47 protein-coding genes and 1 rRNA gene are annotated in these 54,878 nt (G+C 39.9%); 17 read left to right on the top strand and 31 right to left on the bottom strand.

The window, feature by feature from the left end; translation table 11 throughout:
• Positions 1-439 precede the first annotated feature (439 nt).
• A complete protein-coding gene (locus ACFO3P_RS15585) occupies positions 440-880 on the top strand; it encodes a YtoQ family protein (RefSeq protein ID WP_042535514.1) in 441 nt (146 codons plus the stop codon).
• A gap of 48 nt (positions 881-928) precedes the next feature.
• On the opposite strand, the gene ACFO3P_RS15580 is transcribed toward ACFO3P_RS15585, so the two are convergent.
• Both ACFO3P_RS15580 and ACFO3P_RS15575 read right to left on the bottom strand, forming a co-directional pair.
• Complete coding sequence (locus tag ACFO3P_RS15580) at positions 929-1,441, bottom strand: DUF84 family protein (RefSeq protein WP_042535516.1); 513 nt, start codon at positions 1,439-1,441, stop codon at positions 929-931.
• A 4-nt stretch (positions 1,442-1,445) separates the two neighbouring features.
• Positions 1,446-2,510, bottom strand: a complete 1,065-nt coding sequence (locus tag ACFO3P_RS15575; RefSeq protein ID WP_042535518.1) for a M42 family metallopeptidase — start codon at positions 2,508-2,510, stop codon at positions 1,446-1,448.
• A 179-nt stretch (positions 2,511-2,689) separates the two neighbouring features.
• Here ACFO3P_RS15575 and ACFO3P_RS15570 point away from each other — a divergent pair, with 179 nt between their 5' ends.
• Positions 2,690-3,004 (top strand): PepSY domain-containing protein, encoded by a 315-nt coding sequence (locus ACFO3P_RS15570; RefSeq protein WP_042535520.1) that lies wholly within the window; start codon positions 2,690-2,692, stop codon positions 3,002-3,004.
• A 49-nt stretch (positions 3,005-3,053) separates the two neighbouring features.
• Here ACFO3P_RS15570 and ACFO3P_RS15565 read toward each other — a convergent pair whose 3' ends face one another.
• Entirely contained in the window at positions 3,054-3,911 is an 858-nt protein-coding gene (locus ACFO3P_RS15565) for a YtnP family quorum-quenching lactonase (protein ID WP_289585421.1), read from the bottom strand.
• 184 nt (positions 3,912-4,095) lie between these two features.
• On the opposite strand from ACFO3P_RS15565, the gene ACFO3P_RS15560 reads away from it, so the two are divergent.
• Together ACFO3P_RS15560 and ACFO3P_RS15555 are read left to right on the top strand one after the other, a co-directional pair.
• Positions 4,096-4,278: a hypothetical protein gene (locus tag ACFO3P_RS15560; RefSeq protein ID WP_289585422.1), complete on the top strand. Its 183-nt coding sequence runs from the start codon at positions 4,096-4,098 to the stop codon at positions 4,276-4,278.
• Positions 4,275-5,744, top strand: coding sequence for a sodium:solute symporter family protein (locus ACFO3P_RS15555; RefSeq protein ID WP_289585423.1), 1,470 nt, complete (start codon positions 4,275-4,277; stop codon positions 5,742-5,744). Before ACFO3P_RS15560 ends, ACFO3P_RS15555 begins: the two co-directional genes overlap by 4 nt.
• A 35-nt stretch (positions 5,745-5,779) precedes the next feature.
• On the opposite strand, the gene ACFO3P_RS15550 is transcribed toward ACFO3P_RS15555, so the two are convergent.
• From ACFO3P_RS15550 to ACFO3P_RS15520, 7 genes are all read right to left on the bottom strand, one after another.
• Entirely contained in the window at positions 5,780-5,968 is a 189-nt protein-coding gene (locus ACFO3P_RS15550; RefSeq protein WP_042535527.1) for a hypothetical protein, read from the bottom strand.
• A 130-nt stretch (positions 5,969-6,098) separates the two neighbouring features.
• Positions 6,099-7,151 (bottom strand): FUSC family protein, encoded by a 1,053-nt coding sequence (locus ACFO3P_RS15545; protein WP_042535529.1) that lies wholly within the window; start codon positions 7,149-7,151, stop codon positions 6,099-6,101.
• A 210-nt stretch (positions 7,152-7,361) separates the two neighbouring features.
• Complete coding sequence (locus tag ACFO3P_RS15540) at positions 7,362-8,747, bottom strand: NAD-dependent succinate-semialdehyde dehydrogenase (protein ID WP_212929539.1); 1,386 nt, start codon at positions 8,745-8,747, stop codon at positions 7,362-7,364.
• 154 nt (positions 8,748-8,901) lie between these two features.
• Positions 8,902-10,068 (bottom strand): hydroxymethylglutaryl-CoA synthase, encoded by a 1,167-nt coding sequence (locus tag ACFO3P_RS15535; protein ID WP_289585424.1) that lies wholly within the window; start codon positions 10,066-10,068, stop codon positions 8,902-8,904.
• Positions 10,069-10,271: 203 nt separating this feature from the next.
• A complete protein-coding gene (locus ACFO3P_RS15530; protein WP_212929538.1) occupies positions 10,272-13,358 on the bottom strand; it encodes an AAA family ATPase in 3,087 nt (1,028 codons plus the stop codon).
• Positions 13,359-13,376: 18 nt separating this feature from the next.
• The gene (locus tag ACFO3P_RS15525) at positions 13,377-14,543 is read right to left on the bottom strand and encodes an exonuclease SbcCD subunit D (protein WP_193064353.1); all 1,167 of its coding nucleotides are present in this window, start codon (positions 14,541-14,543) and stop codon (positions 13,377-13,379) included.
• Between the two features lie 95 nt (positions 14,544-14,638).
• Positions 14,639-15,853, bottom strand: a complete 1,215-nt coding sequence (locus ACFO3P_RS15520) for an EAL domain-containing protein (protein WP_042535537.1) — start codon at positions 15,851-15,853, stop codon at positions 14,639-14,641.
• A gap of 502 nt (positions 15,854-16,355) precedes the next feature.
• Here ACFO3P_RS15520 and qoxA point away from each other — a divergent pair.
• The 4 genes from qoxA (at position 16,356) to qoxD (ending at position 20,155) form a co-directional block, all read left to right on the top strand.
• Positions 16,356-17,243: a cytochrome aa3 quinol oxidase subunit II gene (qoxA, locus tag ACFO3P_RS15515; RefSeq protein ID WP_042535539.1), complete on the top strand. Its 888-nt coding sequence runs from the start codon at positions 16,356-16,358 to the stop codon at positions 17,241-17,243.
• Positions 17,244-17,314: 71 nt separating this feature from the next.
• Entirely contained in the window at positions 17,315-19,264 is a 1,950-nt protein-coding gene (gene qoxB, locus ACFO3P_RS15510; protein ID WP_042535541.1) for a cytochrome aa3 quinol oxidase subunit I, read from the top strand.
• A complete protein-coding gene (gene qoxC / locus ACFO3P_RS15505) occupies positions 19,264-19,866 on the top strand; it encodes a cytochrome aa3 quinol oxidase subunit III (protein WP_042535544.1) in 603 nt (200 codons plus the stop codon). The genes qoxB and qoxC overlap by 1 nt, the downstream gene beginning before the upstream one ends.
• Before the next feature lies 1 nt (position 19,867).
• The gene (gene qoxD / locus ACFO3P_RS15500) at positions 19,868-20,155 is read left to right on the top strand and encodes a cytochrome aa3 quinol oxidase subunit IV (RefSeq protein WP_042535546.1); all 288 of its coding nucleotides are present in this window, start codon (positions 19,868-19,870) and stop codon (positions 20,153-20,155) included.
• Between the two features lie 59 nt (positions 20,156-20,214).
• On the opposite strand, the gene ACFO3P_RS15495 is transcribed toward qoxD, so the two are convergent.
• Positions 20,215-20,445: a hypothetical protein gene (locus ACFO3P_RS15495; protein ID WP_042535548.1), complete on the bottom strand. Its 231-nt coding sequence runs from the start codon at positions 20,443-20,445 to the stop codon at positions 20,215-20,217.
• Between the two features lie 214 nt (positions 20,446-20,659).
• On the opposite strand from ACFO3P_RS15495, the gene ACFO3P_RS15490 reads away from it, so the two are divergent.
• The gene (locus ACFO3P_RS15490; RefSeq protein ID WP_212929536.1) at positions 20,660-21,433 is read left to right on the top strand and encodes a processed acidic surface protein; all 774 of its coding nucleotides are present in this window, start codon (positions 20,660-20,662) and stop codon (positions 21,431-21,433) included.
• A 103-nt stretch (positions 21,434-21,536) separates the two neighbouring features.
• Here ACFO3P_RS15490 and ACFO3P_RS15485 read toward each other — a convergent pair whose 3' ends face one another.
• Positions 21,537-21,767: a hypothetical protein gene (locus ACFO3P_RS15485; RefSeq protein WP_042535550.1), complete on the bottom strand. Its 231-nt coding sequence runs from the start codon at positions 21,765-21,767 to the stop codon at positions 21,537-21,539.
• A 237-nt stretch (positions 21,768-22,004) separates the two neighbouring features.
• Between ACFO3P_RS15485 and ACFO3P_RS15480 the strand changes: the two genes are divergently transcribed.
• Positions 22,005-22,820, top strand: a complete 816-nt coding sequence (locus tag ACFO3P_RS15480) for a ZIP family metal transporter (RefSeq protein WP_042535551.1) — start codon at positions 22,005-22,007, stop codon at positions 22,818-22,820.
• Between the two features lie 298 nt (positions 22,821-23,118).
• On the opposite strand, the gene prpB is transcribed toward ACFO3P_RS15480, so the two are convergent.
• From prpB to mmgD, 3 genes are read right to left on the bottom strand one after another with little or no spacing between them, the layout of a single operon-like run.
• Positions 23,119-24,030, bottom strand: coding sequence for a methylisocitrate lyase (gene prpB / locus ACFO3P_RS15475; protein ID WP_042535554.1), 912 nt, complete (start codon positions 24,028-24,030; stop codon positions 23,119-23,121).
• Positions 24,031-24,045: 15 nt separating this feature from the next.
• Entirely contained in the window at positions 24,046-25,479 is a 1,434-nt protein-coding gene (locus ACFO3P_RS15470; protein ID WP_042535556.1) for a bifunctional 2-methylcitrate dehydratase/aconitate hydratase, read from the bottom strand.
• 15 nt (positions 25,480-25,494) lie between these two features.
• Complete coding sequence (gene mmgD, locus ACFO3P_RS15465) at positions 25,495-26,601, bottom strand: citrate synthase (protein ID WP_379542511.1); 1,107 nt, start codon at positions 26,599-26,601, stop codon at positions 25,495-25,497.
• 246 nt (positions 26,602-26,847) lie between these two features.
• Here mmgD and ACFO3P_RS15460 point away from each other — a divergent pair, with 246 nt between their 5' ends.
• Positions 26,848-27,717, top strand: coding sequence for a LysR family transcriptional regulator (locus tag ACFO3P_RS15460; protein WP_212929535.1), 870 nt, complete (start codon positions 26,848-26,850; stop codon positions 27,715-27,717).
• 4 nt (positions 27,718-27,721) lie between these two features.
• Here the strand turns inward: ACFO3P_RS15460 and ACFO3P_RS15455 are convergent, their stop codons facing one another.
• Entirely contained in the window at positions 27,722-28,639 is a 918-nt protein-coding gene (locus tag ACFO3P_RS15455; RefSeq protein ID WP_212929534.1) for an AEC family transporter, read from the bottom strand.
• Positions 28,640-28,802: 163 nt separating this feature from the next.
• Here ACFO3P_RS15455 and ACFO3P_RS15450 point away from each other — a divergent pair, with 163 nt between their 5' ends.
• A complete protein-coding gene (locus ACFO3P_RS15450; RefSeq protein WP_042536366.1) occupies positions 28,803-29,234 on the top strand; it encodes a thiol-disulfide oxidoreductase DCC family protein in 432 nt (143 codons plus the stop codon).
• 153 nt (positions 29,235-29,387) lie between these two features.
• Here ACFO3P_RS15450 and ACFO3P_RS15445 read toward each other — a convergent pair whose 3' ends face one another.
• The 3 genes from ACFO3P_RS15445 to ACFO3P_RS15435 all read right to left on the bottom strand — a co-directional run bounded on the left by ACFO3P_RS15445 (position 29,388) and on the right by ACFO3P_RS15435 (position 34,410).
• Entirely contained in the window at positions 29,388-29,675 is a 288-nt protein-coding gene (locus ACFO3P_RS15445) for a DUF378 domain-containing protein (RefSeq protein WP_042535564.1), read from the bottom strand.
• A 150-nt stretch (positions 29,676-29,825) separates the two neighbouring features.
• Entirely contained in the window at positions 29,826-31,022 is a 1,197-nt protein-coding gene (locus tag ACFO3P_RS15440) for an ornithine--oxo-acid transaminase (protein ID WP_212929533.1), read from the bottom strand.
• 277 nt (positions 31,023-31,299) lie between these two features.
• Positions 31,300-34,410, bottom strand: a complete 3,111-nt coding sequence (locus ACFO3P_RS15435; protein ID WP_289585425.1) for an SNF2 helicase associated domain-containing protein — start codon at positions 34,408-34,410, stop codon at positions 31,300-31,302.
• A 269-nt stretch (positions 34,411-34,679) separates the two neighbouring features.
• Between ACFO3P_RS15435 and ACFO3P_RS15430 the strand changes: the two genes are divergently transcribed.
• Positions 34,680-36,251: a peptide chain release factor 3 gene (locus tag ACFO3P_RS15430; protein ID WP_212929542.1), complete on the top strand. Its 1,572-nt coding sequence runs from the start codon at positions 34,680-34,682 to the stop codon at positions 36,249-36,251.
• Positions 36,252-36,445: 194 nt separating this feature from the next.
• Here the strand turns inward: ACFO3P_RS15430 and helD are convergent, their stop codons facing one another.
• From helD to trmB, 5 genes are all read right to left on the bottom strand, one after another.
• On the bottom strand, positions 36,446-38,755 hold the full coding sequence (helD, locus tag ACFO3P_RS15425; RefSeq protein ID WP_289585426.1) for an RNA polymerase recycling motor HelD: 2,310 nt from the start codon (positions 38,753-38,755) through the stop codon (positions 36,446-36,448).
• A 266-nt stretch (positions 38,756-39,021) separates the two neighbouring features.
• Positions 39,022-40,251, bottom strand: coding sequence for a Zn-dependent hydrolase (locus tag ACFO3P_RS15420; RefSeq protein WP_193064369.1), 1,230 nt, complete (start codon positions 40,249-40,251; stop codon positions 39,022-39,024).
• 20 nt (positions 40,252-40,271) lie between these two features.
• Positions 40,272-41,459 (bottom strand): hypothetical protein, encoded by a 1,188-nt coding sequence (locus ACFO3P_RS15415; RefSeq protein WP_042535576.1) that lies wholly within the window; start codon positions 41,457-41,459, stop codon positions 40,272-40,274.
• Positions 41,460-42,030: 571 nt separating this feature from the next.
• Entirely contained in the window at positions 42,031-43,296 is a 1,266-nt protein-coding gene (gene uraA / locus ACFO3P_RS15410; RefSeq protein WP_212929546.1) for a uracil permease, read from the bottom strand.
• 382 nt (positions 43,297-43,678) lie between these two features.
• Positions 43,679-44,320 carry a tRNA (guanosine(46)-N7)-methyltransferase TrmB gene (trmB, locus tag ACFO3P_RS15405; RefSeq protein ID WP_042535580.1) on the bottom strand — a complete coding sequence of 214 codons (642 nt, stop codon included), beginning with the start codon at positions 44,318-44,320 and terminating at the stop codon, positions 43,679-43,681.
• Positions 44,321-44,409: 89 nt separating this feature from the next.
• Between trmB and ACFO3P_RS15400 the strand changes: the two genes are divergently transcribed.
• Positions 44,410-44,691 (top strand): YtzH-like family protein, encoded by a 282-nt coding sequence (locus ACFO3P_RS15400; protein WP_289585427.1) that lies wholly within the window; start codon positions 44,410-44,412, stop codon positions 44,689-44,691.
• Between the two features lie 16 nt (positions 44,692-44,707).
• Here the strand turns inward: ACFO3P_RS15400 and ACFO3P_RS15395 are convergent, their stop codons facing one another.
• The 6 genes from ACFO3P_RS15395 to ACFO3P_RS15370 all read right to left on the bottom strand — a co-directional run bounded on the left by ACFO3P_RS15395 (position 44,708) and on the right by ACFO3P_RS15370 (position 50,749).
• Positions 44,708-45,526 carry a phosphotransferase family protein gene (locus ACFO3P_RS15395; RefSeq protein ID WP_289585428.1) on the bottom strand — a complete coding sequence of 273 codons (819 nt, stop codon included), beginning with the start codon at positions 45,524-45,526 and terminating at the stop codon, positions 44,708-44,710.
• A gap of 319 nt (positions 45,527-45,845) precedes the next feature.
• Complete coding sequence (locus tag ACFO3P_RS15390; RefSeq protein ID WP_042535586.1) at positions 45,846-46,751, bottom strand: diacylglycerol/lipid kinase family protein; 906 nt, start codon at positions 46,749-46,751, stop codon at positions 45,846-45,848.
• 7 nt (positions 46,752-46,758) lie between these two features.
• Positions 46,759-47,700: a nuclease-related domain-containing protein gene (locus ACFO3P_RS15385; protein WP_256704931.1), complete on the bottom strand. Its 942-nt coding sequence runs from the start codon at positions 47,698-47,700 to the stop codon at positions 46,759-46,761.
• A gap of 104 nt (positions 47,701-47,804) precedes the next feature.
• A complete protein-coding gene (thpR, locus tag ACFO3P_RS15380; RefSeq protein WP_289585429.1) occupies positions 47,805-48,380 on the bottom strand; it encodes an RNA 2',3'-cyclic phosphodiesterase in 576 nt (191 codons plus the stop codon).
• Positions 48,381-48,392: 12 nt separating this feature from the next.
• On the bottom strand, positions 48,393-49,118 hold the full coding sequence (locus ACFO3P_RS15375; protein ID WP_042535590.1) for a pseudouridine synthase: 726 nt from the start codon (positions 49,116-49,118) through the stop codon (positions 48,393-48,395).
• Positions 49,119-49,129: 11 nt separating this feature from the next.
• Entirely contained in the window at positions 49,130-50,749 is a 1,620-nt protein-coding gene (locus ACFO3P_RS15370; protein WP_289585430.1) for a putative polysaccharide biosynthesis protein, read from the bottom strand.
• A gap of 256 nt (positions 50,750-51,005) precedes the next feature.
• Here ACFO3P_RS15370 and ACFO3P_RS15365 point away from each other — a divergent pair, with 256 nt between their 5' ends.
• From ACFO3P_RS15365 to ACFO3P_RS15355, 3 genes are all read left to right on the top strand, one after another.
• The gene (locus ACFO3P_RS15365; RefSeq protein WP_212929545.1) at positions 51,006-52,277 is read left to right on the top strand and encodes a BaiN/RdsA family NAD(P)/FAD-dependent oxidoreductase; all 1,272 of its coding nucleotides are present in this window, start codon (positions 51,006-51,008) and stop codon (positions 52,275-52,277) included.
• A 116-nt stretch (positions 52,278-52,393) separates the two neighbouring features.
• A complete protein-coding gene (locus tag ACFO3P_RS15360) occupies positions 52,394-52,588 on the top strand; it encodes a hypothetical protein (protein ID WP_042535593.1) in 195 nt (64 codons plus the stop codon).
• A gap of 224 nt (positions 52,589-52,812) precedes the next feature.
• The gene (locus ACFO3P_RS15355; RefSeq protein WP_289585431.1) at positions 52,813-53,982 is read left to right on the top strand and encodes a dicarboxylate/amino acid:cation symporter; all 1,170 of its coding nucleotides are present in this window, start codon (positions 52,813-52,815) and stop codon (positions 53,980-53,982) included.
• A 792-nt stretch (positions 53,983-54,774) separates the two neighbouring features.
• On the opposite strand, the gene rrf is transcribed toward ACFO3P_RS15355, so the two are convergent.
• A 5S ribosomal RNA gene (rrf, locus tag ACFO3P_RS15350) occupies positions 54,775-54,878 on the bottom strand; the annotation flags it as partial.

The raw sequence follows: 54,878 nt of genomic DNA, 5'->3' as shown, positions 1-54,878 counted from the left end.
TCCAAGACTCGCTACGAGTGAATGGCTAGTTCTTTCTCGGCGGGAATCCCACCCGCTATATATCACGACCTATGCTCGGTCGCTCCAGGAGTCTCCGTGTTTTTCCTTCGCTAGTTAGTCTTATTACTATCTACTAGAATCAAATATAATTTTTATAAACTCATTAACCTGAAAACATTGGTAATCACATTCCCATAGGTAACACACAGAGACTACTGGTCAGCTAAGAACGTCACGTCCTGTGGTCTGTGGTCAACAACCGGCACTACAACGTCCTGTCCGTCGTGGGAAGCGCAGTGTATTTCTGAGGTTGCGAACGCACCCCATAAAATCCATTAGGGCGGTAGCTATAAATCATTTCTATACAATAATCAAATAACTTAACAAGTTTAGGAAAAACATTTACTATTAAAGATACCATTGATTGGGAGGGATTGGAATGAATTTAACAGTTTATCTTGCTGGACAAATTCATGATAATTGGAGAGAAGATGTTAAAAAGCTTGCGGAAGAAAAAAAGCTGCCGCTGACATTTGTATCTCCGCAGACAAATCATGACCGTTCAGATGATATCGGAGAAGCAATCTTAGGAAAACAGCCCGGTAATTTTTATCGTGACGATGCTGCTTCCAGTGTTAACAATTTTCGGACACAGGTATTAATGCAGAAATCAGATATTGTGATTGCTTTATTCGGCGAAGAATATAAACAATGGAATACAGCGATGGATGCAAGTACAGCCATAGCTTTAGGAAAGCCGACGATTATTATTCGTCCGGAAAAATTAATTCATCCTTTAAAAGAACTTTCCAACAAAGCAAATATTACAGTGGAAACCGTGGAACAAGCATTAGATGTTATTGGTTATATCTACGAATAATGATTTTCTCAAACAAAAAACAGGCTCTATCGCCTGTTTTTTGTTTGATTATTTTTGCCCCGCAAAATCATACTGCCCTTTCAGAAGCTGTACAACATGTGTAAACATACTTTCTCTTGATATCAGGTTATTCGTAAAGATACCAATAGCTCCTTCCTGGCTGCGGACATTTTCTTTCTTGGTATAGGCATCCATCACCGTACTTAATTCCCCGGCTTTTTTAAGTGCTTCCTCAATTTCTTTTGGGAGGGCAATCCTTGCACCACTGGCAGTATATAATGTGCCATCCGCTGCAGCCAGCGCTCCCCAGTTACAGAGAAATAATGTATCGTCCACATACATGACGCCTCCTTCTAAGCCAATTCCAATAGCATCAGCACTTCCTGCAGCACATGCCTTCGCACGATTCACCGCACCAATCCGCGTCTCCTCATCTGAAAAAGGCTGGGCAGACACTTTAGACGGGACTTCCCTCGAGCTTAGCTCCAGTTCTGGAAAAACATTTCGGACAGCCTGGATTTTAGTTGGGTTTTTCGAGCCGACAATAACTGTTTTCTGCATTTCATTAACCCTGATGCAATGCGGAAACAACTGTTTCGTCTGTTGTTTTAACAAGTTTTGTAATTAATTCTTTTGCTGCGGCATAATCATCTACATGAATAATCGATGCTGATGTATGAACATACCTGGAGCATATCCCTACAACCGCAGAAGGAACGCCATCGCCTGTTATATGAACACGCCCTGCATCTGTACCGCCTGGAGAAACAAAGTATTGATACGGGATATCATTTGATTCCGCTGTGTCCAGAACAAATTCGCGCATGCCTTTATGCGTAATCATTGTGCGGTCAAAAATACGCAATAAAGCTCCTTTTCCCAGCTGGCCAAATGCCTTTTTATCCCCTGAAGCATCATTAGCCGGTGAAGCATCTAATGCGTAAAAAATATCCGGTTTGATCATATTGGCCGCTACCTGTGCTCCGCGTAATCCAACCTCTTCCTGTACTGTTGCACCAGAATAAAGCTGATTTGGCAGGGTTTCCCCTTGCAGTTCTTTTAAAAGCTCGATAGCCAGCCCGCAGCCGTAGCGATTATCCCAAGCTTTTGCCAAGATCTTTTTCTCGTTGGCCATCGGTTCAAACGGTGTAACCGGAACAATGGTATCTCCCGGACGAACGCCGATATTTGCGACATCCTCTTTATCATCCGCCCCAATATCAATCAGCATATTTTTTATTTCCATCGGTTTGCTGCGCTGTGCTTCAGTTAATAAATGCGGCGGAACAGAAGCAATCACTCCCGTAACCGGTCCATTTTTTGTCATTACCTGAACACGCTGAGCCAGCATAACCTGGCTCCACCAGCCGCCTAAAGTCTGAAAACGGAGCATGCCATTATCTGTAATCTGTGTTACCATAAAGCCGACCTCATCCATATGTCCAGCCACCAAGACAGTAGGACCTTTACCGTGCTTTACTCCAAATACGCCCCCCAGATTATCCTGAATGATTTCATCCGAATATTTCTCCAATTCCTTTTTCATAAATTGGCGAACGGCATGCTCATTCCCTGAAGCTCCCTGTAATTCCGTTAAATTCTTAAATAATGCCAGTGTTTCTTTATTCATGTAAAGCCTCCTATATACAGTTAGTATATCCGTAAAAATAGATCTTCAATATTGCAAGTATACCCGAAAAAGCCCAATCCTTTCCAGTACCGGTGTTCAATTATTTGTATTTCTCTCACCGTATGCGATATACTACAAACAAAGCAGACATTGAATCTTACTAAACAGAGGTGAATAAATTGAGCAAAAGAAAGGTATTACTTGCAGCTGCATTTGGTATTGCAATCGGTTATATCGCACGTCAACAGGTTAACAATCAAATGAAAGTTACTCCTGAAAAAGCATTGAATCATGCCAAAGAAATGTTTAAACGCCAAGGTCCTATCAGTGGCTCCTGGATTTATATGAAACCGGAAGAATTAGAAAGAAACGGACTGCTTTATGATGTATACCGCGGTGGTGTAACTAGAAATATCGATGGTACGAATAAACAATATGATTTCTATGTAGACATAGAAACTGGTGCTGTTATAGATACAGAAGCAGCAGTATAATATACTTTGTTAATAAGCAGCCTTCCTTTTTGGAGAAGGCTGCTTTTTCTTAATCATAAGAATATCGCAACCTCTCCACGTGATCTATTTTCTCTCCAGCCTCATTAAACCTGACTGCCCGGTAATAAGCATCATGATAAAACGTAAACCAGACCTTTTCCTTATAACCCGCTTCCATCCAATATTCTTTTTGTAATACAGATTGAACTGGATAATCATCATATGCAAGCGCCCATAATTTATTTTGATGTGCATGTGTCGGCATAATATCTGCCATATGTATGAAGCCTTGCTCTCCTTCCCGGAAACGAATGATAGCATGCCCCTCACTATGGCCCCCGGTATGAACCATTTTTAAACCCGGCAATACCTCAATTTTTTCACGAAACGGATAAACCTGATCAACTACCGGCCTCCAATTCTTCTCCCAGTATGTATTTATTGAACGGATATTCGGCTGCTGCATCTCATTCCATTCTATTTGAGAAACAAAAATTTTTGCATTTTTAAAGACAGATTCGTATTTTTCCTCACCAACTAGTTTTGTTAAACCGTTCGCATGATCATAATGAAGATGTGTCATTAATACGATATCAATATCGTTCACTGTAAGCTCTAATTCAGATAAGGATGCTTCTATATTTGTTTCTTCCAATACTCCGAAATTTCTTTTTTGTTTATCAGATAATTTATTTAAGCCAATTCCTGTATCAATAAGTAAATTAGACCCGTCTAATTCAATTAAAATCGGGTCTGTTCGAAGTTCAATTTGATTTTTATCGTTATGCGGATATTTTTTCGCCCATAAAGCCTTGGGAACGACACCAAACATTGAGCCTCCGTCCAAATGTGTAACGCCCCCATTTAGCCAGGTAAGTTTCGCACTGCCGATCTGTAAGGTTTCCATCTTTTCCCTCCTTTTTCTTAAGTTTAGCTGATAAAAAGCTTTGTTGCAACCGTTTCCAAAAATAGGTTATTATTTGCGTCTTAAATAATGTGGCAAATTTATGAACAATCTGCTATGATTGTTAGCGAATTCACATTCTTTCTATTGTGAATTATATCACATTAAAATATATGGAGGCAGGCTTATGAAGGAAAAAAACGCAGCAATTATTATCGGCATTATCGTTCTTGCCGCTTTTACCATCCCTTTTGTACTTTTAAGTCATGTTGAAAAATGGTATGGGAGCTTTCTGTTCTGGCTGATGTTATCTTTCATCGTCATCGGACTTAATGCCATACTAACAAAAGATTGGAGCAATGAAGAATGAATGTATCACTGATTTGGTGGGGATTAGGAATTTATATTGTTATCTCTCTTTTTATCGCTTTTTTATCGCGAACTGGCAAACAGACAAATATGGGCGCTTATTTTCTTGGCGATCGTAAGCTGGGCGGTTTTGTTTCCGCATTAAGCTACAGCGCTACAACATACAGCGCATTTATGCTGGTCGGCTTAGCAGGGCTTACCTATCGTGGCGGAGTTGGCGCGCTTGGTTTTGAACTGATCTATTTAATGGGTGTGTCGTTAATTGCATTTTTTGGTCCCCGTTTTTGGATTGTCGGAAAAAAATATGGTTATATTACACCATCTCAAATGATTGGCGACCGTTATCAAAGCAGGGCTTCTGCCATTGCGATTGCCGTCAGCAACTGTCTTTTTTTAATACCCTACAGTGCTGTACAGTTAGCTGGAGTAGGATATCTGCTGCAGGGCGTATCAAACCAGCAAATCTCTTTCAGCACCGGCGTTATTATCGCTGTTGTTTTAGCACTCTTTTTTGCATACATAGCCGGAATCCGCTCTGTGGCCTGGACAGACTCGCTGCAGTCCTTATTTATGATTATCGGTTCAACCTTAGTTGTACTCTTTTTAGTCCGCGAACTTGGCGGATTTTCGGGCTTCTTTGAGCAGCTGGAAGGTCATCATCCAGAAATGCTGACAGTGCCTGGCAATGGATATTTCAGCTTCTTAACATTTATCGGGTTAACCATTCCCTGGTTTTTCTTTAGTATTTCAAATCCGCAGGTCAGTCAGCGTCTGTTTATGCCAGCTTCTTTGAAAAGCATGCGGCGTATGTTATTAGGCTTTATGATTTTTGGCTGTATCTATACACTGGTATCTATATTTTGGGGGTATTCCGCTTTCTTATTAGAGCCTGGTCTAGACAACGCTGATTTAGCTACACCCGTTGTACTGACCTCATCAGCTGTACCTTCTGTTTTAGCTGTTATTGTCATGGTAGGTATTATTGCTGCCGCTGTTTCGACGATAGACTCGATTCTGCTTACATTATCCTCAATGTTCGCGAAGGATGTTTACGGAAATATTCGCAAAGGGACAACAGATCAGGTCCAGCTTCGCATCGGGAAATTTATTATACCTGTTATTGCTCTGCTGGCTTACCTATTTGCAGAATTACAATTAGATTTAATCGCCGTTCTGTCCGTTGCTTCTTCTGCCGGCTTAATTGTTGTTGTCCCGACAATTATCGGCGCTTTCTTTTGGAAAAGAGGCACCGCCGCTGCTGTATTGGCAAGCACCATTATTCCCGGCGCACTTGTTCTGATATTAGAACTGCTGCAGACAAAGCCGTTAGGAATGGCTTCTGGTTTATGGGGACTGAGCCTGTCCTCCCTGCTATTTGTCGGTGTCAGTATATTCACGAAAGCCCCTGAAGAAAAAGCAAACGAATTTATTGGCTATATTAAGGAAAATCTTCATCGTAAAAAATAATAAAACAGCGTGTAGACACGAACCTACACGCTGTTTTATGTTAATGAAGCAAGCATTTGACGCTGCTGCTCCTTCACAATCTCCATTTGTTCTTCTATTTGTTTTTGTGTTTCTTCCTGCATATACTTTTGTTTACTTTCCAGGAGCGTTTGATACGCATTTTCATATTTTTCATACATATAATATAAATTTTCTAATTCATGATGAGATAAAAAACGGACCAATTCCATCCTCCCCTTTTCTCTGTATACTATTACTACTATATGCAAAAAAGGGAGGTTTTATACCTGTTTTATGTGGCTCTTGACAAAATAGCAAAGGAGACTGTGCTGCCACAATCTCCTTTGCTTCTACTTATTCCTCTTCTTCATGTAATCCTTTTTTACGCACATACTTTTCTAACTTATCCAACTCATAGAAAAGCTCGACAATACTATTCGCAACAGGAAAAACATAATGCCATTTTTCATAGTCTGTTCCTTGCAGTGCATCAATTAAATTATTGATCGTTACGCTCATCGCATTTTTCGTCTCTTTTTGCAGGTCCCTGTCCAGGACGATGCGATCTTCATACATAAGAAAGACATTTTCACTATAGTTATTGATCTCACTGACCAGCTTTTTAATTAAGAAAGACTTGCCGGCAGCCATTTGTTCAATTTCTTTTAAATTTTTTTCCAGCTCTACGATCAGCGTATGCTTCTTTCGCAATACCTGTATCATTTGCTTATAAATGACAATGCTGCGGAAAAAAGATCTGCGCTTCCGGATAAACAGTCTATTTTTCTCATCCGTAATGATATCAAAATAATCTCTTATTTTATTAATTTGTTTCTCCACATTTCTTTCTTCGTCCCGGATTTGCGGGACACTCATCGTATTACTCGGGATAACTCGCAGAAGAAAATGAGAACTTTCACTGGCTTCCTTAATCATCTGAAACAAAATCTTTTGATGATTCGGAGGATTAACAAATACATTCACGATAAATGCGGAAACCACCCCGATTGCAACAAGTGATACTCGAGATAAAATATATACAAAATTAATATGATCGCCCTGGCTGGCCACCATCATACTGACGATGGTTAATACGGTTAAATTTACTGTTTTGGTCAATCCCAGTTTTATATTAATTGCAATCGATAAAATAACTACTGCTCCAACCGAAATCGGATGGCTGCCAAGCAAAAATACTCCCAATATGGCGAGTGTTGCACCGACAGAGTTTGCAATAACTACTTCTTTAATATAATTAAATGATCGCATGATAGACGGCTGCATTGCTATTACAGATGCAATTGCTGCAATAACGGCATATTCCATATCGAATATACGTGTAATCAATAACGTTAAGGTTACTGCCAACCCTGTTTTTAACATCCTGGGACCAATATTAAATTCCATTCATCTGCACCTCTCTAGAAGTAGTATACAGGTTTCCTTCAAACATGTCATCAGAAAAAAGCAAGCAGATTATCTGCTCCGCCTTTCTCTGCATAAATATTTCCGGCGGGGCGAATAACCGCTATCCCAGCCCCAGGATATTCTGGTAAAAACATGTGACAACTACTTCTTTTCTTTATAAAACCTTAGATAAGCAGCTGTCTGCGTGCCTTACAGCTGAATCGATAAATATTTTACTTCAACATACTCATCAATTCCGTGATGACCGCCTTCCCGTCCAAGGCCGCTTTCTTTAAACCCTCCGAATGGGGCCTGTGCCGTTGATGGAGCACCATCATTAATACCGACGATTCCATACTCTAACTGTTCACTGACCTCAATTGCAGTCGTAAGGTTTTCTGTAAATAAATAGGCTGCCAATCCATAAGGTGAATTATTCGCACGTTTAACGACTTCTTCCTTCGTCTGAAATGTCGTAATCGGCGCTAACGGTCCAAATGTTTCTTCCTGCATACATACCATTTCATCGTTTACATTGGTTAAAATGGTCGGACCGAAAAATAAATCTTCCTTTTCTGTTTTGTTACCTAACAGCTTTTCTGCCCCTTTATCTAGTGCATCCTCTATATGATGTTTTACTTTTTCAACTGCAGATTTGTCAATCAAAGGACCAATATCCACACCTTCTTCTAAGCCGTCTCCAACCTTAAGCTGTGCAACCTTTTCTTTAAATGCCTTGGCAAATTCTTGTTCAATCGATTCGTGAACATAAATCCGGTTGGCACATACACAGGTTTGCCCGGCATTGCGATATTTAGAAGCAACCGCCCCGTTTACCGCTTTTTCAATATCCGCATCGCCCATAACAATCAATGGTGCATGACCGCCAAGCTCCAGAGAGAGTTTCTTCACTGTTTCCGCTGATTTTTGCATGAGTGATTTTCCTACCTCTGTAGAACCCGTAAACGATATTTTTCGAACACGCTCATCCGCCATCCACGCATCACTGATTTCACCTGAGCTTCCAGTAACGATTTGCAGTACACCTTCTGGAATACCTGCTTCTACCGCAAGCTCTCTCAGGCGGATAGCGGTTAGAGGGGTGGCACTGGCTGGTTTTACTACCGCTGTACAGCCGGACGCTAATGCCGGAGCAACTTTCCGTGTAATCATTGCTGCCGGGAAGTTCCATGGTGTAATCGCTGCGATAACCCCTACCGGCTGCCGGCTAACTACGATGCGTTTATCACTTGCCGTTGCCGGGATTGTTTCACCGTAAAGTCTTTTTCCTTCTTCTGCATACCAGGAAATAAAGCTATTCGCATACCGGATTTCACCTGTTGCTTCCTTCAACGGTTTTCCCTGCTCTATTGTCATGATTCTGGCCAGCTCTGCTTCATGCTCTTCCACAAGTGCATACCATTTATTCAACAAAGCACTTCTTTCATAGACAGATTGCTTCGACCAGTCCTGAAAAGCTTGATATGCCTTATCAACGGCTTCCACTGCTTCTTTCTTGCCTCCTTTTAAGACTGTATCGACTACTTCGCCTGTTGCTGGATTTGTTACTTCAATAACTTCATTATTTTTCGTCATTAAAACACCCTCCAACTTTCATGATATGTTTAACTCTACCCCGATTATACATTTTAAAGTCATTCATTTCACATAATTCATGCTGAAAATGTCTTAAAGTTGTCACGAAAAAAACTCCTGAACAGGTTTTATTTTGTCCAGGAGTTTTTTCTTATTATTTAACTGCATAGCTGCGGATATGATCTTTCACACCGGCTAAACAGATTTTTGCCGGATCTTCATTCACATTTAACTTTTTTTCACTTCCGTCTGTTGGAAGTGCTTCTTCAAATACTTTTTCATATGCTGCCACAGAAATGCATTCTCTGTTGTCAAACATTGCTTGATGCGACGCTGTCTGCAAGTGCTTTTTAAAGCCGTTCTGAAGCTTGCCGGACAAGAATTCGCCAACCGCTCCGGATCCATAGCTGTACAAGCCGATGGTATCTCCTTCTTTTAAGTCATCCTGATTTTCTAATAATGAAATCAGACTGAGATAAAGAGAGCCTGTATAGATATTTCCTACATTACGATTGTATTTTGTACCGATTTGATAATTGTTTTTCAACCGTTCCTGTACTGCTTCAGGCGCGTCTTCAATCACTGTACGCAGTGCTTTCCAGCCCATTTTGGTATATGGTAAATGAAAAGCGATAGCTGCAAAATCCTCCAGGCTTCTTCCTGTTTGTTCTTGATAATCTTTCCATACTTTTTGGAAGAAAGCTATATACTGTTCGTTGGAGTATTTTCCATCTACAAAAGCCGTAGAAGAATATACCGGTCTCCAGAAGTCCATAATATCCTCTGTGTAATACGTGCTTTCACTTTCCAGCTCCAGCAATCTTGGCTCAGCACTTACCAAAATAGCAACTGCACCGGCGCCTTGTGTTGATTCGCCAGGTGTATTCAAACCGTAGCGGGCAATATCAGATGCCAAAATAAGTACTTTCTTATCCGGATGCAGTGCAATATGCCCCTTTGCCATTTGTATTCCTGCTGTTGCGCCATAGCAGGCCTGCTTCATTTCTACAGAACGAGCTTTGGGATTCAGACCTAATAATTGATGTACATACACAGCTGCTGACTTGGAATGGTCCACGCCAGATTCTGTTCCAAAAATGACTAAATCAATTGCATCTTTATCTTCCCTGTCCAAGATTTGTTCTGCTGCATTAGCAGCCAAAGAAACAGGGTCCTGTGTGATTGGCGGGACAGCCATTTCGTCTTGTCCCAGACCAATTGTAAATTTCCCCGGGTCGATTCCCCGCGCTTCTGCTAAATCATTCATATCTACATACAGATGTGGTGCATAAAACCCCAGCTTATCAATTCCAATCTTCACGATGATTCCTACCTTTCTCCCTGCTGTTCATTCAGGCTCTTTAAAAGCCCTATACTAAAATATTTTTAGAGGTACTATAAAAATTATTGTCGAAAAATATAATAATTAAATGATAATACAGGGGTTGTTTAAATAGCAAATAATATAGTTATTTTTAGCTAATCCATTATAGAAGTCACACAGATAGATACCTTGACAGCTTCTTATTTCACGACGATTTCCGTTTTACTGCAGCCCTCTTTTGTTTTATGAACCTCAATTGCTGCCGGAAAGACATCCTTCAGCTCCTGAACATGCGAAATGATGCCAATCATTCTTCCGGATTGCTGCAGCTGAATCAGTGCGTCAATTGCCTTCCGCAGAGACTCTTCATCCAGCGACCCAAATCCTTCATCGATAAACATCGTTTGGATCACAATATTCCCCTGAAAGCTTTGGATAACATCGCTCATTCCCAGAGCAAGGCATAAAGAGGCATGGAATTTCTCTCCTCCAGATAATGTTTTTACATCCCTGGTCTGCCCTGTGTACTGATCATAGACGTCTAATCCTAAGCCGCTCTGTTTTCCACGTGCTTCCTGGCGATCACTTCTTGTCAGATAAAATTGACCATTCGATAGGTCATTTAAGCGTAAATTAGCAGCCTCGATAATTTGATCTAAATATTCCATCTGCAGATACCGTTCAAAAGATACCTTTTTAGGATTTTGTCCACGCAGCGTATCATATAAATCTGTAACGAGCATTCTTTTCTGTTCTATATCCGCCGATTGGTGATGGAACTCCTGCAGCTGATCCACGTAGAATGTCATATCCTTTTTCTCCTGCTGCAGCCGCTGTAATTTTTCAAGACTGGCTGTTGTTTTCTGCTTCCATTTTTCTAACACAGCTTCAATTTCGTATACATCCTGCTTCGACTGACCTTCCAGCTTCTGCTGAAGCTCGGAAATTTGCTTTTCTAATTGATAGCCCTTTTTTTCATATTCAGAGAGCCTCTGTTTAACGGATTGATACGTTGCTTCCTCCCATTTTGCTTCTTGATACCCTTTTTCAGTAAAATCTGCCTGCTCCAATTTCTCTTGAAAGGTCTTCTTCAGATTATCTGCTTTCTGCTTCATTTTCGCCTGGTTTTCTCTAAGGTGGTGCACATCAGCCGTCCACTTTGTGAATGCTTCATGGACTTTCTGATAATTCTCCTGCACCTCTACCCAGCGTTGTTCAAGCTGCTGTTTTTTTGTTTTTAAATGGGTTATTTCAGCTTCTAATTGGGAAAGAACGCGCAGGTTTTCCGGTATTTGAATCAATTGCTGCTGATAGACAGCCTCTTTACTGTGATAATCCGATTGCAGCCGGCTGGCCTGATTGGTCTTTTCATTCCATTCCACTTCTCTTTGCTTTTGTTCCTGACGCTCCCGTGCTAATTCTTTTTTACAATCTGATAAACGGATTTTAGATTGCTTGAGGCGATCCTCTTCCGCTTTTTTCTTTTTTCCTCTTTCAACGATGTCCTGATAGCTCTGTTCAGGGTCAGTAAATACGAATTCATGCTGTGCGAGTTCCTCTTCCAATCCTTTTCTTTCTGATTGATACGCTTTCAGGTTGGCTGTTTGCTCCCGCCAGTCTGTTTCCTTCTTCTCCATCAGCTTTTTCGCTTGTTCCAGCTCTTCCTTACTGACTTCCGCTTCCTTCGTTGCTGCTGGTGACGGATGTTCTAAGCTTCCGCAGACGGGACAGGCTTCTCCATCATGCAGGTGAACAGCCAATACATGCGCCTGATTAGCAAACCAAGCCTGCTCAAGCCGATTGTAAGCCTCTTTTTCCTGCAGATAAACATCCTCTGTACGTTTAACCTCTGTCTCACTTTTTTGCACCTGTGCCGTTTTTTCTTTATATTTTTTCATCAGCATTGCTTGTTCACGCAGTATTCTTAACGCTTCTTTTACGGTGTCCAGCTTGTCTGCCTCTTTATCTAGTACCTGTTCTTCCTGCTCTAAACGATCTATTTGTTTACTTTTTGTTTCACGTAGCGCTTTTAATTTTTCCAGCTGTTCATTCCCTTGCTTTAATTGTGCCGCAAGCTTTTGAATCTCCTGCTTTTTCCCTTCTAATTCTTTAACAACAGGAAGAAATTGTTCTAAGCGGTTTACTTCAATCGAAAGCTTCTCGCGCTTTCCTGCATTTTCCTGTTCTTTTTTAAAATCAGCTTCTGCCTGCTGCTTTTGCTTTTCCATGGTGTCCTTCTGCGCTTCCAGCTGCTGCAAGTGTTTGTTTCCTTCTTCGAGTTCTTTCCAAGCTTCATCCTTTTGCTGCTCATAAGGAATAATCAGCTTCGCCTGTTCAGCAGCAGACAAACCTTTCTTTAAAGCTTCCATTTCCTGTGCTTGTTCTTTCCATATGGCAAGATTCTTTTGATAGGTTTCTAATTCCAAAAAACGCTCATTGATCTGTTTGACTTGGAACAAATGGTTTTGCGTGAGCTCCTGCTGCTTTGTTGCTTCTTTATAATGAGCATCTTCTTCTGTATACACTGCTTCATTTTTCTTAAGCTCTGTTTCTAAAGCTTCTATAATTTGATTCGTATTGACATGCTCTCTATCTGCCAACTCACGGATTTCGGCGTCATCTGGAAGGTCTAAGGAAAATATTTGCGTCCGCAGCTGCTCCATACGGTTGAGAATACGCTGATTTTCTTTTTCTAATTTTGCTTTCTTCTCCCGGAGCAGTTCATTCATATATTTATAATGCGCGGTTCGGAACAAACGTCTCAGGATTTCTTCTTTATTTTCTGTATCAGAAGTTAACAGTTTTCGAAACTCCCCTTGTGGAAGCATTACAATCTGCTTAAATTGATCTGGAGTCAAACCAATAATATCTTCTATTTTTTGGTCAATTTCGCTTACCATTTGTCTGTCTACGCACGGCGATTCTCCATCTGGCCGCACTTCGTAAAATTCGCATTTATCTCCTGTTTTACTCTTATTTCCTTTTTTCACATGACCCAGCTGCCGGAAAATACGATACGTTTTATCTTGTATTTGAAAAATAAGCTCCGCAGAAGTATGTACGTTTTCATCTGCAAAATCACTGCGAAGCATACGCTGGTCTTCCCGGTCAGATCCGCTTGCTTTTCCATATAATGCAAAGGCTATCCCATCAAATAACGTCGTCTTTCCTGCCCCGGTTTTTCCGGAAATGACAAATAATGTGTTCCCTTGCAGTTTAGAAAAATCGATTACTTCTTTTTCCTTATAGGGCCCAAAAGCATGTAATGTTAATTGTAAAGGCTGCATTCTCTTTTCACCTGCTTCTTATTTAGATGCTTTCCGTTCGTTATCTGCATCCTGAATTTCTTGAAATAACTCCTTCATTATCTCGTTCATTTCTTCGGAAGCTTCCTTTTCCGTTACTTCCTGATAAAAGGCATCAAATAATTCCATTTCACTTAAGCTCGTCTTGGGGGCCTGATTTTCTTTTTGTTGCGTGACTCCTGACGTAGTTCTTACTCTCTCCACATGCATGGCATTCGGAAAAATAGAACGTACCTTTTCCATCGGCGATAAAACAGGAAGCTCGTCAAGCAGCTGGACAAATACATAATCTTCGCTTCGAGGCTCCCTATAAATATCCTCCATTTTCATTTTGATAGAACGTATTTCACGTTTGGGGATAAGCCTTTTTTTCTCAACCTGGACGTTTCCTTCTTCACCCAGTTCAACTACTAAATACCCTTTTTGATGATGTTCTTCCGATAAGGAATACTTTAGGATGGAGCCGGAGTAGCGAATTTTTTCATCCAGCACATGATGTGCCTGATGGAGGTGCCCTAACGCTGTGTAATGAAAATCTGTAAATAAATGTGCATCGACATGCTCTGCTCCGCCAATAGACAGCGGGCGTTCTGAATCACTCGTATTTTCTTCCGTCTCGCCAAAAGGAGTTACAAAAGCATGTCCAACATAAACATGGCGTGCTGCCTCGTCCATGTTTTCCTTTATCTGCTTAACAAGAAAAGCATTGGCATCCTGATGATTACGAATATCTTTTTCTTGAAATAAGGCTTTGACCACACTTGGATCTGCATACGGAATAAGATGAAAATGCACCTCCCCAAATTCATCTGAAAGAACAACAGGCTGTATGCTTTCCGAAAGCTGGCCAATGATATGATAACCTTTTTCCTTCATTAAGCGGCTGCCAAAATGAAGTCTGCCCGGACTGTCATGGTTACCGGCAATCGCTATGACGGGAATTCCTAATTGATTAACAATCCGGTCTAATGTTTTATCTAATAAATCAACTGCTTCTACAGGAGGTACCGCACGATCATATAAATCTCCTGCAATAATAACAGCGTGCGGACTTTCTTTTTCCACCGCTTCAACAAACTGATCCAGGATGCAGGCCTGGTCTTCAGTCATATAAACGCCTTGAACCAGCTTACCCAGATGCCAATCTGCTGTATGAATCAATTTCATTTAAAAACCTCCTTCTATCCGGAAATTCATCAAAGACGAAAAAACGGACAAATCAAGCTTTGAAAGGTACTCATTCCCCTTTCATTACTATTCTCTTATAGTAAGCCTTCTTTTTCTAGCAAATAACTGTATGGAATATCAAAAAATATATATCGTTCCTGAGACAGCGGATAAGCGTACGTTCGTATCAGCTCGGAACGCTCGATATCTGTGTATAAATCCGATAAAATTCCTTTTTTCTCAATATTCATCCGCATTATATTCTCGAAAAAGTATGGACGCCAGCTCCAGTTTTTATGCATCCCTTCCTCAATCAAGGTCCAGCTCCCCTGCATATCTTTTTCCACGTTCGCCGAGATTTGCAGGCCGACGCTGTTGCAAACATAGATACGAAATACAAAATCTTCACAGCCCTCAGCAAGCTTCAGCAGCCAGCTGTCGTCGTTTGTTTGTTTTGTCTGGGAAAGAAGACGGTCAATTATTGCATAAACGGAATCTAATAATTCAAATTGTGCCTTCGCTTTCTTTTGTTCATAGGTTACAAATTCTCTAAAATACTCCGTTAATTTATTTTTACATGCATCTTCCTCAATAAAATCCTGCTGCGGATAAGTCAGATAGCTGCCCTGATAATATTCACCGCCGCTTTGCCATGCAAAATTCAATTGTTTATAAGAACGGATGCCTTTAAATAACAAAGAAGCACCTATTTTTCTCGATAACATCGACACGCCAAAATAAACATCCTTATACAGATGCGGGAGCAGATCATCCTTTAAAAACGATGTATCTACTTTAATAAAGGAAGGATGCAAGACGGCTAGTTGATTCAGACTGCCATTTGGGTCGGCTAATTCAATGCTGATTTTTACTCCCAGTGTCTTTAAGTATTTAATGATATGACCTAGCTGATCTGTATTAATTGGCAGACAGGTATCCTTGATTTCGAGAATGATTTCATTCAGATTTAATCCTTTTTCTTGATACTCATGCAATAAATCAATAAATACTTCTCCATTATCACGTACCAATAATTCTGCATCATAGTATAAAGTAAGGTGCCCTGTAAAATGTTCTTGTAATTTTTTCTCAATTGCTTTTTGATGGATATACTGGTTTACCTCCAGCCGGAATTCATCTGGAATGGAGGTATCATCGAAGAGCCAATCTAAACGCTGCTCTTTATTATTTTCATCTAAGTAGTAAGCAATTACTTCATAACCGCTTACCAGCTGCTTATCTGCCCGGACAATCGGTTTATAATAAGGAAGTAATTGTTCTAAATCTATCAATATATCTAATGGATCCATGCTGACTCCCCCTTCGTTTCATTATAGCATATTCCACTTTACACTTATTTGATTTACATTTTCCTCTTATAATATCAAAAAATAACTCATAATCTTATTCAGAAGCCCTTCTTAAATTTATTTTCAGATATATACCGGCATAAATCAGTTTATCGCAGTATAACTCCGGAACTGGGGTTGCGGTTACTCCCCCATCGAGGAACCTTTGTGCGTCGAAAACCCCTCACTAAAGGAAGTTTCAATTTAATGTTAAAAGCCCTATTACTACCATTTATTAATATTGTCAAGCCTTTTTCGACATTTACCGACAAAATTCAAAAAGATGTAGAAGTTTTCATGAACATTTTGTGAAGTGTTTTTCAATCTCTTGTAATTTCCTTACATCAGTATTAATATTATCTCTGCTATAAACCAATACTAAGTTAATTGTGTGTTCATTTTGTGAACAACCTTTTAATCATAGTAATCCATCTTATTAAACATCAAAGGAAGGGGTATCAACATGAAGTTAAAGTGGACCTACTTAGCCTTATTAACAGGCATTGCTGCTTTTCTGGCAGGCTGTGAACCATTACTTGTACTTGATCCAAAAGGTCCTCAAGCAGATACAACTGCAACTGTGATTTGGATATCGATTTTTACAATGTCATTCATTGTAATTGTTGTCTTAGTAATGCTGGCAGTTATTTTATTTAAATATAGAGCGTCAAAACAAGATCCTGACTACGAGCCGCCTCATATTGAGGGTAATAAATATGTAGAAGGAATTATTGTCGCTGTTCCAATTTTAATTGTTGCCTTTTTATCCGTGGTTTCTACCATTTCGACACATCAAGTGGAGAGCCCTCCAGAAGGCTATGCTGAAGACGAGCCGCTCGTTATCTATGCATCCTCTTCTAACTGGAAATGGCATTTCAGTTATCCGGAACAGGACATTGAAACAGTGAATTATGTTTTCATCCCAACAAATCAAAACGTTGAATTCCGTTTATATTCTCATGGAACGATTTCAAGTTTCTGGATTCCTCAATTGGCAGGACAGAAATATGCGATGGCAGATATGACAAACTATCTGAACGTTGTTGCAGATGAGCCTGGGGAATATATGGGAAGAAACTCTAACTTTAACGGAGAAGGTTTTGCAGAAAATGAATTTGCTGTTACAGCAATGCCTCCAAGTGAATTCGATTCCTGGGTAGAAGATATTCATAATACTGCGGATCCGCTGACCGAAGAAGAATTTGAAGAATTATTAGAGCCTGGACATTTAGGACAAATGACTTTCACTGGTACACATCAGGAATTTAAACCTGCACCTGAGGGAGAGAACAGTCCGCATAATCATGGACCATCTGATTCAGATGAAGATGGCGGACACCATCATCATTAATCAGCTTTACAACAGCACTCAAATTTGAGGCGCCTGAAAATTTCTGAGCTCTAGAAAGGAGTTTCGACATAATGGATTTTTTAGATAGATTTTCTATTCCGCCCCATGATGATCCAATGCTTTATGCATCCATCGTTGCGATTGGACTTGTAAGTATTGCGATTGTTTTTGGTGTTACCTATTTCAAAAAATGGGGATATCTTTGGAATAATTGGTTAACAACGGTTGATCACAAACGAATTGGTATTATGTATATCATTTCAGCATTACTTATGCTTTTCAGAGGTGGAGCAGATGCTGTGATGATGCGTCTGCAGACAGCTGTTCCAGATAACAGCTTCTTAGACGCACAGCACTATAACGAGGTTTTCACGACACACGGTGTTGTTATGATTTTCTTCATGGCAATGGCATTTATTATCGGTATGATGAACTTCGTTGTCCCACTGCAAATTGGGGCAAGAGACGTTGCCTTTCCGCGCTTGAACGCGCTCAGCTTCTGGTTATATTTTGCCGGAGCAATGCTGTTTAACGTTTCCTTTGTTGTCGGAGGTTCACCGGATGCCGGATGGACAAACTATTATCCGCTGGCAGGAACAGAATTCAGTGAACATGTTGGGGTAAACTACTATAACTGGGCACTGCAAATTTCCGGTATCGGAACATTGATGACAGGGATTAACTTTATTGCTACGATCATGAAAATGCGTGCGCCTGGCATGAAATTGATGAAAATGCCGATGTTTACCTGGTCTGCATTAATCACAAACCTTATTATTGTGTTTGCATTCCCTGTACTGACCATTGCTTTATTAATGGGAACGTTAGACCGTCAATTCTTTACCAACTTCTTTACAACTGGAGACGGCGGTATGGATATGATGTGGGCGAACCTGTTCTGGGTCTGGGGACATCCTGAGGTATATATTCTGGTACTTCCTGCATTCGGGATTTACTCTCAAATTATCGCTACGTTCTCACAGCGTAATTTATATGGCTATAAATCAATGGTTGCGTCCATGGTTATTATTTCCTTGCTATCCTTTATGGTATGGGTCCATCACTTCTTTACGATGGGACAAGGAGCTGTTGCCAACAGTATCTTCTCGATTACAACCATGGCAATCGCCGTACCGACGGGAATTAAGATATTCAACTGGCTTCTGACGATGTGGCGAGGTAAAATACGATTTACGACCCCAATGATGTATTCCGTGGCATTTATTCCGCTGTTTACAATTGGCGGAGTAACTGGTGTCATGCTTGCAATGGCAAGTGCAGACTATCAATATCACAACACGATGTTCTTAGTAGCTCACTTCCATAACGTAATCATCCCTGGTGTGGTATTTGCGATGATTGCAGGCCTCATTTATTACTGGCCAAAAATGTTCGGTTTCATGCTGAATGAGCGTATTGGCAAATGGGCATTCTGGAATATTGTTATTGGCTTCTGTTTATCCTTCTTCCCGATGTATATTACCGGGTTAAACGGACAGGCACGCAGAATGTACACTTATTCAGAAGCATCCGGCTTCGGACCTTTAAGCATGGTATCCTTCTTTGGAGCGCTGCTGTTAGCAGTCGGGTTTGTAATAATTGTTTATAACGTTTATTACAGCTTCCGTTATGCACCAAGAAATGTCGGTGACGATCCTTGGAATGCACGTTCTCTTGAATGGGCTACGCATAATCCGGTTCCAGAATACAACTTCGCTATCACACCAAATGTGGATTCTGAAGAAGCGTTCTGGGATTATAAAAAGAATGGACATGACTTATTTAAAGGGGAAATTAAAGACATTCATATGCCGAATAACAGCGGCTGGTCGATTATTCTTGCAGGTTTCTTCTTTGTATTTGGCTTTTTCTTTGTCTTCCATGTATGGGTTGGAGTCATTATCGCCTTCCTTGGAATTATCGGCTGTCTGATTTACCGTTCATTTGAAAAAGACGACGGACATCATATTCATAAAGAAGAAATTGAAGAAACAGAAAACAAATTCGGAGGTGCTAAATAATGAAACTTGATTCTCAAAATCTGCCTCTTGAATATAGCACCGAAACCAATAAAATGAATATTTTGGGATTCTGGATTTTCCTAAGTGCGGAAATTATGCTGTTTGCCACGCTGTTTACATCATATTTTGTTTATGTAGACCGTGGCGTTGGCAGCGGTCCGGCTGGCGCAGAGATTTTTGAATTACCGCCGGTTTTGATTGAGACATTCCTTTTACTGACAAGTAGTTTTACAATTGGATTAGCAGTTCATGCGATGCGTATTGGTCGTGTGAAGGCAATGATTGGCTTTATGGTAGTTACGCTCCTGTTAGGTGCAGGATTCCTTAGCGTAGAAATATATGAATTTATTCATTTTTACCATATTGGAGCAACATTGCAGACAAGCGGTTTTACTGCTACCCTATTAACAACGCTCGGAACACATGGAGCTCACGTAACCTTCGGGCTGTTCTGGGGAATTATGATTATTGTTCAAGTTCTGCGCGGCGGTTTAAATGCGCGGACAGCGAATAAATCATTTATTTTCTCTCTTTACTGGCACTTCCTAGACGTTATGTGGATCTTTATTTTCAGCTTTATTTACTTGAAGGGAATGATGTAACATGAAAGAACTTTTTCCACTAAAACAGGTTAACGGATATATCTTTTCACTACTCCTGACTGTTGTTGCATTAAGTGTCTATTTCTTTGACATGTCTTTTGCAATGGGATTAACCATTCTGATTGTTACAGCATTTATTCAAGCAGGAGTACAGCTCGTTGTATTTATGCACGCCGGAGAAAGTGAAGATAAAGGCGGTATTTATCTTCACACAATTTATGGTGTAGCAGTTGCTATCTTAACCATCCTTGGTTCATTGCTTGCAATGATATGGGGATATATGATTTAAAGCATCTAAAAAGCTCAAGCAGTTTATGAACTGCTTGAGCTTTTTTCTCTTTTCATTACCTATGATTGTTGTTGTTTATGCTTCTTCCCATGAAAATTCTCTTCTACAGCAACAAGGAACAATCCCATAATAAAAATAAATGCCGCCCCTTCTGCCAAGCCTATGCCTATTGCTGTCACAATAGGTGTAGCGCTTACAATATAACCGTATATAAACATAATCGCACCAATTGTAATTAATGTCCCACAAACTAGAGACAAGCCTTTTAATAATTTTTTATTGATTTTCATCTATCTCATCTCCTTTAATTATATTATGCCTTTCGTTCAATAATTTGTCAATAAGTTTGTGTCAATTTATTGAACAAGCGATTTCTCCCTTGACCCGTGACTTTTGATTTATTTTCCTGAAGACAATCCTATATTCATGGAATTTCATCTGAAAACACTTTATACTTAAAGATGACGTTTCAAAAGTCATACGATATACATAGGAGGTATGAAGATGAGAAAGAAATTATTATCTATTTGTTTTGCACTGATACTTATGATTGGCCTTTTACCTTCCCACGCTTTTGCATTGGAGGCAGATGATCCTGAAGTGGAAGAATTTATTGAATCCATTGGATGGGAAGTGGAGGATTATGAAGACTATCTGGCAGATTTTTATTTGGGGTTAGCTGATTTTGACGATGTTTCTGAGCTTGGTACACCCGTTACCGAAGAAGGAATGGATGAACTTATCGAAAAGTATGATTTGACTTACGAAGAATTAGAGGAGATGCTTCGTGAAGAAGGATTACTTTTAGAGGATGAGGAAATTACAGATAGCGCTGTATTTGTATTTATGGAAACCACTGATATTTTAATAGAATTCCTTTTGAATGAAGACTTGGGCGAATCAGAGGATTCTTTTAGCTCCTTCGAGGAAGAAGAAATTACCGACGAGCATCTAGAAGCTCTTGCTTCAGAGCATGATTTGAACTCAATTGAAGAATTAGAAGAGCTTTTCAATGCCTATGAGGACAGCATCAATAATTATACTTCTCTTTTGGACGTTGAATACGCAGCAGAATACTATGCAACGGAAGATAGCTCCGCATCCGAAGCCGATGGATGGGAAGATGATGATCTATGGGAGGAAGATGATATTTTTGGGGAAAATACAGATTTCACTGCCGATATGTTCAATACTCCCCTTTTAACAGGTGAGCCTATTGTTGATATCTATGCGATGATTTCCGTGATGTTTTTCGAAACGATATTGGATTTTCAATAACGCTTAATGGTATAGGGGAAAGAAAATGATGAGGAAGCCTCTGATTTTCTTTCCTCTATTTTTTTCTTGGAATCAAATGCTTTCCCTTCTTTTTTGAACGACATTATGCAAAGCTTTTTTTACCTAGCAGTTCTCTAATCTCCATTAAATCATATTCTTCTTCTAATTTCTCTTTTATAAATATCAACACATCTATTGCCTCAATTTCAAAATACGTTATTTGATCCATTGTTTTTGTTGGTATATATCCTTTAAAAGCATCCAGCCATTCCCAAATTTTATATATGGGTGCTTGGATTACTTTGCTCATTCCTAACAGACTAATGACATACATCTTTATCTCACCAACCTTATCTTTCTTTCATTTTCTAAATCTTATTATACTTATGAAATGCATTTAAGGTGTGGAATAATTAAGTAAAACCAATAACAAAGGGGAGACACATTTTTTCAGTTGATTATTTTCCTCTTAAAAAGTGAAAATTATTTCATCTTTTCTTATTTTAATGATAAAGTGATTAAGTTGGCATATATTAAATTATAATTGATTGAAAAAAAGAAGGGATATATAATGTTAGAGTTTTTCCAAAATCTTAGCCCTGTCATGCAGGCATTGACAGCAACCATTTTCACATGGGGAATGACTGCACTCGGGGCGGCGATTGTTTTTGCAACGAAAACAGTACATCAAAAACTGTTAGATAGTATGTTAGGCTTTGCCGGAGGAGTTATGATAGCAGCCAGCTACTGGTCATTGCTCGGACCATCTATTGAAGCATCGACAGATAATGCTGTTGGCCCCTGGTTCCCTGCGTTAGTCGGTTTCTTATTGGGAGGCGGATTTTTATGGATTATTGATAAAATCCTCCCCCACCTTCACCCTAACGCAGAAAAAAAACAGGCTGAGGGGCTTGCAGCTGATAAAAGAAAACGCAGCACCTTGCTTGTGCTCGCTATCACGATTCATAATATTCCAGAAGGACTGGCGGTTGGAATTGCCTTTGGTGCATTGGCTAATCATAGTACAGAAGCTGCCTTGGCTGGAGCAATTACATTAGCCATCGGAATAGGAATTCAAAACTTTCCCGAAGGTGTTGCTGTTGCCATGCCATTACGCGGGCAGGGGATGTCACGGATGAAAAGTTTTATGTATGGGCAGTTTTCCGGTTTCGTCGAGCCGATTGCAGCGGTTATCGGTGCGTTGGCAGTTGCTCATATTGAGCCGTTACTTCCATACGCCCTCAGCTTTGCTGCCGGTGCGATGATCTTCGTTGTTGCCGAAGAGGTTATCCCCAGCTCTCAAGAAAATGGCAATCGAGATTTAGCGACAATCAGCCTGATGATTGGCTTTGCACTTATGATGGTGCTGGATGTTGCTTTGGGATAAAATGAAACTTCAATCAGCGGGGGGTTCTTTTCATCCCCCACTGATTGGGGTTGCGATTACTCCCCTCATCGTAAAGAGCTGTTAGTTGAACGAATCGGACCGTTACTGGCTGTTGGATCTCTCACTTAGAAATAAGCATTTTCCTTCATTTCTTGAAGTGGGAGTCTTACAAAAGTGCTTCGGCGGGACGAGTAATCGCAGTCCCAGTCCCAGCCAGTGACACTGCGATAAAATGCGGTAAACAATAAAAAAGAGGCATTTGCACATCAGTTATCTGATTGTGCAAATGCCTCTTTTACTATTTGAAATAATCCTCAATCACCGTTTTTGCAATGCCTTGGTCCAGTTCTTCAAATTCATCGTATTGAATTGTTTCATACAGCTCTTTTCTCGTTTGCATATCCTCTAAGCCATTTTTTTGCGTACCTTCATCCCGGATAAGTCCGAAAATACGCTCATACGCTTTGGCAGCAACACGTAAAGAGGTTACCGGATAAATGACCATGCCATACCCTAAGTCCTCGAACTCCTTTGCAGTTAAATAAGGTGTTTTCCCAAACTCTGTCATATTTGCTAATAATGGTACATCTATCGCTTTAGCAACAGCCTGAAATTCTTCATTATTCTGCAATGCTTCTGGAAAAATAGCATCTGCTCCGGCATCAACATAACCTTTGGCACGGTCAATAGCGCTTTCTAACCCTTCTACCGCTCTGGCATCCGTTCTTGCTACCACGAAAAGCGCTGGTGCTACCTTTTTAATGGCAGCTATCTTTTGCATCATTTCTTCCTTGGCAACCACATTCTTCCCATTTAGATGTCCGCATTTTTTGGGAAGCTGCTGATCCTCCAGCTGAACGGCAGCCACATTTGCCTCCACCATTTCTCTTGCTGTCCGGACAACATTCAAGACGCCGCCAAAACCGGTATCAATATCTACCAGCAGCGGTAAATTTGTTGCGCTTACGATTTCCTTTGCTCTCTCAGCTACTTCTGTAGAAGTAACGATTCCTAAATCCGGCAATCCCTTGCTTGCTGTATAGGCAGCTCCTGATAAATACAGTGACTGAAATCCAGCCTGTTTGGCTACTAAGCCAGCCATCGCATCATGTGCTCCAGGTATTTGCAATATCCCCTTCTCTTCTGCCATCTTTCGAAATTTCTCAGCTAATTCATGCTGTGGTATTGGGCTATCTACGATCCAAGCCATTTTTTCCTCACCCTTCTAATCTAAAAATAATTCGATAAAATCTGTAATCGGCATCTGTTTTATCGTATCATAATTAACACTTTGTTTCTTGATGTGCGCGGTTTGTTTTTCTGTAAATTGAGTTGCTACATTCGCTTCGTATTTTTTGATTATTTGCGGAAATGCTTCCTCTCGACGGAACCGGTGACCTAAAGGATATTCACAATCCACCATATCTGTGGAAGTGCCATCTGTAAAATGAACCTGTACCGCATTTGCAATAGAACGCTTCTCCGAATCTAAATATTCTTCCGTATAACGTTTATTTTCGGTTACCGTCATTTTATCACGAAGTTCATCAATACGCGGGTCTTTTGCCGCATCATCCTCATAATCCTCCGCTACAATATTTCCTTTTAATAACCCAACCGCAGTAATATACTGCAGACAATGGTCTCTGTCCGCCGGGTTATGCAGCGGTCCTTTTTTATCGATGATACGGATAGCTGATTCATGTGTAGCTATCGTAATTTCTTTAATTTCATCCATGCGGTCAACTACTTCAGGATGTAATTGAACAGCTGCTTCTGCTGCTGTCTGCGCATGAAATTCTGCCGGAAAAGATACCTTGAACAATACATTTTCCATGACATAGCTTTCAAACGGTCTGCTTAATACGATATCCTTCCCTTTGAAGAGCACGTCTTGAAAACCCCATCCTTCTGCACTCAAAGCAGTCTGATAGCCCATTTCTCCTTTAATGGCCATTAATGCCAGGCGAACTGCACGGCTTGTCGCATCTCCTGCTGCCCACGATTTCCTGGAACCTGTATTCGGAAAATGACGATACGTCCGCAAGCTGGAATTATCAATCCAGGCATTGGATAATGCATTGACAATTTCTTCTTTTCCGCCGCCCAGCATTTTAGTCACTACTGCGGTTGTTGCAATTTTAACGTATAAGACATGGTCCAGGCCAACACGGTTCAAGCTGTTTTCTAAAGCAAGGATACCTTGTATTTCATGTGCTTTAATCGACATCTCTAAAACCTCTTCTACAGTTAAGGGAGCTTCTCCTTTTTGCCGCCGCAGCTGACTCACATAATCAGCCACAGCTAAAATGCCTCCCAAGTTATCGGAAGGGTGCCCCCACTCCGCTGCAAGCCAAGTATCATTATAGTCCAGCCAGCGTATCATTGTCCCGATATTAAATGCTCCCTGCACAGGATCAAGAACATGCGGTGTTCCTGGTACTCTCACGCCATTTGGAACTACAGTGCCTGGAACAATAGGTCCTAACAGCTTCGTACATTCCGGGTAATTTAAAGCAAGAATACCGCAGCCAATCGTATCAATCAGTACATGATGCGCTGTTTTATAAGCCTCTTCACTTGTAATTTCCTTATTTAATACATAGTCCGCAATTTCTTCTAAAAGTTGATCGGTCTGATTTGTTTTTACTGATTCCATTTGAATGTCCTCCCTCTAATAACTTTTTCCTGTGTATTCTACTCTCGGTCTGAAAATCCGATTATTATCATGCTGTTCAATAATATGTGCCGCAAGCCCTGCTGTTCTGGCACTGAAGAAAATTGGTGTATAAAGCGGTATTGGAATACCCAGCTTCCAATAAACCGGAGCTGCATAATAATCTAAGTTAGGATATAGCCCCTTCTCTTCCCTCATGATTTCTTCCCCAGCTTCACACATCTTTAAAAGCGTATCATCATTATCTCTTTCACATAGTTTCCGCAGCGCTTCTTTTGTAATTGTTGCCCGGGGATCCATTTTCTTCATATACACCCGATGCCCAAACCCCATGATTTTTTCCTTATTTTGAAGCTTATGGCGAATGAGCGCTTCAAACCCGTCTACAGAATCGACTTCCTGCAGCATATACATGACTGCTTCATTTGCTCCGCCATGTAAATGTCCATTTAGGGAAGATATAGCTCCAGTCAGCGCGCCGTACATATCAGCGTTTGTAGAAGCAATCACACGGGAGGCAAAGGTTGAATTAGGCATCTCATGCTCACTGTAGAGTAATAAGAGCTGATCAAAAATTTCCACCTCCAGATTGGACGGTTTTTTCCCTGTAATCATATAGAGGAAATTGGCGCTATAGCCGAGACTTTCATCCGGGCTGGCAATCGCTTTGCCCTCTGTAGCAAAATAGCTGTTTACCGTAATAAAAGGCAATTGACCTAACAATTCATAGGCCCGCTGTTTATTTTCCTTGTTCGAACGGTTTTCAAGGTCCGTATCGTATCCGGCTAATAATGAGATAACCGTACGCATCCCATCCATTGGATGCATGCCCTTTGGCAGCAGATTAAATACAGGCAAGGTATCTTCAGGCAGGCTATAATACCCTTTAATATTATCTTCCAGACTGCTCTTTTCCTCCTGGCTTGGAATATATCCTTCCAGTAATAAATGGACGACATCAAAATACGTTTTATCTTTCGCTAATGCAATTAAATCCTCTCCGCGAATAACTATTTTTTCCCGATCAACATCTAAAAAAGAAATTTCTGTTCGCGCCGCAATCACACCATCTAAACCAGGAACAAAACCTTCACTTGTACGCATTATTTCTCCTCCTTCAATTTGAAAGCGTCATCATTTATTCTTTTGAGATAAACAAAGCTTATAGTTGCCAAGCCATTGGTTCACTTATGCAGGTAGCAAAGCATAGAGAAGCATGTGTTGAATAAAAATCCCCAATAAAACGTTTTCCTATATCCAGTATAACCTTGAATAGAATATTAGAAAAATATATAATTCAAATTAATAACGATAGATTTTTTCTATATCTTAATAATAGGAGGAGAAGCCTTGAATTTACAAGACTGGAAAATGCTTGCCGCCCTTTACGAAACAGAAAATATCACACTGGCAGCACATCAATTATTTTTATCTCAGCCAACCTTAACTGCAAGAATTCAAAAGCTGGAAAATCATTATGGCGTCCCGCTTATTCTAAGGAAGCGGCGAGGCATCATGTTTACTCCAGAAGGGGAAGAACTGGCACAGCACGCAAAAAGAATGCTGCTGGAACAGCGTAAAATGGAGGAAAAACTCAGCAACATGCAGGAGGAAGTGAAGGGAACGTTACGGGTCGGTGTTTCTAATTTCTTTGCAGCAAATAAAATGCCGAAGCTGCTGCAGCTGTTTAAAGAAAAATATCCGGAGGTAGAATGCCAGGTTGTTACTGGATGGAGCAGTGATATGCACCGCCTTTTATTAAATCATGATGTACATATCAGCTTTATTAAAGGAAATTATGCTTGGAAGGAAAAGAAAGCGCTGTTATATGAGGAGGAAATCTGTGTTGCCTCTCCTTGGGATTTTGCATGGGATACCCTCCCCAAGCTCCCAAGGGTAGACTATTACACAGATGAGCATATGCGTATGCTATTAGATGACTGGTGGCATCAAAATTACATCGAACAGCCGAATATTACCATCCATGTCAATCAAGTAGAGACTTGCAAAGAGATGGTTGTTCATGGACTCGGCTATGCGATTGTCGCTAATCTGGTCGTCCGCCCCCACCCCGAGCTGTTTATTAAACCAATTACAGGGGCGTCCGGTGAGCCTTTAAAGAGACAAACCTGGATGTACTATCAGGAAGATACCTTACAAATGAATATTGTCCGGGCGTTTGTTGATTTTGTTCAGACATTGGATGTAAAAGCATTATAAGAAACTAATGATATGCCACAAAGCTTGCAAGCACCCAAATCAGCAGAAAGCTTAAAATGATCGTTATATTCACTATAGTTCCGGCTATTTTTGCGTTATATCTGTATCTTATTGCATACACCACAGCTGTTGTGGATGTTGGCAGAATAAAACCGATTAAAACCGTATTTGCAAGCATCGGATAATCTGAAAACAGCCAAAAGAGGCTGAGACCGAGAACCAGTCCAGTTCCATACTTCACAGCTAAATACTTCCCTATCAGAGGAAACCATGATTTCTCAAAGGAAAAGTTTAAATAAAGACCCAGTAACAATAAGGACAAGGGCATATTCGCCCCTGATATAATTTCTGCGGTATCTAATAAGAACGTTGGCAAATGAAAATCAAATATGTTTAAAGCAACGACAAACATATAGGTTAAAAATGGAATAGACCGCAGTAATGGACTGACTGTTTCCCGCAAATAAAATTTCGATGATCCATTTGCAAAATAACTGGCAATAAAGAAACATAATCCGAATACAATCACAGCATTACCTACATCAAACATACCAAAATATTGGATACCTTCTCTGCCCCAGATAGCTTCTACAAGAGGAAAGGCAAATAAGCCGACATTGACACCTGGCATCATCATGATTGCCATTCCTTTTAAATCAGTATCTGCAGAGCGAAAGACAAAAAAACCGGCCGCAGCAGCGACAAGTCCAAATAAAATCGCAATGACAATAAGAGAAACAAGCGGCAGCGTTATCTCCATTTGATTAAAAGTAACAAGCACTAACGCAGGCAAAGTAATATTAAAAACGGTTCTGGCTATCGTCTGTCCATCCGATTCCTTTAAAATTTTTGTCCTTTTAAAGAAATAACCAAGTAAAATAATAAATACAGAAATAATAAATTGCTGCTGAAACCCTTCCAAAATTTTCTACTCCTTCAGTACACAAAAAATATACAAATGCTATCATATCACAGTCTCTATGGAGTTTATACAGAAAGGACTTATCGTTAATGCTTTATAAAAACAATTTTTCTATGTTACAGTGAAGTTGTAGGGTATTTGTAAAGAAGGATTGTGTGAGGTGATGCAAGTGAAACTTATCGTATTTGATGGAGAATGTCATATTTGCGACAGCTTCGTGCAGTTTATTTTAAATAAAGATAAAGAAAATCAATTTCTTTTTATTTCTCTGCAAAGTGAGGCAGGAGAATTTATAAGAAGGAAATATCGGGTGCCGGATGACATCGACAGTGTACTGCTGATCGATGGGGAGAAAATTTTTATCAAATCAGACGCTGCTTTACAAGTGGCAAAATATATATCGTTTCCCTGGAGAATGCTGACAGCTGGTAAATTTCTTCCATATTTTATCCGGGATACTCTCTATGATTTTGTGGCACGCAACAGGCATAAATGGTTTGAGAAAAAACAAAGCTGCCGCCTGCCTACCGCGCAAGAAAGAAAGCAATTTGCTGAAACAATCGAGGATTTAGAGGAAAAAAAACCTTCCGAATAAAATAAAACATCATTTCCGGAGGTTCTTCCCCACTTCCTGATAATGTCGGCTGCCCTATCCAATTACCGCTTTAAGCTGTTTTAAAGCGAAAAAAACAGTAATTGGTAAAAAGGCAGCCGTATTTTATTTATTCAAAAGGTTATTTTTGTTTCATTATTTATCGTCAATTTCTTCTTCAATGCCATGTTCTTCACTGAACTCTGTTTGGAAGCCAGTCTGCAAATGATCTGAATCCTGAACAGGTTCACCAACTCCAGAGAATAAAGTGGTAAGATAATAAATAGCACTAATTCCAACGAGTCCATAAATAATTCGAGAAAGAACAGCCGTCTGTCCGCCAAAAATTGCGGATACTAGATCAAATTGAAAAAATCCAATCAGTCCCCAGTTAATAGCACCAATAATCAATAACGTAACTGCAATTGCATGTAGTGTTTTCACTGTTTCTCACCTCCTCACAGCTTATCTTTTGCCTAATGATTTATTTCCATACTGGCACTGTTTGGGAATTAATAACGTACTGCCTCAGAGAAGGCCGGCACACCATAAAAAAAGCCCCAATGAAAATTCATTGGGACGTAAAGAATATATTTAATTCGCCTGGAGCACTTTCTTTATTTTATCCAGTGCCCAGTCAAGCTCTTCTTTTGTAATCACTAACGGCGGTGCAAAACGAATGGTGGTTTCATGGGTTTCTTTACACAAAATGCCGTTTTCCTTCAATGCTTCACAAATCGGCCGGACAGGCTTCGTAAATTCTACACCGATAAATAATCCTCTAGCCCGGACCTCCTTCAAATCAGGGTGGCTGATAGCAGATAATTCAATTGCAAAGTATTCGCCCAGTTCAAGTGATTTATCAACCAGTTCTTCTTCTTCAATTACATCCAATGCTGCCATCGAAACAGCACAGGCTAATGGATTACCTCCAAATGTTGAGCCATGTGAACCGGGCGTAAAAACATCCATAATCGCTTTATTAGCAGCAATGGCAGAGATAGGGAGCACACCTCCGCCTAATGCTTTCCCCATCACATAAATATCTGGCTCTACATTTTCCCATTCACAGGCAAACATTTTTCCAGTGCGGGCAAAACCAGTCTGTACTTCATCGGCAATAAATAATATATTTTCTTCATCACATATTTTTCGAACTTCCTGCAAATAGCCTTCCGGCGGGATGAGAATACCTGCTTCTCCTTGAATCGGTTCGATAATAATTGCTGCTGTATTTGGTGTGATGGTTTCTTTTAACGCTTGAATATCTCCATAATTTATCTTATATATCCCTGGCACAAAGGGGCCATAATTTGTAGTTGCATCCGGATCATTCGATAATGAAATCGCATTCATTGTTCTGCCATGGAAATTTCCTTTTGCTGCAATAATCTCCGCTTGATTCGCGTCAACATCCTTTTTTTCATATGCCCACCTGCGCGCTGCTTTTATCGCTGTTTCTACTGCTTCTGCTCCGGTATTCATCGGCAGGACTTTATCTTTATTGGTTAATTTCGCAAGGCGCTCTGTCCAAGGCCCTAATAATTCATTATGAAAAGCTCTTGAAGTAAGTGTGACTTTATCTGCCTGATCTTTCAGTGCTTGAATAATCTTTGGGTGCCGATGTCCCTGATTGACAGCAGAGTATGCACTTAGCATATCCATGTATTTATTTCCTTCAGGATCCTTCACCCAGACTCCTTCTGCCTCTGCAACAACTACCGGCAATGGATGGTAGTTATTTGCACCATAGGCAGAGGTAAGTTCCATGACTTCTTTTGATGTCACCATAATAAGCAGCCTCCCTTGATTTCATGCAAAGTTATTCGTTCTCTTCTTAAGCATAATCATTTGTTTAACAAAACGTCAAGCTTCATTTTGATTAGATATATTTATTTTCTTTTTTTCTCTTCACCAAAATCCATGGGTAACATAATAGATATAAATTTGCTGTAAGCGGCCGCTACGGAAATACACTACGCTAGCCAGCTGCTTATATCACATTTAACTATATTTTTAAGAATTTAAAAGAGAAGAGGCTTTACCTCTTCTTTTTAAGCCATTTCTTTTATTCCAGCGTTCCCAGGAGCAGTTTCTCTACGTCTTCATCTGTCAGCTGATTATTCCATAAGTCCTTCGTCTGTACCATCTGTTCAATCAGATTTCTTTTTTTCTGCTGGAGCTCGAACATTTTATCTTCAATGGTTCCTTCGGCCAGCATCCTAATAACGGTAACATCATCTGTTTGTCCGATTCGGTGTGCACGATCGATTGCCTGGTCTTCTACTGCCGGGTTCCACCATGTATCGTATAAAATAACCGTATCAGCACCCACTAAATTTAATCCAGTACCGCCAGCTTTCAGCGATATCAGGCAAATATCATTCTTTCCCTGATTAAAAGCGCGGCAAAGTTGGATCCGTTCCTCAGCAGGTGTTTGCCCGTCCAAATAAAAGTAGGAAATTTCCTCTGCCCTTAATAAATCACCTATTCGCTGCAGCATTTGCGTAAATTGAGAAAAAATCAACAGCCGTTTTCCGGAACGTTTGGCATCCTTCACAATTTCCATCAGCCGCTTAAGTTTAGCTGACTCTCCATGATAATCCCGTACAAATAATGCCGGGTCACAACAAATTTGTCTTAACCGGGTCAGTCCCGCTAAGATACGAATACGATTTTTACGAATCGTTGCACGATCCAAATGTTTAAATTTCGGATGTCTTAACTTGGATAAATAGGAAATATAGATTTGTTTTTGTTCTTCCGTCAGCGGAACACGTTCAATATATTCCGTTTTGGTCGGCAAGTCCTGGAGCACATCCTTTTTCTCTCTCCGCAGCATAAATGGGTGAACTCTTCTCAGCACCTGATCATTAGTAAGCCAGGAAAAATCCTTCAAGCCGCCGAGCAATTCAGGAAATATAACATGAAAAATCGCCCATACATCCTCTACTTTATTTTCTAATGGTGTACCTGTTAACGCAAACTGATAATCGGCTGTTAATTTCTTTACTGTACGGAAAACCTGTGTCGCAGGATTTTTAAAGGTTTGCGCCTCGTCAAAAATAATCGTCTGGAAAGCAGCCTTCTTCTTCAGCCAATCGATTTCATTTTTCAATACACCATAGGAAACAATCCATACATCCTGTTCTTTAAATGCTTTCTTTTTTTGATTTCTCTCCTTAACGGTACCTTCCAATATATCAACGGAAAAAGCCGGGGCAAATAATTCCCATTCCTGCTTCCACTGATGGCTCAGCGAGGTCGGACAGACAATCAGAATAGATGCTTTTTTCTTTTGCTGCTGAAATTTCGTGATACAAAAAGCGATAGCCTGCACGGTTTTCCCTAACCCCATTTCATCTGCCAGCACGCCGCCCAGACCAGATTCAGCCACCGCCAGCATCCAGCGCACGCCGTCCTGCTGATAAGGCTTTAAAATCGGCTTAATTTCTTTTGCGATTGGATACTTCTCCTTTGCCGGTACCTGAATAGCATGAATCATTTCCTTCACAGCTGCTCCATCAGCCAGATAACCGTTATCCTCCATCCGATGCGCAAATGACAAACCCTCCTTCAGCGACAGCTCAATTTCCTCCAGAATTTCAGAAGGGGTCATCGAAACGGAAAGCAGATATTTTTCTAATTCTTTTACCTCCTCTGTTTCCAATGTCAGAAAAGAACCATCCTTTAAGCGATAGTAAGGCCGCTTTTCTTCTATCGCTTCCAGAATCTGTCGAACCTCCTGCTCCCAAAAACCTTTCACTTGAAAGGCAAAGGAAAGCCAATTTGTTCTGTCACGCTTATGCTTCACACGTACAATTGGCTGAAACCGCTTCTTGCTGATTTGATTACGAACGGCATTCGTTACAAAAACATCGGCCATCTTATACAATACTGGTAAATGATGATATAAGAAATCATATTCCAGCTGTTCATTTTGCAGAATAAAACTGCCTCCCGTATTCGCAAATCCACTTTTTTCCAGGAAAGCAATAATTTCTGCTTCCTTTTCTTTATCCCGGCGAATCAGACTTGTTTTCTCAAATGGCGTTATCTTTTTATCTCCATATTGGAATTCCACACCAGCCAGAAGACGATTATGGACCCGATCTATATAAACACCAGCTTTCAGCGGAGTATTAAGATGCTTTAGCATTCCTGTCCTATCCTCCACTTCACCAATCCGCTCTAAAAGTGCTGAGATAGAAACCATTTGCTCCCTGCTGACAACGATGGTTTGTGTTTGCTTTTGCCATAGCTGCTCGCATAAAGTAATCAGCTGCTTTTCTTCTTCTGTTAATAAATAAAGGGATCCGCTCTGATAAATAAGCTGATAAGCAAGCAAAAAAAATGTAGCTTTTCTTTCTCGAAAAGCGATGGAATAATCTGCATCTGACTGATAGACACGAAAAGAAAGCGGAGGCAGTGCATCATAAAAATGTAATGGCTGCTTATGATAATCATTTGCCTCCATATAAAGGGATACCAGCGGGCTTGCAGATAGTAATTTCTCCATACGGTCCCAAGCTGAAGCCGGGACCGAAACCCAGCTTGTTTTATCCTCAAAGAGCTTGCCAATCATCTGCTGGTCCTCATAGATATGGATAAGCTGTTCTAAAATCTGATTGCAATCATCTTCAAAATAAAATTTGCTTGCATCAAAGGATAGATTATCAGCAATTGAAAAATGCCTTCCGCTTTTCAATGCTTCTAAAAAAGCAATAATATCATGGACAATTTTTCCATCGATTTGAACAGCCATTTGCAATGCGGCCCGTTCCGGTTCTGCTGGAATACGCAGGTAAAAATGAACCGGAATAGCCTGCCTTGTCTCAAAATAGCCGCGCTGACGAAATTCCTTATCCGGCTTTCCTGTCAGCGACGGTGTGGCAGCTTCCGGCTCTCCTGTTTCGTGGATACCGATTAAGACCGCAGCGATATGCTGACAATCTAATGTATAAGATCCGAGCTTCGGACAGCTGCACGCAGTGCTCTCTATTTTATTATTTCGATACGTGACTGTAATATGGAAATCATCCGTAGTTCTGACCGTTCCAATCAGCTGCTGTTCCAAAAAGGTTAACTGCACATTTCCCTTTTTCCACAGACGTTCTCCATATTTATAAGACAACTCTCCGCATCGTTCTTTTATTTCTTGTTTGGGTACCCATACCATTTCCTGCACGACCTTTTCATTCATTTCACATATTTTAAATTCACGCTGTCAGAATTAATATCTGATTGACTTTTTTATTATATTACCTGATTTCTATTTCACGAAAGAGGTTAAATTGTAGTATGATATATCTATTGCATATTATAAAGCAACAATAGGCAAACATCTAATAAACAAATGATGATTTTTAAACATTAGCTTCTGATCTATAAACAAACACGTATAAAGCTGTAAAAGATGGATCAGTCTATGATAGAAAGGATTTCACTATGTCAATTCAAGAAGAAGTACAGAAAAGAAAAACATTTGCGATTATCTCGCATCCCGATGCCGGGAAGACAACAATGACAGAAAAATTACTGTTATATGGCAACCTTATCCGTTCAGCAGGAACAGTCAAAGGGAAAAAATCCGGCAAATTCGCTACATCCGACTGGATGGAAATTGAGAAACAACGTGGTATTTCGGTTACATCCAGTGTCATGAACTTTGAATATGAGGGTTTTCATATCAATATTTTAGATACCCCGGGACACGAAGATTTCAGTGAGGATACGTACCGGACTTTAACCGCTGTTGACAGTGTTGTGATGATTATTGATTCTACGAAAGGAATTGAAGCACAGACCATCAAACTGTTCAAGGTTTGCCGGATGCGAGGAATTCCTATCTTTACTTTTATGAATAAATTAGACCGGGAAGGAAAAGAGCCATTAGCTTTATTGGAGGAATTAGAAGAGGTATTAGAAATCGATACGTATCCAATGAACTGGCCGGCTGGCATGGGAAAAGGCTTCCTCGGAATTTTTGACCGGGAAAATGAACAATTTGTACAGCATCATCCAGGAGCAGAGGAAAGCTATATCCCTTATAAAGAATTAGAAAATCACCCAGAGTTAACTGAAAATGGAACCTACCAAGATGCAGTCAATGAACTGGAGCTTGTTGAGGAAGCTGGAAATACTTATTCTGAAGAAGCCATTTTAAACGGCGAACTTACACCTGTTTTCTTCGGAAGCGCACTTTCCCCATTCGGCGTGCAAACATTTTTTGATTCCTTTATCCGCTTAGCACCGAGTCCGACACCGCGTAAGTCGACCAAAGGTGCCGTAAAACCGGAAGAAGAAGACTTCTCTGGATTTATTTTTAAAATCCAAGCCAATATGAATCCTGCCCATCGTGATCGAATTGCTTTTCTACGTGTTTGTTCCGGAAAATTCACACGCGGGATGAGTGTTGCGTTAGCACGGACCGGGAAAGAATTAAAACTGGCTCAATCCCAACAAATGGTGGCGTCTTCCAGAGAAACCATTGAAGAAGCATACGCCGGCGATATTATCGGTATTTATGATCCCAATGCCTACCAAATCGGAGATACGTTGCTGACCGGCAAAGAAAAATATGAATTTGATGAACTGCCGCAGTTCCCGCCGGAAATCTTCAAAAAGGTCATGGCAAAAAACGCATTGAAATCGAAGCAGTTTCGTAAAGGGATTGAACAGCTTGTTCAGGAAGGCGCTATTCAGCTGTTCCGGGATAAATTAACAGATTCCTTTATTTTAGGCGCCGTCGGAGAATTGCAATATCAGGTCTTCACCTACCGCATGGAAAATGAGTACAATGCCCAAGTAATCATGGAGCCAATTGGTGAACGGATTCCAAGATGGCTAAATCCTGAGCAGGCAGATGCTTCCTTGTTTGATTCTGGAAATCTGCTGGTACGTGACCGTCATGATCAGCCGCTCGTGCTGTTCCGAAATGAATTTGCATTAAACTGGTTTAAAGATAAAAATCCAGATATTGAGCTGATTGACCTTTTTGAGACAAATAATTATCAATAAGAAAAAATGGAGACAGGATTGGATATCATTCTGTCTCCATTTTTATTATTTGCCAATCTCCAGAGAAGAAAAACTGCAACTTCGGATTTTCCTTGTGTCTCGATGTTGAAAATCGCACAGTCAGTTACACTGCAATAAAAAAGGATTTCCAAACCTTTATCGCAAGGTACGGAAATCCTTCTTCATACTTTTTCTCACCTTTCCACAATCGTCGCATACCTGTATTTCTCTTTAGGAACCTCACTTAAAAAAGGAGATATTTTATCAGAGTACAATAAGGTCAAATCATGCATAGCACGGGTGCACGCGGTATAAAGCAAATATTTATCTGTAGGGTGTGAATACACTTCACTGGAAGCATCTGCAAGAATCACCGCATCAAATTCAATCCCCTTTGCTAAATAGACAGGAACAACCACAACCCCTTTTTGATAGGTTTTGGTATGCTCATTAATCTGTTTGATATCTATTTCTTTATGCAGCTGTTGATATATTTTATCACAGGCACCTGCCGTCTTCGCTATAATCGCAATCGTTTCATGGCCTTCCTGCTGCTTCTCTTCTATTTTATGAAGCAATGCATCCTTTTCAGAAATGGATTTTGTCAAATGAATGACCTCTGGAAGTGAACCACTACGTTCAAAGGGTTCAACCGGTTCACTGCTCGGTGAAAAGTATGATGTGAAATCTGCAATCGGCTTCGTTGAGCGATAGCTTTTCGTTAATACGATCCGCTCCGTACTTTCCTTAAACGAAATATTCTCCTGAATCGGATTTTCCTCCGATGCATAGGAATAAATTGCCTGATTTACATCCCCAAGCAGTGTAAAACTGGCATACGGATAAAGATGCCTTAAATAAGCAAATTGAAAAGGCGTATAATCCTGTGCCTCATCCATTACAATCAGATGCACAGGCCGGTTAACCTGGTGGCCAATCATTTCCCCTTTAAAGTAGTTATAAGCAGTTGCCAATTCCCATGGAAGCTGTTTTTTCCGGAGCTGCCTAATTGCTTCTGCTTTATATTGTTGAAGCGCACTGGTTCCATTCAATTCTGCGATAAAGTCCATATACATTTTAAATGTATTAATAAAACGGTTCTGACGGATCATATTTTGCAATGGAGCAAATGTTTTACGAATAATTTTCTCTCTCAAAACCTTTTCTTCATCCTGGATACTGCTTTCTTCATGTTCATTCTCTGCTTCATGATAAGCTTTCATATAGTCATCTTTGGTTAACAGCTGGATTTGATCCAAAACCCAATCTTTTTCGATTTCTTCCTTTTGAAATGCACGAATGCGCTGCAGCAGCCAATTTCTTAACTGCTCCATTTTATTTGGAAGACGCATATCCTTCTCCAAGGATGCAAAATAATCTTCAATCTCCGTCTTATCAATGAGTAATTCATTTCGAAAACGGATAGAGCGGAAAACAAGATTTGTTTGATTTAATTTCTCTAAATGCTGATTAATTATGTCCATAAAAGCCGTACTGGAAAAATACTGAATTGCATCCCTTAATGATTTCTGTTTTTCTTCTTCTAATCCCATCAGCTTTTCAATCTGTTCAAAGGGGGTGTCTACATGTAATGCTTTATCTGTTCCTTTGAGAACGAATTGATGAAAGGTTTGCTGGTTGACCGGCTCCTCGCCCAATTCAGGGAGCACATTTGCTACATAGCTTGAGAATAAATCATTTGGAGATAAAAGCAGCACCTGGTCCGCTGTCAAATTAGTCCGATGATGATAAAGCAAATAGGCAATGCGCTGTAATGCTGCAGATGTTTTTCCGCTTCCCGCTGCACCTTGTACAACAAGCACCTTACTGCCGCGATGACGGATAACGGCATTTTGCTCTTGCTGAATCGTAGAAACAATCGATTTCATTTGTGTATCAGCCGCCCCGCTCAAGCTTTCCTGGAGCATCTCATCTATAATAGTTACGGAGGTGTCAAAGATTCCTTTCATTTTTCCATTCCGGATCATATATTGTCGTTTTAAGCTCATGTCGCCATTCACTGTTTCTTCCTCCGTCCGGTACTCTACCGGGCCTGGAGCATAGTCATAATAAATACTGGAAATCGGAGCCCGCCAGTCATAAATAAGAAAATCCTTCTCTTCTTCATCCATTAACGAAGAAGTACCAATATAAATTTTCTCGATTTCTTCACTGCCTTCTTCCTGAAAATCAACTCTCCCAAAGTAAGGCTGGTTTTTCAGCCGTTCTAATTGGTTCATCCGCTGATAATTTTTCCCGTAATGCCGCTCTTTCTGTGCGAGGATATTGGATTGCTGCTTAATACTTTCCTGTGTCTCAATAATGTCATCCATTTCATCCATATTAACGGTAATATCATCCCAGAATGTTTTACGTAATTCAACGACATCTTCCTTCACCTTGGAGGATTGTTCCTTCAAAGCATGTTGTTTCTTATCAATAATATCTAATACCTTCTCTAGTCGCTGATATTCAAATTCGTGGCTATCCCTTTGCTTATCCATCAACTTCCCCCTTTATTTCCGAAAACAACTGTTGACATACTTATTATTATAATGTATAATTATAATATATGGATATATATTATTTAGTATATCTTTAACTTTTATATTTTACCATCATTACATAAATTAATCAATACATCTGCAAAAGCCGGCTTGAATTTTTCAGCAGGCTTTTTTTTGACCATGTTTACTCCATCGTTTCTTCTTTTTATTATCATAACATATATGATATAACCTATTAAAAAAATCCCAGTGCCAAATCGACACTAGGATTTTTCCGTTAATTTTAATGCAGTTTCGTATAATACTTCGATGCCTGCAGCAAGCTCATGGATTGCGGTCCATTCCTCCGGGCAGTGACTGAGACCGTCTTTACTCGGCACAAAAATCAATCCGACATCCGTTATATCGGAAAGGACCATCGCATCATGTCCCGCTCCGCTGTGCATGTTGATAAAAGAGGTACCTAACTGCGCACATGATGCTTCAAGTATAGAACGAATTTTCTTGTTCAGTTCCTTAGGCTGCATGTATAAGGACTGCTCTACTGCAGTCTGAATACCATTGGCTTCCCAAGAGCGAACCAGATTTTTTACTTTCTGCACGACATTTTTTACATGTGCTTCTTTGCTGGAACGGATATCCACAGAGAAAACAACTTTATCCGGAATTACATTTGCTCCGTTTGGAAATACCTGATGTCTTCCTACCGTTGTCACCGTTCCTTCTCCTTCTTCCATTGCAATCTGCGGAAGCTTGGAAATGATATTGGCAGCCGCTACTAACGCATCAGAGCGCCGATCCATCGGTGTTGTACCAGCATGTCCTGCTTTCCCGTCAATCGTTACCTCTAATTGTGTTAATCCGACAATAGATTCCACCACTCCCACGGAAATCTGCTCTTCTTCTAGAATAGGCCCCTGTTCAATATGCATTTCTAAAAATGCTTTGATTGTTTCTGGATCTCGTTTCACCTCTAATGAAGGATCCAAACCAATCTTTTTCATTGCCTCGGGGACAGAGATACCGTCCTTATCTTTGGTCTCTTGAACATCATCCTTTGAAAGATATCCGGCAATTCCTCTGGAGCCCATTAAACCGCCGCCAAACCTTGATCCTTCTTCTTCAATCATCGCAATAATTTCTAATGGATATACCGGCTTAACTTGATTATCCTGGAATAATGCAGCGATTTCTAGACCGGCAATCACACCAGCCGGACCGTCATAATCTCCGCCATGAGGAACACTGTCAAAGTGAGATCCTACAATTACACTTGGCGCATCCTTCTTTTCACCTTCCAGCTTGCCAAAAATGTTGCCGAGACCGTCTTCTCTTACTTCTAACCCATATGCTTCCATCTGCTCTTTAATATAGATACGGGCTTGTAAATCTTCTTCACTGTAAGTCAAACGGGTGGTTCCTTCATTCGGCGTCGCTGTATATCTGCTTAATGCTTTAATATGTTTTTCAATGCGTTCCTGGTTTGCTTTCACGTAATGATTCCTCCTTCAATCTACAAGAAACTGACAAATACTCCTGCTAGTATAACAGAAACAATCGTTACGGTCACAAATCCGCCAACCAGCATCGGAGGGAGCATATGGCTCGTCAATATTTCTCTTTCCTTTGTATCCTTCGTCAATGAGGTGATCACCTCATTGGTAATTACATAATCCGCTGGAAACCCGTAAAAGGCAGTTAAGGATATTGCATATGCCATTGCTTTGCTGACCTTAAACAGCCTGCCAACAATAAAGGAGAAGATATACATTCCGATTACAGCTAAAAGAATACTTCCGACTAATAAGTAGATAATGTCAAGCATCATATCCGGGGTAGCATTTCTTAATCCGTCAAGAATATAAAGCATCAGCCCCAACATCGCAAAACCAAACCCGTTTGCCTTCTGCAGCGCCTGCTTTTCCAAGAAACCGGCACTTCTGCCGATAACACCGAATAACAGACAAAGGACCATCGGACTGACAGATACGACTGGCTCCAGCCATGCAGATATCTGATAAGCAAGGAACCCGGTAACAGCTAATCTAAAAAATATAAAATAACTGGTATTATATTGTTCCGGGAGATTCCTAAATAACTTTGCACCTTCGTACTCTTCAGCTGCTGTTTTATTCGATGTATCAGCTTCTTTTAATTCACCGCTGCGTATTTTATTCAATAATTGCTTTCCTTCTTTTTTCAACATCACAGATGTTAAAGGATAACCTGCAAAGCCTTGCATCACATAAATAACGATTGCAAATACAGATAAGCTTACCAGACCTGCTTCTGCAGCACCTTCTGACATAATCAGTGAGGATACCAGCCCTCCCACTAACGGTGGAACGGCGACAACCATAGCCTGAAATCCGAAAAGTAAGGTGCCAAAGCTAAGCAGAAAGGCAACAACACCTAAAACACCGCCGAGAGCGATTAAAATCGTACGCCATTGCTGCTTCAGCTCCTTTAAGGATAATAGTGTCCCCATATTTACAATCAGCATGTACATCAGCACTGTAGCAACTACAGGAGGTATACCTGCTATTTCAACTATATCCTGCGGGAAAAAGGTCCAATAACCCGCTAAAAACAGAACGGCACAGACAAAAATCGACGGTACCCAAGCCTTGGTTTTGGCAGCAACCACGTCTCCAATATATAAAATCAATACAATAAGAACTAATGCAAGCATTTGTGCCATGTTCATTCATCCTCCAATTAATTAAATTATGTTTTTCCTGCTGTCTGTCCTCTAAGAGATTATGAACATTTCTATGCCCAAAGACAATCGGCTAACTGTTTAAATGGTTCCGTTATATGAAAGATTCTGTGAATTACGCCTATAGATGTGTATATATTCACATATTTTTCAGACTATTAATAGAGTTTTAAATGATTTCATAATTTTATGATTCTTTTGAAGAAAATTCATAGTCTATAGTGTAAAAATGCAGTCCACAAGCGTATGGAACTGCTTCGAATCTTCTATCAATAACGAAACTATTTTAGTGATAATCGAAATATTATCACCAAACAGATGGTTCGTCAATAAAAAATTTAACCAGCTTCCAGGCTGGTATGGTGCGTTTCTATTCTACTTTTTATATCAAACAATGACTGTATAGGAGTTGTTATCGCTTTCTATTTTTCATTGTTTATGCTTTCTTATTGCAAAAATTGTTATTTGAAAAAGAAAACTGCCGCTCTATATGAAATTCTCTCCAATTTCATTCGAGTGCAGTTTTCTTTCTATGCCTCATTCATATATTTATTTACTTATCCTCATTCGATAAGTTTAAAGCATCCAGCAGTTTAAAGAATAAGCTGATTAAAATGGCAACAATGGTCGCCAGCCCCATTCCTGTCAATTCTACTGCACCAAGTTCAATGCTGGCTCCGCTGACACCAATTGCCAATACTACACAGGTCAGGATAAGATTTTGCGAATTATTATAATCAATCTGCTGCTCTACAAGCATACGCAAACCGCTTACCGCGATAATCCCGAAAAGCAGTAAAGAAATACCGCCCATAACCGGTGTTGGAATAGATGAAATTAAAGCAGCAAGCTTTCCGCAGAAGGAAAGGATAATTGCTAACACCGCAGCTCCGCCGATAATCCATGTAGAATATACTCTTGTTATCGCAAGAACTCCAATATTTTCACCATATGTTGTATTTGGTGTCGATCCGAAAAAGCTGGAAAGCATCGTAGAAATACCATTACCAAATAAAGAACGGTCTAAGCCCGGATCCTTTACCATATCCTTCTTCACAATATTGCCTGTAACTACTAAATGTCCAATGTGTTCAGGCACAAGAACAAGCGCAGCCGGTAAAATAATAAGGATGTCAGACCAGTTGAACTCAATCTGATAATAGGTCGGCATTTGAATCCAGGCAGCCTCCCGTACGGTTGTAAAGTCAACAATTCCAAACATCGCCGCAATCAGATAACCAGTTACTATACCGAGAAGAATCGGAATAATTTTCAGAAATCCTCTTAAAGTCACCCAATAAACAATCGTTGCCCCCAGCGTCAGCAAAGATACCGTTATCGCAGTCATATCTCTTGGAACATCCGCCCCCGGCAACAATCCAGCCATATCTGCTGCTGTAGGCACAAGCTCCAACCCAATAACGGCTACAATAGCTCCCATCGCTGCCGGCGGAAAAATAACATCAATCCAGCTTGTACCCGCATATTTCACAATCACCCCGATCAGAGTCAAAACAAGACCTACTACGAAGAAACCACCCAAGGCGGCACCATAGCCTCCTCCATCTGTCAGAACTAACGTAACTGGTGCGATAAAAGCAAAGCTCGATCCTAAATAAGCAGGAATTTTCCCTTTCGTTATAAAAATATACAGCAGTGTGCCAAACCCATTCATCATTAAAATAGTTGCTGGATCTACGTTAAATAAAAGCGGTACTAAAACTGTGGAACCAAACATTGCAAATAAATGCTGCAAACTTAAAGGCAAGCTCTGTAATAATGGCAGCCGTTCATGTACTTGTATTTCTCTTGATTTCATCAATACCTGTCCCTTCTGTATGTATTCTATATCCAATTGCTCTCTAGCTAAAAACACCTTACCAGTCCGGGGTAAGGTGTCAGAATACACAAAGGAACATTATCCATTAAATATGTGTTCCAAAAGGATGATAAAAAAGACCATAGAATCTTAAACATCATTTTTATTAAGCTTTGGAAACGTCTCTTTAAAGGACATATTTATTTTGCTTCATCCGTTTTCCTTACCAGCCTCGCGGGACTGAATTAAAGGTTCATCAAATCCATTCATATCGTATATATTATGACAAATAAACAGAAGTACTGTCAATCATTTATTTTCATCCTCTGGAACTTAAACGCGTCTCGCACTGGAAGACTTGCGAATCATCAAGCTTTCTTTATTAAGATGAAAATTGTGCTGTACAGCGATAGATGACATGTCCCATGGAAGCGAATTTTTCTTCATACTCTGTCTTCACATTCGCTTCATCCTCAATAGCATGCAAATCTAAATTCACTTCTTTCAGCTTCATTCCATAGTCGGAAAAGCTGACTAATGAATACTCGAATAATCCGCGATTATCGGTTTTGAGAACGATTTGACCTGAATCCGGCAAAATATGCTGGTATTGCTCCAAGAAGCTTCTAAAGGTCAAGCGACGCTTCTCATGACGATTTTTTGGCCAAGGATCGGAGAAATTTAAATAAATTTGCCCGATTTCATTTTCTTCAAATATAGCAAGCAAATCATTCGCATCTTCATTCAATAGGCGAACATTATCTAACGTTTCTTCATCCACTTTTTGAACTGTAGAAACAATAATACTTTTCGCTACCTCGATGCCGATAAAGTTTATATCCGGGTGCTGCTTTGCCATTCCTGTAATGAATTGCCCCTTACCCGAACCAATTTCTACATGAATCGGATTATTGTTGCCAAAAACTTTTTTCCATTCCCCTTTATGTAAGCTCGGTTTCTCTAATACAATATAATTTTTTTCCTTTAAATAATCATCTGCCCATGGTTTATATCTTTGTCTCATATACGCTTTCCTCACTTTTATAGCTTTTGATGATGTGAATAATAATGCATTATCCGTTTAAACTATGCTCAGGAACGAGGTGAATTTAGATGCAACTATCTCTGCAAAACAAATTGCAATTACTGTGTGATATTTTAGACGAGCATCAATCTGATTCCTCTGTGTCTCCGAATGAACATGCTCAGTTGGAAAGGCTCACTGCTTCCCTATTAGCTCAACAAGAATTATCTGATCAGGATATCCGGGACGTCCTGACGCGCATTTACCAATATGGTAAAGATGGGACTGCTGCATCCGATCTGACAAAACATATTGGTGATCATCAAGATCAGTTTCAGCATTGGATCAATACGGTCCAGCAAAACCTCTGATTGGTATCCCGATATGCTAAGAAACAATAAAATCTTTAATCGATTGGTTGATTTCCTGTAATTCCTTCAATCTTTGCTGGACTTTCCCTTTCTCATTACGGTCAAAGTGCCAGCATAAGAATTGGAGGTTGTCCTGCAGGAGATACCAGTACATACGAATAAACCATTGTCTGTCCGGCTCTATTCCGTAATTGATAAGCCACTCTTTCCAATCTTCCTTTGGAATATACCATTTTAAGAGCATACCAATATCCGTTGCAGGATCAGCAATGGTTCCATTATCCCAATCAATTAAATAAATGATGTTTTCTTTTGTTAAGATTAAATTATTATGGTTCATGTCACAATGACATACAGCGAGCCTTTGGTTCCTTGTATAAGGAAGCATCATTTCCAGCAAACCAATTGCTTCCAGTACCTCTTCCCGCTCATGCATTAAGCCATTATTTTCTAATTGTAAACAAAGCTGGGAGAAGCTTTCATCTGAGGTTACCGGTTTTTTCCCCATTTTTAACAGCATATGCATTAATTCCGAGGAATGATGTATTTTATACAATAAATCAGCCACAGATTGCTGCTTCATTTCTTCTTCATTCAAAGAACGCCCTTCCAGCCATTCTTGAGCGGTAATAACATCACCATTTTCTATTCGCTTTGTCCAAATAAGCTTTGGTACAATTCCTTCTGCAGAGAGTACAGCTAAGAAAGGCGATGTGTTCCGTTTCAAAAACAATCGCTTTCCATTTTTTTCAGCTATAAATGCCTCGCCGGTCAAACCTCCAGCCGGTCTGACAAGCCATCCTGTACCTAAAGCATGTTCGAGCCAGTTAATCATAATGTCTTCCCATCTTTCAAAATTAGCATTCAAGTGCGTGTTCAAGAAACATCCGAAAAATCTTTATTCATCAATAGACCATTCTTGCTTTTTATCTGGTTATAAATCAGATAGACAAGCAATCCTTCTCTATTTCCGATAAATAATATGATTCTTTTTCATGTGTTAAGTCTTTATTGTATCTAGAAATGATCAAAATTACAATATCTACATGCATTATCAATAATATTAAAATATAATAAAATTTCAATCAATCTGCTTTTTCTACTATTTATCATGGAGAATCGTCTGTAAATCTCCTACTGAATGAAGTTTCTATTTATATAATATGTACTGCCCGTTGATCCTTTGTAATCAGACAAGTACGGAGCCTTCCAGTTTCTCCATCTGCCTGATAGCGGACTGGTGAATCAGCCTCTATCACCAGCTCCTTCGTCCGAAATAATTCTACTTCCTTTAAAAAACGATGCAGGCCAAAAATAATCAGCAGGAATAATAATAGAATTTTCTTTCTGGATATCTGATGAACAATCAGTATGGACAGATATTCCTGATGCAGGACTGCATGTGGTACTACCTTTAACCCTCCGCCGCAATAGGGATGATTTGCTGCAGAAATGAGCCAGACATTTTGCAATGTCCTTACCTTTCCATCGTATTTCAAACGAATATTCATCGGTTGAAAGCTCCAGATTACCCGGATTAATGCAATCAGGTAAATCAGCTTCCCCAAACCCAGACGATTGAGCCAGCCCTTTAATCGAGATTTATTTGCTGCTTCTGTCGTTATTGCATCTATCCCGACACCGATACTATTGATAAATTTTTTGTTCTCACTGTTGTCCAGTTGAACCCTGCCATTCCAATAGCAGTACCTATCCGGACTTGAAATGATTTTCTGCCATTGCTTCTCTGCATTCCGATTTTGACCGGTCCCTCTGGCAAAATCATTTCCAGAACCGGTCGGAATAAAAGAAACCGGCACTTCTTGGTTCACCCAGCCATTCATTACTTCATGCATGGTTCCGTCTCCGCCGATAACGATAACATGCTTTATCCTTCTATCCCCGGAATAATTTGCAGCAATCACTTTGCCCTCCCCAGGTGCGTCAGTAAATAAAGTTTTTTGCTCGATGCTGTGAAAACTTTCCATCTTTTGAATACGCTCAAAGGCCTGCTTTGCTTTCCCATTCCCAGCATGGGGATTCACAATCAATAAATACATCGTCAGCTTACTCTGCTTCCCATTCCGGTCTCAGAAAAGAATGCGATAAGCTGTTTCTTAACAAGGATTCAGCCACACTGAGCTGCCTCTTTTTCAGCGGTAAATGAATAGATCGCTTCTCTTTAAACCATTCCGGGAAGGAGAGCTTATCGATAATTTCTGTCTGGTAAGGTGCGGTGGCATATAAAATACGATTAATTCTGGATATCACTGTTTTTTTAATCGGAATATCGATATTCTCTTCCTTCAGAAAACGTTCAATCCATTTTTCCGACCGTTTTAACGAAATTAATGGATTGACCAGCCGCCCCGGCTCTTCATTATTTTTAGCAGTAATGGTCCAGGTACGTTCGTCTCCAGCCATAATTACTTCGTCTGTATCCAGTTCAACAAATGATAGTATTTCTACTCCAATTGGTGTGATAAGTATAATATCTGTCTCCACTGCCGCTTGCTTCACTTCAAATATAGGACGGTACATCACAAGATATGTATCTGGAAACCGCTGCAACAAAAATCGTAATAATGGATCATTATAATAATTCGAATCAACGACAGAAACCTGCGAAACAGTGGATGATGCCCATTTCATCTGAATTTCCAATATGCGATCCAGAAAAACCTGCTTTAATTCTTCTTCCGTATCAGGGAGCTTTAATAACGGTTTATTCCGTTTTACGATTTCTTCGTCTGGAGTCAAATCCTCTACAACAACCGGTGATTTGATAAATCGTTCTTTCCATTTTTGCAGCAGTGAGTTTTTTTCCTTTACCTCTTCTGCTTCCGGCTGTGCCTCTTGTTTGGTCTCCTCCTTCAGAGATGGATCAAGCCATTCCGAATAGAACTGTTCCCACTGTTCTTTCTTTTGTCTGATATATTGAGTGGGGTAACGATAGGTATCCCACTCATATCTGGAAATATAATCCTGTAGCTTAATTAACTGTGCCATCTTTCCTATTCTCTCCTTTTTCTCATCAGAAAACCTGCTACGCTTCTAGTTGCCATTGAAAGGTCTGCAAACTGTCCCTTCACACACTTATTTGTAAATGAGATTCAGCTAAATGACTCATGACGCAATGGAAAACGCTGAATGATTTCATATTTCGGAGTGGAAGAAGGATGTACCTTGTATAGCTCCACCGCATCCACGTTAAATGCTTCAGCTAAGGAAGGCATATTGGATATTATTTTATTCCAGCTGTCTTCTGTTACGGTTTTCTTTTGATCTGCCCATTTCTTAGCGATAGTAATATGCGGAGTATACGCTCTCTTCTCATTTTTATAGCCGATAATTTCACAAATCTGTACTACTTGCTGCTGTATGCGGTTCAACATTGGATTATTTTCCACCCCCAGCCATAAAACCCTTGGCTGATGTTTATTTCCAAAAGTACCTAAGCTTGTTCTGTTTAAATCAAATGCTGTGTAAGCTGTGATAGAATAAAGCTCATTCCGGAGAGTTTCTATCGACTTTTCACCTACTTCTCCTAAAAAAGCAAGCGTAATATGAAAATCTTCCTTATCCGTCCATTGCTTAAAAGGAAGATGCTGCATGAAATGCTTCTGCCATTCTGTCAGCTGCTCTGCCAACAATGGCTTTACCTGGATACCTATAAAATAATGAGACATGGTCATAACCCCTTATTTCTTTAAACTGTAGCAATAAGCTACTTCCTCCTCGGTCAGCGGGCGGTAAGCTCCCCGCGCCAATTGGTCATCTAGGGTTAATTCTCCCATTCGATGTCGCTTTAAATAGATAACCTTCCCCTGAACCGCTTCAAACATCCGTTTAATCTGATGAAATTTTCCTTCCGTAATTTCTATTTGTACTTCAGAAATCCCCGATTCTTCATCTACAGATAATATTTCCAGTTTAGCTGGTTTAGTAAAGTAACCATCTTCCAGCGTAACTCCATCAGCAAATTGTTGGATTACATCCCGAGGCAGATCCCCCTTCACCTTGGCACGATACATTTTCGGTATATTTTTATTCGGAGAAGTCAGGTGGTGGCCTAAATCTCCATCATTTGTAATTAATAATAAACCTTCTGTATCTTTATCCAGCCTCCCCACTGGGAAAGGCTGGAAATGTCTTTCCTGTTCGGATAACAAGTCAATGACCGTCTTATCCTTTGCATCGACCGTTGCCGATACAACTCCGGGAGGCTTGTGAAGCATCAAATAAATAAATTCCTGATAAATGACAGGCTCTCCATCTACATGGATATTGTCTATATCTGGATTTACTTTTATCGAACCGTCTTTGACCACATGATTATTTAAAGTGACTTTTTTCGCTTTTAACAGCTGTTTTACTTCTTTCCTGCTTCCAACAGCCATATTTGCCAATAATTTATCTAATCGCATAGGAGAACTCCTTATTTTTTGCGTTTCAATCGATTTAAGCCTGGTATATTCCCTTGAAAGATATGTTCTAACAATGTTGATTTATACGCTAAAAATAGATAGAATAGTCCGCCTGCAGATATACCGATGAAAAGCATCATCGTCGTTGCCCAGCGTTCCTCCTGATATGGCAGAAAGAAGCTGAAACCAAATTTTAACACTGCAATAACGAAGCACATCATTCCTGTAAAAATCAAAATTAAAATCGTTCGCTTTATTGTTTGTTTATAAGAAAAATCAGCACTTCTTTTTATTCGGATTAAATTAAGCAAAACAGCAATACCTGCTGCAATTGCCGTACCTAAAATGGCTCCTTGTCCGCCGAACATATGAATAAACTGACTGTTGAATAATACTTTTACCAAAAGACCGGCCAATAAACTGATAACCGCATAATTTTGCTGATCAAGGCCCTGCAGCATCCCAGCTGTTACTGTAATCAGGCCAAAGAGCAATGCCACTGGAGCATATAAGGCCATCAATTTCCCTGTAATCTCAATATCTTCCAGCGTAAATAACGAACCAAAAATTTCATCGGAAAGAATTGCAATTCCTGCAGCTGCCGGAATGACAAATACCATGATAACCTGTAAAGCCTGGTTAATTAGTTTTGTATAAGTAGTTTGATCGTTTTGTGTAAAAGCATTCGTTAACGATGGCAGCATCGCCATAGATAACCCTGTAGCGATAGTCATCGGTATAATAACTATTTTATGTCCCAAGTTATTGATAACAGCCAATTCTGTATCATATGTTGCTCCTCTGCCGCTGGCAACCATGGCAGGCTGAAATGTAAACTGATCAACAAGCTGATATAGCGGGATAGCTAGACCAACTAATACAAATGGACCGGCATATCGAAATAATTCCTTAAATAAATCGACCGTGCGAAAATCATGTGTCGTCTTCTGGTTTGCAATTTTCTTATCAATAAACGGTTTTCTTTTTCTCCAATACCAGAAAAGAACCAAACAAGCTGCCAGGGCGCCGATTAAAGCTGCAAATGCAGCAAAACCTACTGCTAAAGTAATCGACCCGTTAAAGTAATTTACAATAATATAAGAGCCGAGCAGAATAGCTATAATGCGCACAATTTGTTCTATGGTTTGGGAGATAGCCGTCGGCCCCATGGACTGATTCCCCTGAAAAAATCCCCGGACAATACTCATTGCCGGAATAACAATCAGTGCAAAGCTGACCATACGGATAACAAAGGCGATATCATCCGGGGTTATTGGTCCGCCTTCTCCTTTAATTTGTTGTGCTCCTATCCAATCAGCTGATAAAAACATCACAAGGAATGCAACAACGCCAGTGACTAGCATTAATGCACTGCCGGCACGGAACATCCGCATCCCAATTTGATAATCACCTAAAGCGTTATATTTGGATACAAATTTTGATACTGCCGCCGGTATGCCGACTGTGGATAAACTAATAAAAATACTGTAAGGTGTGTACGCATATACAAACAGCGCATTACCTGTCGTACCAACGATTGCAAAAAACGGGATAACAAAAATCATTCCTAAAAACTTGGACAGGAACGACGCACCTGATAAAAGCATCGTTCCTCGTAGCATATTTGACATTGTAACTTTTTCACCTACAATTAGATTAATAAAATAGATTGCTTTATTTTAGCACTTCCTATTAATTTTAGCATACTTTTTGTCTACATTGCTTGATTTAATCTGCTAAAAAACGACAAATAAATTTCATTTCATTCTATTACATCCTAAGCAGCCCTCATTTCCCTTATGATATATAGAAGAAATTTTTTATCAGGATTGTACATTTTTATAGAAAGTGCTACGATACGGAAGGAAAAGAAAGGAATGAGAAACCTTGGATTATGATGTTGTCGTCATCGGCGGAGGACCATCTGGATTAATGGCAGCTATATCTGCTGCAGAGCACGGCGCCAAAACACTGCTGATTGAAAAAGGAAAAAAGCTGGGCAAGAAATTAGCCATCTCCGGCGGAGGCCGCTGTAATGTAACAAACCGTTTACCGCAGGAGGAAGTAATAAAACATATTCCTGGCAATGGTAAATTTTTATATAGTGCTTTTTCAGTGTTTAATAATTATGATATTATCGATTATTTTGAAGGTCTCGGGATTGCTTTAAAGGAGGAAGATCATGGCAGAATGTTTCCAGAATCCAACAAAGCAATGGATGTGGTTAATGCACTTATTAATCAATTAAAAGAACAAGGTGTCACCGTAAAAATGAATACAAAAGCAGCTGCAATAGAATATGGGGAGAATCTGCACAAGGTACACTTCGATGAAGAACCTTCTATAGAAGCTGCCGCCATCGTTCTGGCAGCCGGCGGAAAAGCGGTACCTCACACTGGCTCGACAGGTGATGCTTATCCATGGGCTAAAATTGCCGGTCATACGGTAACGACACTTTACCCGACAGAAGTAGCGCTCACCTCGAAAGAAGCCTTTATTAAGCAAAAAAAACTTCAAGGCTTATCTCTAAGAGATATTCGTTTAAGCGTATTAAATAAACGGGGAAAACCAATTATCACCCATCAGATGGATATGATTTTCACTCATTTTGGTATTTCCGGTCCTGCCGTTTTGCGCTGTTCCCAGTTTGTCGTTAAAGAGCTGATGCGGGGCAGAGATGCTGTAGAAATGCATCTCGATATTTTACCCGAAATAACCGAAGATGATTTATTTAAACAAATCATGCATACCCTTGAAGATAATCCAAAAAAAGCGTTTAAAAATGCAGTCAAAGGACTGATTCCTGAACGTCTTCTTGACTATTTAATGGAAACGCATGACATCGGCTCTGAACAAAAATGTGCCAATATCTCGAAAAACACCATGCTTCAATTTACAAAAGAAATTAAAAATTTCTCCTTCCAAGTACACGGCAGTCTTCCAATGGAAAAAGCTTTTGTTACTGGCGGAGGTATTTCAATTAAAGAAATTGTACCAAACACCATGAAATCAAAAATCATGCATGGCCTATATTTTTGCGGAGAAATTTTAGATATACATGGCTATACAGGCGGGTATAATATTACTTCTGCACTCGTTACCGGAAGAATAGCCGGCATGAATGCAGCCTTAGATACAACTATAGATGCTGTTAATTAATGTCTTTCATAATTTATTTTCCTCTGGAAATAATAAGTCTGTCTGAGCTGGCCATCTATCAACTGGCCAGCTTTTACTAACTGTCTTTTTCACATATGTTGAAAGGAAGGATTAGTATGGAAAAAAACTCAATTTGGCTTCCATTGGTTGCCTCTGTCGGTATTGGTGCAGCCACTTTTTATTCTATGACCAATCAACAACAAAATGTAGGTCAGGCTTTGCAGCAAGCAGCTCCTTTTTTCAGCTCTAAACAAAAATCAGGTTCAGGAAACAAGGAGACGGAAACATTAGGACCATTTGGAATGAGTTAATATCTCAGACTGGGAAGTATCCTCCGGGATGCTTCTCTTTTCTATATTCTACAAAAAATAATAATCTTGGGCTGCATTTCTAAACCATTTGAAACATATGAATAAATAGCTGACTTCCTTTCTTTTTCCATTCGTTTTACTTAATAAAGTCTGGCTATCGTCTTAATTTTGAGTTATACTATGTCCGTTACATATTATTTACAAACCAGATTGGAGAGTTTCTTATGCAACGCTTTGGTTTATTATTTCGTATTATTATTGCAATTGCTCTCGGTATTATTGTCGGAATAATTGCAAATGATTGGCTTATTCGATTGTTCGCCACATTTAATGATATTTTTGGCGGATTCCTCAGCTTTATCATCCCGCTAATTATTTTAGGGTTTATCGCACCCGGAATTGGTTATATGGGAAAAGGAGCCGGAAAATTATTATCGATTACAGCTTTAATTGCTTATGTATCAACTATCTTCGCTGGTATTGTAGCATATACAGCTGCAAGCAATCTGTATCCATTTATTTTAAGCGGACAGTCATTAACAATGTTTAATGACCCAAGCGGCGCACTGCTGGAAGGTTTTTTGGATTTTGAGATTCATCCGCCTTTTGAAGTAATTACCGCACTTATTCTTTCGTTTATTTTAGGAATTGGAATGGCAGCATTAAAAAATGATACGTTATTAAAAGTATTTACTGATTTTCGCTCTATTGTCGAATTAGTTATCAGCAAAGCAATTATTCCATTACTGCCAATTCATATTTTTGGAATCTTTGCCAACATGACACATGCAGGACAGGTCGCTTCTATTTTACAAGTATTCGCAGTTGTCTTTGTGATGATTATTCTGCTACATGTTTTATATTTAATCTTTCAGTATTCAGTTGCTGGAGCATTGAGTAAACAGAATCCTTTCCGTATGTTAAAAACCATGCTGCCGGCTTATTTCACAGCGCTTGGAACTCAATCCTCCGCTGCTACAATACCTGTTACATTAGCACAGTCCAAAAAATTAAAGGTAAAAAGCAATATTGCTGATTTCACGATTCCTTTACTTGCTAATATTCATTTATCAGGAAGCACTATTACCCTGTTAAGCTGTGCAACTGCAGTTTTATTTTTACAGGGAGACTCCATCACATTTGGATCTGTTTTTCCTTTCTTACTTGTATTGGGAGTGACGATGATTGCAGCGCCTGGGGTACCTGGCGGAGCTGTTATGGCTTCTATCGGCCTGCTTGAATCCATGTTAGGCTTCGGGCCGACAATGGTATCCTTAATGATTGCACTATATCTTGCTCAAGACAGCTTAGGTACAGCATGTAATGTTACCGGAGACGGAGCGATTACAAGTATAACAGATTCCATTAATAACCGATGGAATATATCTAAATAAGGAAAAAGACGAGAAGTACCATTAAACCTGGATACTTCTCGTCTTTTTAGTATGTAATTTAAAATTCAAATATCGAAAAGGAACGAAGTTAAAAAAACAAGAATACAGCTTGTTCTTTAAAACTTCGGTGTGCTTGCCAAGAAGATGTCCGCTACGACGGTTTTCGATGAGACGAGTAATCGCAGTCCCGGTCCCAGGGCAAAGATCTCGCAGAAAAAAAGCGAATTTCTTTTTTACCCTCGAAGCATAAGCGCGACTTTAGCTCTGTCTGTCGTTTCGCTAATCGCTGAGTCTTCTTTATCGCAGGGTACAACGCGAAGTCTCTAAAGTTTGGCGCTCGGAGCTGGACGCGGCTTTTTTCTATAAATAGTTATCCACAAAGCAATAATTCTATAATTTCCTATGCCACAAAAAAATACACTCATTTTCCTCTCCCGGATAATCGGTATAGAATGGATTTATGAGATATATCCAATATAAAGAAAGTCCTTCATTGTATATGTTTCTTATCGTGGATTTTTATGAATGTCTTCAAATAATACATACACATTTGAAGAGGTTCACCATACAGCACGTATATTTCAAAGACAGTACACCAATAAAATTCTATTTTTTATGTATGATTATAATAACAGCTAAATAGAAGTACTAAAAACTTGTATTAATGCTAGCTTATAAATAGAATGCTTGGTCGATGTTTATCCTAGCGATTTTTCGTTCAGTAACATTCTTTCATATATTTCTAAACAAAAAAAGAGCTAAGCATGATGCTTAACTCTTTTTCAATATGCTGCCTGGCAACGTCCTACTCTCGCAGGGGGAAGCCCCCAACTACCATTGGCGCTGAAGAACTTAACTTCTGTGTTCGGCATGGGAACAGGTGTGACCTCTTCGCT

It is taken from the genome of Oceanobacillus aidingensis (assembly GCF_042654105.1).
GTDB lineage: Bacteria > Bacillota > Bacilli > Bacillales > Amphibacillaceae > Oceanobacillus > Oceanobacillus oncorhynchi.
The sequence above is the reverse complement of the archived record's forward strand: the minus strand, read 5'-3'. Positions and strand labels throughout refer to the sequence as shown.

What these genes read in the sequence shown, in the direction of transcription:
- ACFO3P_RS15585 (WP_042535514.1), top strand. Translation starts at nt 440, where the DNA reads ATGAATTTAACAGTTTATCTTGCTGGACAAATTCATGATAATTGGAGA.
- ACFO3P_RS15580 (WP_042535516.1), bottom strand. Translation starts at nt 1,441, where the DNA reads ATGCAGAAAACAGTTATTGTCGGCTCGAAAAACCCAACTAAAATCCAG.
- ACFO3P_RS15575 (WP_042535518.1), bottom strand. Translation starts at nt 2,510, where the DNA reads ATGAATAAAGAAACACTGGCATTATTTAAGAATTTAACGGAATTACAG.
- ACFO3P_RS15565 (WP_289585421.1), bottom strand. Translation starts at nt 3,911, where the DNA reads ATGGAAACCTTACAGATCGGCAGTGCGAAACTTACCTGGCTAAATGGG.
- ACFO3P_RS15560 (WP_289585422.1), top strand. Translation starts at nt 4,096, where the DNA reads ATGAAGGAAAAAAACGCAGCAATTATTATCGGCATTATCGTTCTTGCC.
- ACFO3P_RS15555 (WP_289585423.1), top strand. Translation starts at nt 4,275, where the DNA reads ATGAATGTATCACTGATTTGGTGGGGATTAGGAATTTATATTGTTATC.
- ACFO3P_RS15545 (WP_042535529.1), bottom strand. Translation starts at nt 7,151, where the DNA reads ATGGAATTTAATATTGGTCCCAGGATGTTAAAAACAGGGTTGGCAGTA.
- ACFO3P_RS15540 (WP_212929539.1), bottom strand. Translation starts at nt 8,747, where the DNA reads ATGACGAAAAATAATGAAGTTATTGAAGTAACAAATCCAGCAACAGGC.
- ACFO3P_RS15530 (WP_212929538.1), bottom strand. Translation starts at nt 13,358, where the DNA reads ATGCAGCCTTTACAATTAACATTACATGCTTTTGGGCCCTATAAGGAA.
- ACFO3P_RS15525 (WP_193064353.1), bottom strand. Translation starts at nt 14,543, where the DNA reads ATGAAATTGATTCATACAGCAGATTGGCATCTGGGTAAGCTGGTTCAA.
- ACFO3P_RS15520 (WP_042535537.1), bottom strand. Translation starts at nt 15,853, where the DNA reads ATGGATCCATTAGATATATTGATAGATTTAGAACAATTACTTCCTTAT.
- qoxA (WP_042535539.1), top strand. Translation starts at nt 16,356, where the DNA reads ATGAAGTTAAAGTGGACCTACTTAGCCTTATTAACAGGCATTGCTGCT.
- qoxB (WP_042535541.1), top strand. Translation starts at nt 17,315, where the DNA reads ATGGATTTTTTAGATAGATTTTCTATTCCGCCCCATGATGATCCAATG.
- qoxC (WP_042535544.1), top strand. Translation starts at nt 19,264, where the DNA reads ATGAAACTTGATTCTCAAAATCTGCCTCTTGAATATAGCACCGAAACC.
- qoxD (WP_042535546.1), top strand. Translation starts at nt 19,868, where the DNA reads ATGAAAGAACTTTTTCCACTAAAACAGGTTAACGGATATATCTTTTCA.
- ACFO3P_RS15495 (WP_042535548.1), bottom strand. Translation starts at nt 20,445, where the DNA reads ATGAAAATCAATAAAAAATTATTAAAAGGCTTGTCTCTAGTTTGTGGG.
- ACFO3P_RS15490 (WP_212929536.1), top strand. Translation starts at nt 20,660, where the DNA reads ATGAGAAAGAAATTATTATCTATTTGTTTTGCACTGATACTTATGATT.
- ACFO3P_RS15485 (WP_042535550.1), bottom strand. Translation starts at nt 21,767, where the DNA reads ATGTATGTCATTAGTCTGTTAGGAATGAGCAAAGTAATCCAAGCACCC.
- ACFO3P_RS15480 (WP_042535551.1), top strand. Translation starts at nt 22,005, where the DNA reads ATGTTAGAGTTTTTCCAAAATCTTAGCCCTGTCATGCAGGCATTGACA.
- prpB (WP_042535554.1), bottom strand. Translation starts at nt 24,030, where the DNA reads ATGGCTTGGATCGTAGATAGCCCAATACCACAGCATGAATTAGCTGAG.
- ACFO3P_RS15470 (WP_042535556.1), bottom strand. Translation starts at nt 25,479, where the DNA reads ATGGAATCAGTAAAAACAAATCAGACCGATCAACTTTTAGAAGAAATT.
- mmgD (WP_379542511.1), bottom strand. Translation starts at nt 26,601, where the DNA reads ATGCGTACAAGTGAAGGTTTTGTTCCTGGTTTAGATGGTGTGATTGCG.
- ACFO3P_RS15450 (WP_042536366.1), top strand. Translation starts at nt 28,803, where the DNA reads ATGCAAGTGAAACTTATCGTATTTGATGGAGAATGTCATATTTGCGAC.
- ACFO3P_RS15440 (WP_212929533.1), bottom strand. Translation starts at nt 31,022, where the DNA reads ATGGTGACATCAAAAGAAGTCATGGAACTTACCTCTGCCTATGGTGCA.
- ACFO3P_RS15435 (WP_289585425.1), bottom strand. Translation starts at nt 34,410, where the DNA reads ATGGTATGGGTACCCAAACAAGAAATAAAAGAACGATGCGGAGAGTTG.
- ACFO3P_RS15430 (WP_212929542.1), top strand. Translation starts at nt 34,680, where the DNA reads ATGTCAATTCAAGAAGAAGTACAGAAAAGAAAAACATTTGCGATTATC.
- helD (WP_289585426.1), bottom strand. Translation starts at nt 38,755, where the DNA reads ATGGATAAGCAAAGGGATAGCCACGAATTTGAATATCAGCGACTAGAG.
- ACFO3P_RS15415 (WP_042535576.1), bottom strand. Translation starts at nt 41,459, where the DNA reads ATGGCACAAATGCTTGCATTAGTTCTTATTGTATTGATTTTATATATT.
- uraA (WP_212929546.1), bottom strand. Translation starts at nt 43,296, where the DNA reads ATGAAATCAAGAGAAATACAAGTACATGAACGGCTGCCATTATTACAG.
- trmB (WP_042535580.1), bottom strand. Translation starts at nt 44,320, where the DNA reads ATGAGACAAAGATATAAACCATGGGCAGATGATTATTTAAAGGAAAAA.
- ACFO3P_RS15400 (WP_289585427.1), top strand. Translation starts at nt 44,410, where the DNA reads ATGCAACTATCTCTGCAAAACAAATTGCAATTACTGTGTGATATTTTA.
- ACFO3P_RS15395 (WP_289585428.1), bottom strand. Translation starts at nt 45,526, where the DNA reads ATGATTAACTGGCTCGAACATGCTTTAGGTACAGGATGGCTTGTCAGA.
- ACFO3P_RS15390 (WP_042535586.1), bottom strand. Translation starts at nt 46,751, where the DNA reads ATGTATTTATTGATTGTGAATCCCCATGCTGGGAATGGGAAAGCAAAG.
- ACFO3P_RS15385 (WP_256704931.1), bottom strand. Translation starts at nt 47,700, where the DNA reads ATGGCACAGTTAATTAAGCTACAGGATTATATTTCCAGATATGAGTGG.
- thpR (WP_289585429.1), bottom strand. Translation starts at nt 48,380, where the DNA reads ATGTCTCATTATTTTATAGGTATCCAGGTAAAGCCATTGTTGGCAGAG.
- ACFO3P_RS15375 (WP_042535590.1), bottom strand. Translation starts at nt 49,118, where the DNA reads ATGCGATTAGATAAATTATTGGCAAATATGGCTGTTGGAAGCAGGAAA.
- ACFO3P_RS15370 (WP_289585430.1), bottom strand. Translation starts at nt 50,749, where the DNA reads ATGTCAAATATGCTACGAGGAACGATGCTTTTATCAGGTGCGTCGTTC.
- ACFO3P_RS15360 (WP_042535593.1), top strand. Translation starts at nt 52,394, where the DNA reads ATGGAAAAAAACTCAATTTGGCTTCCATTGGTTGCCTCTGTCGGTATT.
- ACFO3P_RS15355 (WP_289585431.1), top strand. Translation starts at nt 52,813, where the DNA reads ATGCAACGCTTTGGTTTATTATTTCGTATTATTATTGCAATTGCTCTC.